The organism is Qipengyuania thermophila, assembly GCF_004153605.1.
GTDB lineage: Bacteria > Pseudomonadota > Alphaproteobacteria > Sphingomonadales > Sphingomonadaceae > Qipengyuania_B > Qipengyuania_B thermophila.
The window spans coordinates 1-55,939 of the sequence record NZ_SDSI01000003.1; the positions used below are offsets into that span (position 1 = coordinate 1).

Genomic DNA, 55,939 nt, shown 5'->3' on the forward strand with positions numbered 1-55,939 from the left:
TCGCCACGTCCGAGAGCTGGAAGGACAAAAACACCGGCGAGCGCAAGGAACGCACCGAGTGGCACAATGTGGTGCTCCAGTCCGACGGCCTTGTCGGCGTGGCCGAGCGCTACCTGCGCAAGGGTTCGAAGGTCTGCATCGAAGGCTCCCTGCGCACCCGCAAGTGGCAGGACCAGTCCGGCAACGACCGCACCACCACCGAGATCGCCGTCTCCGGCTACGGCGGCCATCTCGTCATGCTCGGCGACAGGGGATCGCCGACCTCGCCGCCCGCGACACCGGTCGCGTCTCACCCCGAGCCGCCATACTCCGCCGCCGAACTCGACGACGACATCCCGTTCTGAGGATCACGCCCATGCGCCGCCGCCCCGAACCGACCCGCGCCGCCCGCCTCGCCGCCGCCGTGCAGATCGCGTGCGCCTCCACCCGGCCGCCCGACGAGATCAGGGCCATGCTCGTGCGCTCCTATGGCCTGAGCGAACCCGAGGCGGCCGAAGTCATGACACGGACGAGGAGGGGAGTGGTGTGACCAAGCGCAAGAAGCACAAGGGCCGCGTGCCCGCCATCGCCCGCAAGAAGCACAAGGGCCGCGTGCCCGCCATCGCCCTCGAAAAGCCCACACCCGAGCAGCTCGCCCGTGGCGGCTACGTCGAGGAGACGATCATCAACGCGGAGACCAACACCCGCGCCATCGTCATGCGCAACCGCGAGAGCACGATCCTCCAGCGCTGGATCAACGCCGGAGAGTTCGACGAACCCTCGCTGCGCGTCATCGCCGACTGCCTGCGGCTGTGGGAAATGATCCCGTCGCCGCAGGTCACGTCGCGCTATGCCGAGCGCCTGTCCGTCTCGCGCTCCCACGACGGACTGCGCGCGCATCAGGCCCGCGCCGACCTCGCCCACATGGCGTCGATGGTCCCGGCGCAGTACTGGCGCGTCTACGAGGACGTGGTGCGTTTCAATGCCCCCGCCGGCCTCGCCGCCGCCGGGATCGACACCAGCCGCAGCGCCAGCAACTCCGCCCGCCTCGTCGTCCGGTTTGTCGCCAGCGTCATCGCCATGCGATTGGGCTATTGACATTTTCGGATTCTGCGTGTTCAAAACGAACAGGTTCAGGAATTGCGCCCGCCCACGACGGCGGGCGTTTTCGTATCGGGCGCACGGAACCCCGGCGTCCGGCCCGCCTCGCAGACGTGACGCTCCCACCACGACAGCTGCAGCGCGGGCAAATTCCAAGAGGTGGGTGCATGCCGCGATTGAAGACGGCGCCACATCGATTGTCCATCGCACGGCCATACCGCTTGCAGCAGCCGCAGACGACGCATGAGCGTGACGCCTACCGCAATGATCAGCCGTGGCGGAAGTGGTACAACACGGCGCGCTGGCGGCGACTGCGCTGGAGTGTCCTGGTGCGAGATCGGTTCACCTGTCAGTTGTGCGGCAGATTGGAAGGCGACACGGCAAGGTTGGTGGCCGATCACACGCGGCCTCATCGTGGCGATGAACGGCTGTTCTGGGATGAGTACAACCTCCAGTGCCTGTGCGCACCTTGCCACAGCGGCGTGAAGCAGAGGCAGGAGCAGGGACACTGGTGAACCAGGCGTTCATGCTCAAGGGGGGGGGTGGATGAATGTCTGTGGCCTAAGGTACTGTAATACCGCCCTCCGTCCCACGCGGAGATAAAATCCCTCCGGTATGAAAATCGGGCTGCGAAGGAGTGCAATCAATGCCCCGAGGTGGAGCGCGCCCTGGCGCTGGTCGCAAGACAAAGGCCGTGCGCGACGCGATTGAGGCCTGTCACGTCGCAGCCAAGCGCAGCAAGGGCAGCATGTCGCCGCTTGACTTCATGCTGGCGGTGATGCGCGACGAGGAACAGGATCTGAAACTGCGTGCCGCGATGGCCCAGGCCGCAGCACCTTACGTTCACGCCAAGCCCGCCGATGTGGCGAAGGGCAAGAAGGAGCAACAGAACGAGGACGCGCAGCAGATCGCGGCATCCGGCAAGTTCGCGCCTCGCCGGTCTCCCAAACTGGTCGTGAGTAACGTGTGACCCGGACCACCGCGCTCCCGGACTGGCGGGAGCGTATCATCAAGGGGCTGAGTCTCATACCTCATCCGCCGCTGTTCGCGGATGAGGCTGCGGCAAGCATGGAGGTGTTCGACAGCCTGGTGCTGGTCGATGCGCTGGGGCAACCGACACTGGGCGAGGCCGCGAGGCCATGGGTTCGCGACTTCGCGGCACAGATATTCGGGGCGCTTAACCCTGAGACCGGTGTAAGGGAAATTCGGGAGTTCTTCCTGCTGATCAGCAAGAAGAACGGCAAGTCCACCGGTGCGGCGGCGATCATGCTTACCGAGCTGATCCGCAACGAGCGTCATTCCGCCGAGTTTCTGATCCTCGCGCCGACCAAGGAGGTTGCCGACAACAGCTACACCCCGGCCCGAGACATGGTGAAGGCCGATCCGGAACTGGACCGGCTGCTGCACTGCAAGGATCACGAGCGCACGATCAGACATCGGGGAACCGGGGCGCACCTCAAGGTGGTGGCGGCGGACAGCGCCACTGTTTCGGGGAAGAAGGCAACCGGCGTTTTGATCGACGAGTTGTGGCTGTTCGGCAAGAACGCGAAGGCCGATGCCATGTTTCGCGAGGCAACCGGCGGGCAGTTGTCCCGCCCGGAAGGGTTCACGATCTATCTGACGACACAGTCCGACGAGCCGCCTTCGGGCGTGTTCAAGACCAAGTTGAACTATTTCCGCAACGTCCGCGATGGATTGATCAGCGACCCCAAGAGCCTTGGCGTTCTCTACGAGTTCCCGGAAGAGATGGTGAAGAACCGGGAATACGAGAACCCGGATCACTTCCACATCACCAACCCGAACCTGGGCTTGTCGGTGTCACGCGAATACCTCGAAGAGGAGTGGATCAAGGTCCGTGGTGCGGATGACGGCTCGAAGCAGGTGTTTCTCGCCAAGCACCTCAACGTCGAGATCGGCCTGGCGCTGCGGAACGACGCCTGGGTCGGCGCACGCTACTGGCTTAACGCAGCGGACAGGTCGCTGACGCTGGAAACCCTCATGGAGCGGAGCGAGGTGGCGGTGGTCGGGGTCGACGGCGGCGGGCTGGACGACCTGATGGGCCTTGCCGTCATCGGTCGCGATAAGGAAACGCGCGACTGGCTCTTGTGGTGTCACGCATGGGCGCACAGCACTGTGCTGCAACGGCGCAAGGACATCGTCTCCCGGCTGCAGGACTTTGCGGCGGAGGGCAGCCTCACGATCTGCGACGAACCGACGCAGGACATAGTCGAGGCGGCAGACATCGTGGAGCGGCTGAATACGGCCGGCCTGCTGCCGGAGAAGGCAGCGGTTGGTTTGGACCCGATCGGCGTCACTGCAATGCTCGACGAGATGGCTGAGCGCGGCATCGCGGACGAGCAGATGCAGGCGGTGCTGCAGGGCTACCGCCTCAACGGTGCGGTTCTGGGGACGGAGCGCAAGCTGAACGACGGAACGCTGCGGCATGACGGGTCGGAACTGATGGCGTGGTGCGTCGGCAACGCGAGGGTCGAGCGAAGGGGGAATGCCGTGCTGATCACGAAGCAGATTTCCGGTGCAGCCAAGATCGACCCGCTCATGGCGGCGTTCAACGCGGTGATGCTGATGAGCCGGAATCCTGAGGGCAATGGGTCAACAGACCAGTGGCTGGAAGCCGTCGCGGCGTGAGCATCTGGACATGGGCCACTTCATGGCTGCGCTCGGGAATGACAGCTCAGGAAGGCGATCTGTATCAGTTTCTTGGCGGAGGATCGACCGACACCGACGAAGTTGTCACCGCGTCTTCGGTGATGGGCCTCTCCACGGCGTGGGCATGCGTCAATCTGCTGGCGGGAACGCAAGCGTCTCTTTCTCTGGATGTGTACAGGAAGGACGAGCGCCGCATAAAGATGCCGGCGCCCGACCATCCGCTGCAGGCGGTGTTGGACGATCCCAACGCCGATCAGACGCCGGTCGATTTCTGGGAGATGATGTGTCTCAGCCTGGAACTGTGGGGCAATGCCTATGCGCGGATCGGCAGGCGGCAAGATGGAAGCATTATCAGCCTAACTCCCATCCGGCCGGAAATCATGCAGGTCAAGCGCGCGCAGTCGGGACATCTCGAATACCGCTGGCATGACGGACAAAGCCAGGTCGCCGACGAGGATAACATTTTCCATATCCGCGGACACGGCGGCGACCCTATGGGCGGCATGTCGACACTCTCGTGGAACCGGAGCACTTTTGGCACAGCCCAGGCTATTGAAAGAGCCGCCAACAGGACCTTCGTAAACGGCATCAGGGCACCCGGAGCACTTGTCGCCGACAAGCAACTCACTCCCGAACAGATGATGACGGCGGAAAAAAGGATTACCGATAAATACGCTGGCGCGATGAACGCTGGTCGGCCGTTGTTGCTCAACAGCGATTTCAAGTGGCAGCAGATAAGCTTTAACCCGGAAGAGGCGCAGATGCTGGAATCGCGCGGTTTCAGTGTTGAACAGATCTGCCGCGTCTTTGGTGTTCCGCCTTTCATGGTTGGGCATACAGAAAAGGTCACCAGCTTCGGATCCGGACTAGAGCAGCAAATACTCGGGTTCCAAAAGTTCACGCTACGCAAGCGGCTCAAGAAGATCGAGCAGTCTATTCGCAAACAGCTCCTGACAGTGGACGACAGGCGCCAGGGATATACGGTCAGCTTCAATTTGGAGGATCTGCTGCGCGGCGACAGCAGGGCTCGTTCAGACTTTTATCGCGCCCTCCTTGATGGAGGGGTGATCACGATCAACGAGGTTCGCGCGCTTGAGGGACTGCCGCCCGTGGAAGGCGGCGACATACCCAGAATGCAGATGCAGAACGTCCCCATAAGCGAAGCGAAGGGCAAAGGCGGCGCATCGCCGGAGGAGCAGCAATGAGTAAACGACAGCTTCCCGAACTGACGCGCCCCGATGCGCCCGATGGGCTTGACTTTTCCGTTCACCCGCAAGCCCGAGCGGCATTCGATCCTTCTGTCACCGCCGCATCAAGGGATGATGCGACAATTTCCATCCTCTCCGAGATTGGTGAGAACTGGGATGGCACCGGCGTCACGCCCAATCGCATCAGGGCGGCCTTGAGAAGCATCGGGGACAGGCCCGTCACAGTTCAAATCAACTCACCGGGCGGCAATTTCTTTGACGGCCTGGCAATCTACAACATGCTGCGTGCCCATCCCGAGACTGTGACAGTCCATGTTATCGGCATTGCAGCTTCGGCCGCATCAATCATCGCCATGTCGGCTGACGACCTGCGCATCGCCAAGGCGGGCCTGATGATGATCCACAATACACAGTGGATTGCCATGGGAGATCGGCACACCATGGCCGAGACATTCGAGACGATGAAGGTTTTTGATGACCTTCTTGCGCAGCTTTACGCTGACAGGACCGGCATTTCCGCCTCCGAGATCGGAGCCATGATGGACGCCGAGACCTTCATGTCGGGCGAAGACTCAGTAAAAAATGGTTTTGCCGACCAACTGTTGCCAGGCGACAACGTCACCGCCGCTCGAAACATGCAGGACAGGCCGGTTGCATATCGGTTGGAGGCAGCTTTGGCGAAGGCCGGAATGCCTCGCGCAGAGCGTCGTTCGCTGCTCAAGGAAATTACGGAAGTCATGCCGAGCGCTGCCTCCGACCCTGCCATGCCGAGCGCTGGCGAATTAGACGAGGGGTTGGCCCGGCTTCGCGCCGCTTCGATGCGCCTGCGCCTCTGCAAGTAATCTCTCAAGCCATTTATCAGGAGGCCAGCATGGCTGATTTCAAGGAATTGAATGAGACGCTCAAGGCGCTGTCCGGTGATCTTGAGCGAGTTAACTCCGATCTCACCAAGAAGGCGGAGGACGCAATGTCCGAAGTCAAAAACTTCGGGGATATGACTCAGGCAACCAAGGGAGAGGTCGACAAGCTTATCACCTCTCAGACTGAGGTCGCGGGCAAGGTCGAGACGCTTATTGCCCGTCTGGAAGACGTCGAGCGGAAGAGCGAGCGACGTGGTGAACGGGCCGACAAGCCCAGGTCGGTTGGCGCGCAACTGATCGATAACGAGACCGTAAAGGGGATGAAGTCCAGCGACCTGCAAGCCGGTCAGACCATCAATATTCCTGTGAAAAACGCCCTGCTCAGTTCTGGCGTGGCAGAAGGCGTGGTCGAGCCGCAGCGCTTGCCGGGTATTGACCAGATGCCGAGGCAGCGCCTGTTCATTCGCGATCTCATCGCCTCGGGCAGGACGACCTCGCCAGCTATCTTCTGGGTGCAGCAGTCTGGTTTTGTGAACAATGCCGCCGTTGTTCCCGAAGGCGTGAGAAAGCCGGAGTCGACCATCACGTTCGACACCAAGATTACGCCGGTTGTGACCATTGCGCACATCTTTAAGGCTTCCAAGCAAATCCTTGATGATTTTGCCCAGCTGCAAAGCACCGTGGATGCCGAAATGCGCTTCGGTCTTGCCTATGCCGAAGAGCAAGAAATCCTGTTCGGGGCGGGTGGCGCAACCAACATCGAAGGCATTGTGCCTCAGGCGTCTGCCTACGTACCTGCCTTTGAGCCTGAGTCCCGCACCCGGATCGACGACATCCGGCTCGCTATCCTGCAGGCTCAGTTGGCCCGCCTGCCTTCAACGGGCATCGTGTTGCATCACATGGACTGGGCCGGGATCGAACTGACGAAGGACTCGACCGGAGGCTACATTCTGGCCAATCCGCTGGCCTTGGCCGGACCCACGTTGTGGGGATTGCCGGTGGTCGCCACCGAGGTTCCGGAGTTTGAAGGCGAGTTCCTGGTCGGCGCTTTTAGCAGCGGCGCGCAGTTCTTCACCCGCGAAGATGCGAACGTCGTCATTGCCACCACCAACGCGGACGATTTCGAGCACAACAAAATCACCATCCGCTGCGAGGAACGTGGCGCGCTGGCGGTGAAGCGTCCCGAGGCGTTCGTGACCGGTCCGTTTGGCGCCGCCGTTGCGCCGTAAGGGATCGTAACGCCACAAGAGAGGGGCCGCCCGCATCTTGGGCGGCCCGTATTCTGGAGAACTGACATGTCACTCAAGCCCAACATGAATATCAAGCCCGGCCGGACCGTTCGCGTCGGCACGAAGATGATGAAGAGCGGGAATGACGGGAATGTAAGCACCCCGAGCATTCCGCAATATGCCGCAGAACTTGAGGAGCTGAGCGAGAACGCCCGCAAGGTTGCCCGAGGCGAGGCAGAGGCATCCCAGGTTGAGCAGTCTGCCCCGGTGCCGTCGCTGGATGGCGAAGATGCGCAATCGAAGACGGCGAACCGCAAGAAGTCCTGACAAGAAAGAGAGGAGCGGCGGTTATGTCATTCACTCTCCGCCGCATCTCTCTGCTCGACGGCGAGGCGGTTCTACCGCTGGCAGATGCAAAAGCGCACATCGTCGTCGAGCATGAGATTGACGACGCATTGATAGCTCAATTGAGGGATGCAGCTATCACCCACATCGAGAAAATGTCCGGCATTGCTCTCGCGCCAAGCCGTTTCCGCTGGACCATCCCCTGCTTCTTTTCGACCATTGAACTGCCGGTTCGTCCGGCTACGAACCTTGAGGAGGTGGCTTTTCTGGATAGTCAAGCCGCCTTCATTTCATATACTGGCGCGCGGCTAGTCGAGAATAAGGTTCTTCCCTCACATGCGTTGGGCTGGCCCTCGTCCAGCGGCCCGATTGTGATGACGTTCATGGCCGGACTTTCTGCGCCAGATGAAGCGCCAGACCTTCTTGCTGCCGTCAAACTACTTTTGGGACATCTCTACAAATATCGCGAAGCCACAGCGGATCGCGCGGTCACTGATATTCCTCTCGGGGTTTCAGCCCTGATACAACCATACCGGAATATTTTATGAACGCGGGAGACTTGCGGTATCGTATCCGCATAGAGCGGCCCGTTGCAGACGATAGTTTTACAGGCGCGGGTTCGGCATCATGGCAACTTGTGGCCAGTGTTCGCGCACAGGTGCAGGACATGCTGCCCAGCCGTGGCGAGAAGCTGGCCGACGGCCTGAGCATCGCCACCCGTCCCGCCCGTGTGCGGATCCGCTACCGGAACGACATTGACGCCTCCATGCGGGTAGTGATGGGCGACAGGGTCATGCAGATCGTCTCCGCGCCGGCTGAAATCGGCAACCGCGACGGACTGGAGTTCATGGCGGAGGACTACAGCACGGCCGGAGGAGGCGGATAATGGCCACTTCTCGCGGCGCGGACGAGGTGAGGGCATACATTGCCAGGACGCAGGTGGCGCTGGCGACCAACATCCTTCGCGGCGCCGCCAGGGCTGCCGCGAAGATCGTGGCGGATGAAGCCAAGGACCGTGTCATCTCCAGCGACGTCCGGGGCGCAATCAAGGTCGCCACCCGAGCCAGCGACGAACAGGGCCGGGTGATCGCCAAGGTCCAGGTGAAGGGGAAGGGGGCATACATCGCGCCGTGGTTGGAATACGGCACGGACCCTCACTTCATCAGCGTCGACGATAGCCAGCGGCAAGGGCTGAGCGTCGGGAGGGTGAACACGAAGGTCAAGGAGGGTTCGCTGGTGATCGGCGGCAATTTCGTCGGCGCAACCGTGCTGCACCCCGGCGCGCGTCCGCATCCGTTCCTGCGGCCCGCGCTCGACGTCAAGCAGGACGAGGCGATCGCGGCGGCACAAGCATACATCAATACCCGCTTGCGACAGAGCACCGGCGGCGCGGCAGAGGTGGACGAATGAGCGGGGTCGACGTGATCGGGGCACTTCTGGCCGACGACCCCGCCGTAACCGCATTGGTCCCGCCGGCGAACATCAGGGCGGGCAGGCTACCCGACAACGCAACCCTGCCTTCTCTGCTGGTTCGTTCGGTCAGCCTTGTGGAGCGGCAGCCTCTCAAGCGCCAAGGCATTGTGCGGATAACAGAGCGCGTAGCGGTTATGGCCCGCGCAAATAACTACCGGCAACAGCGCGAGATCATCGCTGCGGTCCGCGATGCTTGCGCGGGGCAGACGGGGAACATCGGCGGCACAACAAACACCGTCGTGTTGAGCGCCGGAACCGGACCCGATCTGACCGGCATAACCACGTTCGAGCAGACGCAGGATTTCCGGGTCAGCTTCGACCACCACCTCTGACCTACAGATCAGGAGAATACCAATGGCCGACAAGGAGAAGGGTCGCCGCGCGACCTTTGTGCGCGACATTACCGACGCGGGATCCGGCAAGACCTTTACCGCCAACTCGACGGTCACGCTGACCGAAGGCGAATACGCGAACTACGCCGCTGCTGGCCTGCTCGCCAACGCTACCGAAAAAGCGGGCAGCGACAAGCCCGCCTGAACCAGATTGCCGCATCGGCAATACCCCGCCGGCATCGCCGGCTCGCCATAGAAGGATATGAACATGGCACTTTCCACTGCGGCGGGCTCGGCGCTCGCCATTTCCGTTGCTGCCCCCGCCACCCAGGACGCCGCCGGCTATGCGGCGCTCACCTTCACCGAGATCGGCCTGATCGACAAGATCGGAGCGATCGGTGGCACCTTCGCCGAAGTCGAGTTCCAGCCGCTCAAGGGCCCGAAGATCACGCTCAAGGGTTCGCGCGACAACGGCACGCTCAACCCGTCCTACGCTGTGGACAGCAACGACGCCGGACAGGCGCTGATGAGGACGGCGGCGAACGATCCGACGAGCAAGTTCTACTCGTTCATGATCACCCGCCCCGATGGCGAAAAGGTCTACTTCGGCGGGATCGTGTTCGGCGCCCCCGAAACCATCGACACTGCGGACACGGTGACGACGGCCAATCCGACCGTCAAGGTCTGCACCAATTACGTGCGCGTTCCCGCCCCGTAACCACTTTCCCGGCGCGTCCGGTCGATGAGCATCGCCCCGTCTGCGCATCGCAGGTCGCCGGGCGGGGCGGTGCATCCTTCCTGCGAAAGGCAACCCATGTTCGACATCACTTCTCAGGCCGCAAGCGATACTTCCGCCATCCACCTCAAGGGACTGGATGGGGAGCACCTCTACGACGACAAGGGCAATCCTGTCCGCATCGTTGTCTATGGCCCCGGTTCCAGGCAGTTCGCGCAGGTGGAAGCGCGCCAGACGGCCCGCGCCATCAAGCGCATGGAGGCGAATGACGGGAAGCTGTCAGTCGCCTCGCCCGAGCAGCGCGACGCGGAGACGGCGGAAGACCTGGCCGCGATCACCGTGGCGTTCGAGAACTTCGACTATCCGCCTGCCAAGGGCAAGCCCGACGCGGAACGGTTTGCGGCACTCTATCTCGACCGGTCACTCGGCTTCATCACCAAGCAGGTCACGAAGCACCTCAATGACTGGGGAAACTTCAAGAACGCCTCTCCCGCGGACTGAAGTTGTATGTCCGGTACCTGGCGTGGCTCCATGCCACGCCGAAGCCGGACGAAAGGATGCGTGCGGCGAAGGTCAAGGCACCCGAATTGAGCCGCCTGGATCAGTTGAAGAGGGACGGTGTGCCTGTCCGTATGCCGCCCAATCCCGCACCCCACATCATCAACCGCCTTGTCGAGATCGGGCTGACGGAAGCGGGCGCAATGGCTCCGGTTCCGCTTAGCTGGCGGGAAATCCACTACTGGCAGCAGAATACCGGAGTCTGCCTTTCGGCATGGGAGGCCCGGACGATCCGTGACCTGTCAGTCGCCTATGTGGCAGAAGGCAGGCGAGCCGAAGCCATGAACTGCCCGCCACCGTGGAGGGCCGAAGTGACGCAGCGCGAGCGGGAACTGGACGAGGCTCGTCTGGAGGCGATGTTTGGGGAATCAAGCCAACGCTTCAATCGTTAGCCTTTGCCGCGTTTCCTCAATTCTTCGCCGCATGATCGACGGGATCAGAAACAGGTCGATCAAGGCCCAGAACACGGTCACGAAAAGACCGATCAGCGTCACCCCAAGCAGCAACATGATTATGCCGGTGCCCTTCTCGCCCAGATAGAGGCGATGGGCACCGAACATGCCGAGAAAGACGCAGAGCAGATAGGCGACGCCAACGCTCGGCTTCTCGTTTGTCACCCGCTGCTCGATCAGCAGTTTGCGGCTCTCGCTCAACCGTCCCGCTGAATGCTCGTCCACTTCGTGCATCCTTATCTCCCTTAAGTCGCGGGAGACTAGGGCGGCGCACGGCGGTGTCTAGCGAAAATCCAACCCGACACAGAAAGGGAGGCGCGCATGAATGAAGCATCGCCGACCCTTGAAGTCGGGTTCGCCATTGACCCGGAATCCTCCTTCGACACGCTGCGCCAGCTGCAAGCGGCGATGGACACGACTGAAGGGAAGATCGTTGCGGACGCCGCCAAGATCGAGGCCGCCACCCGCAACATGGTCAATCTTGGCAACGGCACGGCGCAAGTCACCGCGTTCGGCAATGCACACAGCCGCGAGATGCAGGGTGTCGTGCGAGACCGGAACGCGGCTGAAAAGGCGGGCGAGGGGCTGGTCCGCCAGATGCAGCGGCAGGCCGAGACGTTCGGCAAGACCGCGTCCGAAATCCGCAACATGCGCGCCGAACAGCGGGCATTGGCAGCGGAAAGCCAGGGACTGACCGAACTGGCTGCGCGGATTCGTTCGGTAAACAGCGAACTCAACCGCATGGAAGCCGCATCAGCGACGGCCGGGCGTGGCGTTGGTTCGGTCGCCACGACCGGCAGGTTCGCAGCCCACCACATGCAGAACCTGGCCTTCCAGTTCCAGGACGTCGGCGTGCAGATGGTGATGGCCGCGCAGTCGTCCGATCCGCTGCGCATGGCTCTGATGGCCCTGATGATGCAGGGAAGCCAGATCCAGGGGATCATGTCGCAGGCAGGCGTCGGAGTCGGCGGCCTTGCCCGGCAGGTGCTGCTCACGGCGCGGATCATCAGCGAAACCGCGCCCGCGAACATTGCATCCGCATTGGCCACGGTGAAGGCACAGGAAGCCGTTGCCGCCGCCGAATACAAGCGCACCCAGGCAGCGCTTGCGGCTGCGCGCGGCGAGGTGCTTCTCGCCAATGCCGCCAGAACCACCGCCACAACGGCGGAGGCGTCCGCTGCCGCCACCGCTGCACTTGCAGCCGCGCGACAGCGCCTTGCAGCCGTGACCGCAGAAGCCGCGCTCGCCGAGCAGGCGCTTGCCGGAGCGACTGCCCGAACGGCAGATGCCAGCGCCACGGCATCCGCTTTGTCAATCGCGCGGATCACGCCGTGGGGTCGCGCCCTGACCATCGCCGCCGCCGCCGCAACTGCGCTCGGCTTCTCGATCAAGTCCATGCAGCAGGCGGCACAAGACGCCTCCGACATGGAAGCCTACGCCCGCTCGCTTGGACTGACGACGAAGGAAATCCGCAACCTCAAGGATGTGACCGTCACCTTCGGAGACACGACCAAGGCCGTATTCCAGGTTGCGGGCAAGGCCATCTGGGACAACATCGGCCCGGCAGTCAAAAGCACGTGGGAACTCATCGAAGGCTGGTTCGCGGCGGTCGGGTCTGGCACCAAGACGCTCGTCAACTACATGATCGGCGGCTTCGTAGGCGCCTACAATGCCATCGTGCAGACGTGGCGCAGCTTCCCGGCGGCGCTGGGTGATCTGTTCTACAGCGCGGTCAATGCCGCGATCGGCGCGATCAACAGCCTGCTGCGCAAGTCCGCCGATGGCGTGAACAGCTTCATCACCAGCGCCAACGCCGTGCTGGGCCAGTTCGGTATCAACTTGCCCACCATCTCCGCCGCTCAAATCGGCGAGGTCGAAAACCAGCATGCCGGAGCCGGACGCCGGATTGGAGAGGCCTTCGCCGGGAACCTCCGTGAGGCGGTCCAGCGCGACTATTTGGGTGCAATAGGCGATGCGGTTACAGCGCAAACGATCCGGAACGCGCAGGACCGCATCCGCGAGCAAGCCTTGGCCAAGGGCTATCTCGACCCGGAGAATGCCAGAACCAGAAAGCCGAAGGTCGACCGCCACGCCGAGCGCCTGGCCCGCGAAAACGAGGCGATAGAGGCGCAGATCCGCAACCTGTATGCGCTCGCCGCTGCCTACAGGATTTCGGGCGCAGAGGCGCTGATCGCCGAGGCGCGTGTCAAGGCGGAAAGCCAGGCCATCAAGCAGCGCGGCGACATCGAAATGTTCGTCAACCGCGAAGTGCGCCTGTCCATTGCGCAGCGCGTGGTGGACGCGGCGAAGGCAAACGCCGCGCTGCGCGAACAGGCCGTTGCACAAGCCGAAGTGAACGCGATGGTGGCGGCCGGCATTGTCCCGGCCGAACGTTCCGGCGAACTCCTGCAACAGCGCCTTGCCATGCTGCCCCTCATTGCGGCTGCAGAGGCCGCGCAGCAGCGCGGACTTGCCGAAGAGGCGGCGCGGGCGAACCAGGCGCTCGACGACCAGATCGACGCGCAACGCCAGCTTGCGGAGGCGAAGCGCGAGGAGGCGTTCAACGCGGCGATGGCGGCAGGCAATGACCGGCTTGCCGAACTGCGCGAAGAGCTGCGGCTTGTCGGCGCCACCAACGAGGAACGGGCCATCGGCCTTGCCGTGCTGCGAGCCACCAGAGAGGCGGAGAAGTTCAATCCGGCGGATCGCGACGCCTATATCGCGCAGCAGCGCGAGATTGCCATCGCCACGGAAGAGGCAGCGGCGGCGCAGCGCAACTTCAACGACGCGCTGAGTTTTACCGCCGATCGGTGGGAACTGATTGCCCGAAACGTGCAGAATGCGGGCGCTGGCATGACGGAGGCCTTTGGCGAGGCTGGCCGCGCCATCAGCGACATGGCTCTCATTTTCGCCGGGTTCCATGCCGAACGTGAGCGGCTGAACCAGCAGCACCTTGAGCAGCTGCGGCAGGCCGGGAAGGACCAGGCCGCCATCGCCCGCGCGAACGCCCGCTTTGCCTTGCAGACCGCAACCCTTGAGATCGGCGCATTCGGAGACATGACTGCGGCTGCGAAGGGGTTCTTCGACGAGAAGAGCAAGGGCTACAAGGCACTTGCGGCGGCGGAGAAAGCGTTCCGTGCGATTGAGTTTGCACTGTCAGTCCGCGCCATGGCGCAGGACGCCATCGAAACCGGCTCCAGCATCGCGAAAAGCGGTCTGCGCGCAGCGGCTAACGGGGTTGAGGCGGTCGCCAAGGCAATCGCCTCCCTGCCGTTCCCGGCCAACCTTGCCGCAGGCGCTGCAACCGCAGCGGCTCTGGCGGCAATTGGCATTTCTGTCGCTGGCGCGTTTGGTGGCGGAGGCAGGAACAGTCTGCAGAAGCCTAACACCGGCACCGGCACCGTGCTGGGCGATCCGGACACACAATCCGCCAGCATCAAGAACGCCATCGATGCGCTGCGCGAGGTCGATACGGTCACGTCGGTCTATGCCCGCGAAATGGCCGGGTCGCTCCGGTCGATCAACAGCCAGATCGGCAACGTGGCCGCCGTGCTGGTGCGAGGCGGCGACATCAACGCCTCACAGGGCATCGCAGAAGGGTTTGCACCCAACCTCATCGGCAAGGTGCTTGGCTCCATTCCGATCGTCGGCGGCCTGCTGAAAGGCCTGTTCGGCAGCAAGACCAGCGTCATCGCCAGCGGCATTTCGGGCAGGGCGCAGACGCTGGAAAGCATCCTTGGCGGCGGATTCGACGCATCCACCTTCTCCGACATCGAGCGCAAGAAGAAGTTCCTCGGCATCACGACCGGCACCAAGTACTCGACGCAATACGGCAGCGCCGATCCGGCGCTGGAGAACCAGTTCACCCTTATTCTCAGGTCGTTCAACGACGCGATCCTCGCGGCGGCAGGCCCGCTTGGCAGTTCGACCGACGCAATCACGTCGCGTCTCAAGGGGTTCGTGGTCGATATCGGCAAGATTGACCTCAAGGGGCTTACTGGCCAGCAGATCGAAGAGAAGCTGCAAGCCGTGTTCGGCGCTGCAGCCGACCGCATGGCCATGACGGCGTTCCCCGGCGTGGAGAGGTTCCAGAAGGTCGGGGAAGGCGCGTTCGAGACGCTGGTGCGGGTCGCCTCCACCGTGGAAGCCGTCACGAACGCGCTGGACATGCTGGGCAGCGCGGCAAGCGGGTTCGGCCTTGACGCCAAGATGGCGCTGGCGGAGCGGTTTGACAGCATCGGAGACCTTACCGGTGCCGTTGATGCCTATTTTGAGGCGTTTTACACCAAGGAAGAGCAGAACGCAGCGCGGGCCACGCAACTGCGCCGTGCCTTTGACAGCCTGGGCCTTGCCATGCCCGGCACGCTCGCGGCCTTCCGGGCGCTGGTTGAAGCGCAAGACCTCACCACGACGGCGGGCATGGAGACCTATGCCACGCTGCTGCAACTCGCCCCGGCCTTCGCCGATCTGAACAAGGCCATGGACGGCACAAGAAGCGCGGCTGACATCGCCGCCGAGCGGGAAAGTCTCCAACGACAGATACTGCAGCTGCAAGGCGATACGGCAGCGATCAGGGCGCTGGACCTTGCCAAGGTCGATGTCAGCAACCGTGCCCTGCAAGAGCAGATTTACGCCATTCAGGACGCGCAGGAGGCAGCGAAGGCCGCGGAGGAACTGCGCAAGGCGTGGAGTTCGGTCGGCGACAGCATTGCTGATGAAATCAAGCGCATTCGCGGGCTGTCTGGCGCGCAGACCGGCGGCAACTTCGCTGAACTCATGGGCCGGTTCAATGCCGCCACGGCGGCGGCGCGCGGTGGCGACATGGATGCGGCGAAGGAACTGCCGGGATTGTCGCAGGCGTTGCTGGCAGCGGCCAATCTTGCGGCGCGCAGCCGGCAGGAACTTGACCGGGTGCAGCAGCAGACCGCTGCGAGCCTTGAGATCACCAACGAAGCGATTGCGCGTATCTCCGCCGCCGCCAGCGCGGAGAAGGCGGTCCTTGACGCGGCTGCCACGACGCAGGCTGCTGCGGCGAGCGGCAACGAGAGTGCCGCCGCGCAGATGCGCTCGTCAATTGACGATCTGAGAGCCGAGATCGTGCAGCTGCGGCATGACAACAACGCCGGTCACGCCGCCACGGCAAGCAATACCGGCAGCATCAAGCGCAAGCTGGAGGATGTGACCAACGCCAGCGGCGGGGACGCGGTATCCGTGGCGTACGCGGCATGAGGGTCGTTGGCCCGAACGGTCTCATCACGCTGGGCGTGACCGAAGCAACACCGACCATCAGCATCCGTGATTACAGCCGTCGCGAACCCGACGAGTTCGGCGATACGGTGGTTGTGGAACGCGGGTTCTCACGCCGCCTGTCTGTGCGGATGATGGTTCCCTCCGATAACGTGGACGCGCTCCAGCAGCAGTTCGCCGAATTGCGCGCTATGCAAGCCACATGGATCGCCGACGAGGAGAGCGAATGGCTTAGCCCGGTCGGTTTCTACCGCGACTTCGAGGTGGACATCTCCACCCCGGAGCATAGCTATTGCACCCTTTCGGTAGAGGGATTGGCCGAAACAGAGGTTGCCACAGATCCCGGCGGCGATCCCGCTCCGGCTGGCAAGGTTTCCACGCTCCGCATTGTCGACGGTGAAACCGAACTCGCGCTTGGCCTTACCGAAGCGTCTGCAAAGGTCGGGATAACCGACTTCAGCCGCAAGGGGTTCGACGAGTTCGGTGACCCGGACGTGGTCGAGCGCGCGTGGGCGAAGCGCATGACCGTCCGAGCGCTGATCCGCACGGACATGATTGATGTCGTGGCGAACAGGATAGCCGCGGTTCGTGCTCGCCCGGTGACCTGGGTGGCCGACGAGGAATACGACAGCCTCAGCATCGAGGGCTTTTTCAAGGAGTTCTCGATAGAGCGTGGGGAGCAGGTCAGCACGCTGTCGCTGGAAATCGAGGGCCTCAGCACGGCTTCGCCGGCTCCGGCGCCTTTTCCCATCGGCGCTACGCCCGAGCAGGTCGAGGCGATCCGCAAGAACACGGAATACGCGCTCGACATCATCGTACGGCGTGAAATCACCGACGAGGATGTGGCGGCTCTGGACCTGCAGGCGCGCGGCACCGCCCGCCAGGCCGACCTGGACGCCCTCGTTGCGCAGACGTTGCCGCTGGACAGCCGGATCACGGACGCGCGCAACAGGGCGGACGCGGCAGCAGAGCAGGTGGCAGCAGCCCAGGAGAGCGCCAACCAGGCGTTGAGCGAGATCGCGTCGCAGGTCGTTCGGCTTGATGAGCGGATCGACAACGTGTCGGCCGCAGAAGAATACGACGACACGGCGATCTTCGCGGAAGTGCAGCGCGTCGACAGCGCTGCGCTCGGACGCGACGCCGCACTGGCGGAGTCGATCAGCACCGTCAGCGCGGGACTGACGGACACGGACAGCGCATGGCGGGCGGAGGTCAGCCGCGTGGAGCAGGCCGCTGTCGCCGCCGACACGGCAATCAGTCAGCGGATCGACATGATCGTGGCGGATGGCAACGGGGGGGATACAGACCTCTTCGCCCGCTCCGAAATAGCGCGCGTCGAGCAGGCGTACGTCAATGCCGATAATGCTCTGGCAAGTCAGATCAACAATGTGTCGGCAAGCATCGGCCCGGCAGTGAACGCCAAGGCGCAGGAACTCACCACGGCGTACAGCAACGCCGACACGGCCATCGTCCAGCAGATCACTACCCTGAAAGGCGGGTACAACGGCACGCTGGGTCAATTCGACAGTCGCATCACCACGTTGGCCGACGCGCAGGGCGCGCTGGCCGACAGCCTTGTCCAGCTTCGCGCCGGGTACACCGGCAATCTTGCCCAGTTCGATAACCGCATCACGGCTGCGCAGAACGCCGCCGGCAATGCGGTGGCGCAGACCACCTTGCTGCAAAGCCAGTTCAACCTTACGGAGGACAGCGCCCTCTACGCGCGACTGCGCACCGAGGAGCAGGCCCGCGCCGACGCGGTGGGACAGATCGCCAGCCGCACAAGCGTGCTGGAAGTGAGTGCCGAACGCTCGGCGCTGAACCGAAACCCGGCCTTCGCCCAAATCCCGCCGGGCGACCCGGCGGTGCCGCCGCACTGGACGCTGGGCGGCGCGCCGCCGCTCATCGCCACAGCGCTGGCGACCGGCAACGCGCAGCAGACCGGCTGGCTGATCCGCCCAAACGGCGCGAGCACCACCAGCATCTACGGCGACCTGTTCGCGGCCGGTCCCGGCGACTACGTGCTGGAGGCCGACTGGGCGCTCATGGACGGTCCTGACGTGAGCCGGGCGACGATCACTGTGGCCATGTACAATGCGTCCGGCGCGCTGCTCGACGACAGCCGGGCCATTCCGCTCGCCACGCTGCGCGAGGCGGACGGGCACACCCACGGCTCTGGCGAAGCGGTGAAGGGGCGCTTCCGCACCATGCGCACGCGGCACCGGGTGACGGTGACCAACCCCGCGCACACGCACATCCGCCTGTTCGTCTTTTTCTGGGGCGGCTCGGCGCCGCGCGACTGGGCCTATCGCTGGGACCGGCTGGCGCTGCGCCCGATGACGCCGCAGGAGGTCGAGGCCGGGCGGATCATCCCGCTCGAAGCGACGGTGGAGCAGCAGGCCGGCGCCATCGCCGACATCCGCGGCAGCGCGGCGTTCTTCGAGACGCTGGTCCAGGCGGGCGGCGGCAACCCGGCGGTCGTGCGACTGCAGGCGGGGTGGAACGGCTCGACGATCGTGCAAGCCGCCGACCGGCTGCTCATCCTCAACCCGGCCAATGGCCAGTTTGTCGAGGTGGCGCGGTTCGAGGGCGGGCAGGCGCGGCTCAACGACGCGCTCATCCGCCGGCTGCGCGTCGCGCCCAACGTCCACAGCGCGATCTATCTGCCCGTGCAGCTCGAACCGCTGCGCCTCACCGGGCCGCTCGGCCAGCCGCTGCAATACGACAACGGCCGCACCTTCGGGCTGCGCCCGGCGCGGATCACCGCCGACCTGTCGCAGCTTCCCGCCCCGGCGGCGGGAGAGCGCTACGAGTTCCGCCCGGTCGCCGTGACGGAGACGGGGTTCACCCCGACCGTGGTGCGGATCGGGGCGGGGGCGGCGACGGTGCAGCAGCAGTCCCCGGCGGGGGTCGACATGGGCAGCGGTGTCGCGCCGCGCTGGCAGGCGGGCAAGCCGACCGAGGCGGACGCGGGCGACGGCTATTACACCTACACGCTCGATCTCGTCCTCAACAAGGTCGACGAGCAGTATTACGGCCCCGGCACCGGACAGCCCGGCTATCCCGAGGGGCAGATGGCGTCCTACCTCGCGCGGGCCGAGTTCTCCGGGCGCACCGGCGCCGGGGTGTGGGTGTATCTCGGGGCGGAGACGTGGACCGAGCAGCGGTTCGCCCCGCTCGGCCAGACCAATCCGGCGACGGTTCCCCTGTCGGTGCAGCACACGGTGCAGTCGACCGCCGACCTCACCAGCGGGGCGGGGGTGTTCGGGGTGCAGCCGACGGCGGGGGCGGTAACGGCGCTCCACCACGTCCGCTACCTCACCAGCAGCGGGGCGACCGAGACGCCGGTGAGCGGGACCATGACCTACACCATCCACCCGGCGCGCGACTGAGGAGGCGCCCATGCTCGACCTTGTCATGCACCTGCTGGAGACGGGACAGCCGACACTCCGGCTGATCTGCTTCGCCCTCATCTGCGCCAACCTGTTGTGGGTGACGCCGCTCGCCATGGCGGCGCTGAGACGCGACGGCTCGTCGCGGGCAACGGCGATCCTCGGCGTGTTCATGGTCCTCGTCGCGCTCGCCGGCAACCAGTCCGCCTACCTGTTCGAGGCGGTTCCGGACCCGCTCCATTGGCGAAAAGGCGCCAACCTCGCGATCATGTGTCTGGGCTGCGCGGTGTTGCTGGCCTCGCGGCTGGTGGCGCGGTGGGAGGTCAAGGCGGCTGAGCGGGAGGGCCGCGATGCCGATCCACGCTGACCAGTTCTTCGCCGGATTCACCCTCCTCACCCTTCTCGGCGTTCTTGGCGGCATCGTCCGTTGGGTGTGGACGCAGTGGCAGCAGACGAGCGAGCAGCGCGCCGCCGTCCTCACCCGCCGCGAGCGCGAGTTCGAAGCGAAACAGGACGCCCGTGTCGACAAGCTGGAGGCGACGATCCGCGCGCTCGAAGGGCGGATCGACGATCTTGCCGAGACCATCGCCCGTCAGCGCACCGCCATCGAGCTGCTGATGTGGGAGGTGGCGAGGCTCGATCCCAACAGCCCGGTGCTCGGCCGCGTCGAACGCATCCTCAAGGCCGATCGCCTCGTCTCCGGCGCCGTGCCTCCCGAACTCGAAGCCCTCGCGAGGAAGCTCGATGAGCCGAAAACCGATCTTTGACGCCGTGCGCCGCCTGTTGGGGCGCGGGTTCACGCCCGCCGAGGTGCGCGCGCTCGACGCGCTGCTCGACGACGCCGGCGTGCGTCCCGATCCACCGTCCGAACCGGAGAAACCCTTCGTGCCGACGAACACCAGCGCCGAGGGCCTCGCGCTCATTCACCGGTTCGAGGGGTTCCACAAGGTCCGTCCCGACGGGCGGGTGGAGGCGTATCGCTGCCCCGCTGGGGTGTGGACCATCGGTCACGGGCTGACGAGGGGACCGGACGGCCAGCCGATCAGGCCGGGCACGGTGTGGACGCGGGCGGAGGCCGAGCGCGAGTTCGCGCGCCAGCTCGTCCGCTACGAGCAGGACGTGATCCGCGCGCTCGGTGACGCGATCCACCGCACGAGTCAGGAGCAGTTCGACGCGCTGGTGGCGTTCCACTTCAACACCGGCGCCATCGCCCGCGCGACGCTCACCGCGAAGCACAGGGCCGGCGACACCGCCGGGGCGGCCGCCGAGTTCGGGCGCTGGACCCGCGCCGGGGGCAAGGTGCTGCCCGGCCTTGTCCGCCGCCGGAACGCCGAAGCCGATCTCTACCGAAAGGGAAGCCGATGACCGATCCGATCACCCCGCCGATCCATGTGCCAGCCTCGTCTCTGGGCGAGCAGATCACGACCCTGCTGCGCTACGTCGTCACCGCCGTCGGCGGCTATGCGCTCGGCCGCGGCTGGATCGACGACGACCTGCTGCAGATGCTGATCGCGCTGGTCACGATCGCCGTGCCGTCCGCGCTCGGGATCTACCGGACATGGCGCAACCAGCGCAAGCTGCGCACGGTGGCTGAAATGGTCCCGAACAGCATCGCCGTGGTGGACCGGCGGTGATCATCACCCGCTACGCCATGGTCGAGCCGGCTGACTGGGGGTGCGTCAGCACCTTCTTCAGCGGCGGCACGGCAAAGCAAGGAATCTCTAGAGCATGATCGAGCAGGAACTCCTGACGGCTATTCAGGCACTTGTCGGTCGGCGGGACTCCTCCTACCGCGAACTTGCGAACCTCATTGCAGGGTCGGCGACGGGCGGGCCGAACGGCGACGGTTACTATCCCGCCACAACGGCGGACGGTGCCGTCCGAATGCTGCCGTGCTGGGAGAAGGTCATCGCTCTTGGCGGGGTCAGCCCGCCACAACCCGTCAATCTCAAGCCAGCGCTCAGTGCCAGCACCATCCTTGAAACCGCTGCGGTGGGGTCCGTGGTTGGCACGTTTGCACTTGCAGCCGGCCAGTCCGCCACGCTGGTCGGCAATGCCACAGGTCGATTTGCCCTGAACGGCTCCAATCTCGTTGTCGCCTCATCGATCAATGCGGACGGCGGCTCCATTCAGACCGTTCGGCTGCGCACCAGCGTTGCGGGAACGCCCAACGCCGAGTGGGACTACCCGATCACCATCACGGATGTTGCCTCCAGCGACACGACCCCCGATCCATTCAGCTTCGCCAACGTGAACGGGGCCGCTCTCTCCACGATGGTCGAGAGCAACGTCATCACACCCACCGGCTTTGATGCGCCGTCTCCGATCAGCGTGACGACCGGAGAATATCGCCTCAACGGCGGGCCATGGACCAACGCGAATGGCACCATCAATCCTGGTCAGACCGTGCAGCTGCGGCGACAATCTTCAAGTGTGAACAGCACATCCCTTTCGACTAGCCTTAGCATCGGCGGAGTGAGCACCACGTGGCAGGTTACGACCGCAGCCGCCACAGCGCCCGCTCTGCAAGAGCTCACCTTGTCGCAGTCCCAGATCACGGTCGGGCAGGCAACCACGATCAACATTCTGGGCGCGACAAGTGGCTCGGCCCTGTCCGGCACCGTCCCTGACGGCCTCACGATCAACAGCAGCGCCCGCACCATCACCGGCACCGCCACGGCAGCAGGAACAGGCGGTGTCTCCATCGTCGAGACGCTCGCAGGGGCGACAGGTAGCCCACGCACTTCGACGCCAGCGCTTGAGCGGGTCGCGCCGCCACCACCGCCTTCGCCGCCACCCGCCTTCTGGTTCCAGGCGCCGACGATCGCGCAGGTCAATGCGGCCGGCAACGCTCTCGACGTGTCGATTTCCTGGCCGTCTGGAACCCGCGACAGCGACGGGCTGTGGCTGGAGACGCAGGCCGCCTCCGACGCGGCCTTCACCCAGCCGCTCACAGGAGAGACGCAGGTCCGCCACCACCTGCGCATGATTTCGGCGCTCGACCTCGCTGACAACGACGCGGTCGCGGGGCCGGACCACGAACCGCTGCCTGTGCTCGAAAGCCAGCCCAACGGCCCGATCTTCTTTCGTCTCAGGCTCGCACGCGAAAACCTCGATGGCGACGGCTTCTCGCCCGTGTCGGACTGGTCGAACGTGGTCAGCGAGACAGTCAGCGTCCTCGTCGCCGCCTTCCTCAACCCGCAGGACAAATCTCCGAACGAGATCACGACCTTGCGCAACAACAATCTCACCATCCGCTCGGCGCAGCTGGGTTTCGGCACGATCTTCGGAGCACGGGCCACTCAGGGGCGCATGGGGCTGTACGGCTTCGAGGCGGTGGCGCGGCGGATCACTGGCACGGGCAATCCCGGGCACTGTCGTGTGGGCATCCTGGACACGTCCACCCCGATCAACGCCGAGAACACGTACCCTCGTCCGGGGCAGGACGCCAACGGCACCTCGATCGTGTTCGAGCGCGGCGAACTGTTCTACCGCGACAGCGGCGGCTTCAAAGCATTCAACTCGTCCTACACCTCGGGCGAAGGCGCGCGGGTCACGGTCATCGTCAGCACCGACAGCAGCCACGATGGACACTACCGCGTCTGGTACCGGCACAACGGCGCTTATGTGGGAACCGGAGTGCAGAACCCGCTGACCCGCGAGGGAGGTTACCCCTTCCTCATTTCCGGGCCGCCGATGCCCTGGTGCGCGCCGATGGTGACGGGTTCGAGCACGTTCGAAGTCGATTTCATCCCCGACGGAGCGAACATGCTCCATCTTCCCGCCGGCGTCACCCCCTGGAATGGCTGATCATAAGGACATTCATAATGCGCATTTTTTCTCACCTCGTCGCGTTGCTTGCGCTCTTCTGCGTCAACCTTGGCGCCACTACTGCGCTCGCCCAGCCCATGGGGCCGGTCAGCCAGGCGCAGCTCGACACGGCGACGCCGCTGTTTGCCGGTCAGGTCCGTCCGCAGCACCTGCCGCCCTATGTGCCGCAGCCGCTGAACTGGGCAACCGGCACCAACGAGCCGGTCGTCGGCGACGGCTCCGCGACCGGGGGCTTCGCTCCCTCCTACACCCTGCTGCCCGACTACCTGACCCCCAATCCGGAGACGATGTGGGCGACCCGGAACGTGGCGACACAGGGCGGAGGCTGCGGTGGACCGGACAGCATCGCGCCCTGCGGCCGTCCGCACGAGATCAAGGCGCGCTTCACGGTCGGCACGATCCCCTATCCCTTCTACAATGACCCGCTGCGCAACTGGGGTAAGCCCGGCACGAGCCATCTGCACACCTTCTACGGCAACTGCCAGCCGCACGCCTTCGCCACCGCGGCCACGCTCAGGCGAGACAATGGCCGGGGCGACTGCACCAACGCCGAAGGTCAGTTTCTGAACGCGGTGTCCTACTGGCAGCCGGCGCTCATCACCCGCGTGCGCGGTACCCCGCCAGCGCTCATCACCGTGGGCGGTCAGCAGGCCGTGGCCCTCGCTGACAAAGGGGCCGGGACGCAGAAGGCAGCCATCAAGTTCAAGCAGGCGACGATCTACTACATCGGCACGCAGAAGGATCGGAAGACCCACCCATACCCGGTGGGCCTCGGCTACATCGGCGGCTTCAACATGGACAATCCGAACAAGATGATTGCCATCAAGAACGCCGCCAACGCGCAGGCGGGGTGGAACCGCTATTCGCTCAATCTTCGCGGCGAGGCTGGGACGGATGTCGAGTTCGCGACGCGCCATCAGTGGACCTGTGACGGCGTGTCCGGATCAACACCTTCGTTGCGGCGCGCCGACGGCACGGACCCGTTCAACGGGCAGTGCGGCCCGGGGCAGACGCTTCGCCTATTCGCCATGGGACCGACCTGCTGGGACGGCGTAAATCTTTGGTCGCCCACCGGCTACGATCATCTTATCTACCCGCTGCGAGATGCGGTCACCAATTCCGTCACCTGTCCGCAGGGATGGTACCATGTGCCGCGGTTCGAGCTGAACATCGGCTTCGACCACCAGGGCTTCGCCCCGCGCACCGACGGCTTGGGCTACGGCGCCTGGACCCTCGACAGCGACTGGCACGCCCAGCGCCACGAGGGAGGCATGGGCACGCTGCCGGGCGCAAGCTTCCACTTTGATTACCTGGCCGCCTGGGACCGCCGGGTGCAGGAGCACTGGGTGCGCTTCTGCATGGGTTCGGTGCTGCTCGGCGGCACGCAGACCATGGAGTGCAACGACGGGCAGATCAGCGAGACCCTGTTCCTGCCCGACTGGCCGGGCATGGGTTCGAACACCGCGCAGGAGGTCGTCATCGTGCCGGAGGTCAACACAGGCATGATCATGACCCACACCCGGCGGGGGAGCTGACCCGGCGCATCGTCTACCGCGACGCAATCACCGGCCGGTTCGTCACGCGCGTCTACGCGGAGGCGCATCCCGACACCACCATCCGGCAGGAGATCAGGACATGCTCACCGCGTGGCTGACAGCCAAGGGTCTGTTGGGCATCCGCAACGGCTGGTGGACGCTGGCGGCGCTCGTCATCGCCACAGCGGCCGCCACCCTTGTCACCATCACCGACAACCGTGACCGGCGCCTTGCCGACACCGCCCGTGACGCGGGCGCGGCGGCGACGACGGTCGAACAGCAACGCTCCGTGCTGGAGCAGATCGAAAGGGCACACCATGCCGAGATGGAGATTGACCGGGGCGGCGATGCTGGCCGCTACGAGCGCTGCCTGCGCGACGCCACCCACGACACACGCGCCCATTGCGACCGCTTCAAGCCTGTGCCTGGTGGATCGTGAAATCCCCTACCGCCTCGCCCCCGCCGCGAACGCCGACGACCGGGGCAACCGCTACGACACCGACGAGACGGTTGCCCATATCGACCGTCACAACGCAAGGCTACGCGCTGCCTGCCCGGAGACCCGCCCATGACCGACCCGCTTGCGACTCGCGCGGCCAAGGCCCGCACCGAGGTGACGACCGCGCTCAATGCCAGCCGCCGCGCGGAGACGGCGCTCAAGGCGGGGCGGACGGACAAGGCGCTGGCCGAGACGGCCGACACCCGCCGCGCGCTGGCCCGCGCACAGACGGCGGTTGACTATCTCGTGCGCAGCGGCGATGGTGGCGATCCCTCGCCTTCGCCATCGCCCACGCCTGCGCCATCGCCCACGCCGCCGCCATCGCCGTCGCCCGCTCCGATCCAGCCGCCGGCGACGCCGCTTCCGGTCGACCCGCCCACGGTCCCGTCGGGGTGGGTCAAGACGACCGACATTGCCCCGGTCGAGCGCGACTTCGACTTCCGCGACTGGCTGGACAGGCGCCCGCCGAACGCCGTCACCGAGCGGGGCGCCATGCGCATCTCGCAGCCGCATGTCGCCCTCACCACCCGCGACCCCGTGTTCCGCATGGAGCACAGCGGCCATGTCCACAACGCCTTCAACCGGTCGAACATCCCCTTCGACGGCTCCTACGAGAGCCTGATCCGCTCGAACAACGCGGTCGGCGAGGGCGGGCCGATCAACGCCAGCATCTACATGTCGAGCGGCCTCATCGTCCAGGACATGGACGGCCGCTGGCACTGCCTCATCTCCCGCTACTCCATCTTCTACTACAAGGACGACCCGCGCCGGGTGGAGCGGCGCGAGATGCACCGCGACTTTCCGCGCGGCCTCGTGAGCCTCGGCGGCATCCGGCACTACCGCGAGCCGGAGCAGTGGAGCGGCATCAGCAGCTCGCCGATCCACAACAGCCCGGCGCGCTACATGATCCTCCAAGGCAGCGAGGGCAGTCCGCAGGACGTGCCCGGCTCTCCCGGCACGGGCGGCAACCCGCCGACATGGCGGCTTGACGACCTGCTGCCCTTCGCCCGCCCCGGCCGGCACATCCAGCTCAACATCGACTACCCGCAGTGGTGGGACGGGGAGCATGTGGACAGCCCCGATCACGTGAGCCACCTGTCCTACCGCCGGACGGAGCGGCACCGCTACTTCCTGCCGGAGCGCTCGCACCACGAGCTTGCCACGCTGCCCGACTTCCCGATCAAGCGTATTGCCTGCCACGCCGATCTGGCGGCGGACGGCACGCTGCGCGGCGAGCCGGGACGGGAGACGCACGGCTACTGGCGGGAGGGGTTCGTCGATGCGGTGCGCGAGACGATCCACCGCGCGGTGTTCGATACGGGGCGCGATGGTTCGAACGGCAACCTCCAGGATGGCACCGCGCTGCGCTGGATCGACGGCAGGCTCAATGAGCGGCTCAGGGCGCGGCCGGTGAGCGTGCCGCTCGACGAGGTGCTGGCGGGCGGAAGCGAGTTCGATCTGCTCAGCCTGGCCTGATCAGCACCAAGGCCGCCGCCGTCCCTCCCATGGCCGGGCATGGCCCTCGCGCACCAGCACCGTGCCCACGTCGCGCCCGTTGACGCTCACCCGCGCCAGCGTGCGCCCGTGCCGGTCGGTGCCGGTGCGGCGGATCACGGGCCGCCCGCTCCGCAGCAGCTCCACCAGACGGTCGCGCGCGGCCACCGCACGGCGGCGCTCGGCGGCGCAGCGCCCGTCCAGCTCCGGCGTGTCGATGTTTTCCAGCCGGATGCGCTCGCGCTGCCAGACGATGCTGTCCCCGTCATGGACGCACGTGACACGCACCCCGCTCGCCGGGCACACGGCGATGGCCAGGGCGACCAGCAGGCTCATGTCGCGTCCCTCCTGCACCGCTCCACCGTCAGCAGCTCGGCCGGCGGCAGCAGCCCCTCGCTGATGAGGCCCGCCCACTCGCAGGCGATCTCCCGCCGCGCCGCCATGCGCTGCGCCCGGTTGTAGGCCGCCTCCACCTTGTCCGCCGCCGTGTGCGCCAGCATGGCGTCGATCACCGCGCGGTCGCCAGGACGCCGCTCGTTCATGACGGTGCTGAAAGCCGCGCGCCATCCGTGGGGCACGTGCCGGCCGTGCGCGCCGGTGCGGTTGTAGAGGTAGCCGATCGCGTTCTCGCTGAGCGGCCGGTGCGCATGGCGCTGGCCGGCGAACACCCACGGCAGCCTGCCCGTGAGCGCCCGCACCGCGCGCAGCACCTCCACCGCCTGCGGGGCGAGCGGCACGAGGTGGTCATTCGCGGCGTCGCCCTTGCGCTCCAGCTTGAGCTTGAGCAGCTCGGCCGGGATGTGCCACAGCGCGTCGGGCGAGGGCGCGTCGCTCTCCCAGTCGATGTGCAGCATGTCCTCCCACCGCGCCTGCCGCACCGTGCCGGGCCGCTGGACCGTCAGCGCGAGGAAGCGGCTGGCGAGCAGCGTCACCGGGTAGGCCTCGGTCGCCTCCGCCGCGCGCAGCAGATCGCGCAGCCGGTCGATGTCGGTCACCGCTGGCTGGCGGCCCTTCTTCACGATCGGGCGCAGCGCCCCGCGCACCGTCTCGGCGGGATTGGAGGCCAGCAGCCCGGCCGACATGCCGTAGGCGTAGACCGCGGCGAGGCGCTGGCGGACCCGGCTGGCCGTCTCGATCGCCCCGCGCGCCTCGATCCGGCGCAGCACCGCGAGGATGGCCGGCGGATCGAGCGCCGCCGGATCGGCCGCCCCGATGTGGGGGAACACCTCCTTTTCGAGGCTGCCGATCACGTCGGCGGCGTGGTGGGGCACCCAGCGCTCCCGGTTCAGCTCGTGCCATTCGCGCGCCAGCGATTCGAGCGTGTGCCCGGTGGAGGTCGTCAGCGTCTTGCCGGCCGTGCGCGGGTCCAGCCCGTCGCGCAGCATGGCCCGCGTCGCGTCGCAGCGCTCGCGCGCCTCCTTGAGCGTCACCTCGGGATAGGGACCGTAGGAGGCGGTGCGCTCCTGCCCGCCGAAGCGGTACTTGTGCCGCCACAGCCGGGAGCCGCTGGGCCGGACCAGCAGGTAGAGGCCGCGCCCGTCCGGCAGCTTGAGGTCGCGGTCGGGCAGCGGGGTCATGCGGCGGATGATGACGTCGGTGAGCTGCCTGTCCCGCACCGGCCAGCGCCCGACCCGTGACCCCACGCGTGACCCCATTATGACCCGCCCCTCCTGTCAGGATTTGCCCTTTATGCCCCTCCTGCCCAACAGGCGACGGCAAAAACAGGCTGATTTCCGCCCTTTCTGTCCGGGTTTGCCGCGATTGTCAAAGTGATATGGCGGAGAGGGTGGGATTCGAACCCACGGTACGGTTGCCCGCACACCGCATTTCGAGTGCGGCGCATTCGACCACTCTGCCACCTCTCCGCGAGGCTGTGCCGCCGGCGCCGTGCCGCGGCGCACGGGACGCCGGTCGAGGCGGGGCGGTTAGCGCGTGGCACGCGGCTTGCCAAGTGCAAACACGCCCGGTGCAAACACGTGGGCATGGCCTGCGGCGAGCAGGGCGCGCTTGTGCGGATGCATCAAAACACCATATGAGCAGCGCATGGACCAGATCGAGTTCTTTTCCGACCAGGCCGGACGGTTCGTCATGGCGCCCCGGCAGGTGAGCAGCCGCTTCGGCATCGGCGATGTGGTGTGCCACCGCCTGTTCGACTTTCGCGGCGTGGTGTTCGACATCGACCCGGTGTTCGCCAACAGCGAGGAATGGTACGATTCCATCCCGGCCAACATCCGCCCGTCGCGCGAGCAGCCGTTCTACCACCTGCTGGCCGAAAACGACGAATCCTACTACGTCGCCTATGTCAGCCAGCAGAACCTGCGCCGCGACACCGACGGACCCGTCGGCCACCCGGACGTGGCGCAGATGTTCGAGGGCTACGAGAACGGCCGGTACCGGATGCGCCGCTCGCTCACGCACTGACCCGCTGGCGGGCTGCGTTTCGCCTCCTCAGCTCTTCAGCCGCCAGCCCGAGCGCAGGACCGCGTAGCAGATCAGCGCCAGCACAAGGTTGAAGGCGGCCAGAGCGGCTGCGGCCCAGAAAACCGCGCCGGTGCCGCTGCCGATGTCGCTCTGGCCGACGAAGCCGTAGCGGAAGCCCGAGATGACGTAGAAGAACGGATTGGCTCGGCTGATCGCCTGAAAGGCGGGGTGCAGATTGTCGATGGTGTAGAACGTGCCCGACAGCAGGGAGAGCGGCGCCACGACGAAGTTGGTGACGGCCGCGTTGTGATCGAACTTTTCCGCCCAGATGGACGCCAACAACCCGAACAGCGCCAGCATCAGCGCCCCGGCGAGCCCGAAATAAAGAACCGCCCACCCATGCACGATCTCCAGCGACAGTCCCGGATAAAGCAGCATTGCGGCGCCCACGGCCGCGCCCACGAGCACGGCCCGGGTCATGCCGGCCAGAACGATGCCGGCCATCAACTCGCCGGTGGAGAGCGGCGGCATGAGCAGGTCGATGATGGTGCCCTGGATCTTGCCCGCGAGCAGGGAAAAGCTCGTGTTGGCAAAGGCGTTCTGCATCATCGCCATGACGATCAGGCCGGGACCGATGAAGCTGACGAAGTTGACGCCGAGCACCTCGCGGCCCGTGTCGCGACCCAAGGCGACGGAGAAGATGACGAGGAACAGGAGAGTCGTCACCGCGGGCGCCCAGATCGTCTGCGTCTGGACCTTCATGAAGCGCCGCACCTCCTTGAGGAAGAGGCTCCACACGCCGACCCGGTTCACGCCGACGAGAGTCGGCACGCCGTAGGGGCTGAACGGCGGCGGCGAGGGCGTGGCGGACGGGTGTGCGGCGTCGGACGGATGGGGGGCGGTGGTGTCGACCATGCGCCCGCCTATGGCACAGCCAGTCGCGCTGGCAAGGGATCGGCGCGAGGGTGCGGCCTGCCATCCGGCTGGCATCGCGGGCGCGGCTATGCCATGGCATTTCGCGAACAGATCAGGGTGTCGAGATGAGTTGGACCGAAGAGCGCATCGCCTTGCTGAAGCGCCTGTGGGAGGGCGGCGCGACCGCCAGCCAGATTGCCGAGGAACTGACCGGAGTGAGCCGCAACGCCGTCATCGGCAAGGCACACCGGCTGGGGCTGAAACCCCGTCCCTCGCCGGTCAAGAGCGGCGGGGCAGGCCGGGGGCGGACCGAACCGGCCGCGCCGCAGCCAGGCCTCGAGGCGCCGCAGCAGGACATGGCGGCCGAAGCGGCTCCGCAGGAGGAGGCCAAAGCGGAGGCCGATCCGGCACCGGCGCCCGCAGCACGCCCGCGCGAGGATGCGCCGGCCGCCCGCGCCGTATCCGCCGATCCGGCCCCGCCGTCGCCGGTAGAGGCGACAGGCGGCGAAGCGGCTGCCGCCATACCTGCCGCCCCCGACGCGGCCCCGGCGCCGCAGGAGCCGCCAGCCGCACCGCCGGTGCCGCCGCAGCCCCGGATCGTCTCCGTCGGGCCGGGCGGGTTCCTGCGGCAGGGGCCGGGCGACCAGCAGGCGCCGATTCCGCCGGCGCCGCCGCGCCGCCTGGTGCCGGCGAAGCCCAGCCCGGAGATCGCCGACAAGACCAGCCTGCTCGATCTCAACGACAAGGTGTGCCGCTGGCCGCTTGGCCATCCGGGCGAGGCGGACTTCCATTTCTGCGGCGAGCCCGTGAACCCCGGCTTCCCGTACTGTGTCGAGCATTGCGGCCGCGCCTACCAGGCGCAGCTCCCGCGCGGAGTGCGCCGTCCCTCGCCGCCGCTGCCCTTCGGAGGGCCGCGGGTCCGCTGACACCTGCTGCGCCGGTCCTCCGGCAGCCAAGGAGAGCCCATGGCCGACATGATCACGACTCACCGCGACGGCGCGGTGCTCGCCATCACGCTGAACCGGCCCGAGCGGCTCAATGCCTGCCCGCCGCAGATGGCGGACGAGCTGCGTCGCGCGCTGGCCGGTGTCGGAGACGCGCGGTGCGTGCTGCTGACGGGAGCCGGGCGGGCGTTCTGTTCGGGTGCGGATCTTGCGGCGGGCGCGGCGGGGAGCGAAGGCGGCAGCGGCGGAACACCCGGCCGCCATGCGCACGACCGGCTGAACGCGTCGTACAATCCGCTCATGCTCGCGCTGGCCCGCTGTCCTGTGCCGGTTGTGGCGGCGGTGAACGGGCCTGCGGCCGGCATCGGCTGCTCCATTGCCCTGGCCGCCGACCTCGTGATCGCGGCGCGCAGCGCCTATTTCCTCCAGGCCTTCGTCAACATTGGGCTGGTCCCCGATGGCGGGGCGAGCTGGATGCTGCCGCGGCTCGTCGGCAAGGCCCGCGCCATGGAGATGATGCTGCTGGGAGAGCGGATCCCGGCGGCGCAGGCGGTGGACTGGGGGCTGATCGCGCGGATGGTCGAGGACGACGAGCTGGCCGCCGAGGCGCAGCGGCTGGCGCAGCGGCTCGCCGCCGGTCCGACCGTGGCGCTGGCGGCGATGCGGGCGAATGTCTGGCGCGCGCTCGACAGCGATTTCGCCACCGCGCTCGGGGACGAGGCCGAAGCGCAGCGCGTGGCCGGTGACAGCAGCGATGCGGCGGAAGGCGCGCTCGCCTTCCTGCAGAAACGCGCGGCGCGCTTCACCGGCGGGTGAACGGCTCATCGACAGACGGATCGGGCCGGGCGCCTGCGCGCTTGCCTGCGGGCGTGCTGCTGCTACACAGAAGCTCGCCGGGCGCAGCGTGCGCCTGTGACCCCCGCTGCCACGCGCGGGCACTGCTCCGGCCCCACGTCATGAGAGATCCCGTGCATGCCTGATTTCCTGCTCGCGAGCTGGCTGGGAACGCCTGTCTGGTTCTGGATGGCCTTTCTCGTGATCGTGATCGTGCTCACGGCCTTCGACCTTGGCGTGCTGCACAAGGAGGACCGCGAGCTCGGCATCGGGGAGAGCTTGCGCCTGTCGGTGTTCTACATTGCCGTCGCCCTGGCCTTCGGCGCCTGGGTGTGGGTGGAGCGCGGCGCGACCGCCGGGATGCAGTATTACACCGGCTTCTTCATCGAAAAGGCGCTGTCGATCGACAACGTCTTCGTCATCAGCCTGATCTTCACCTATTTCGCCATCCCCGCCAAGTACCAGTACCGGGCGCTGCTGTGGGGCATCATGGCGGTGATCGTCCTGCGCGGCCTGATGATCGCCGGGGGCGCGGCCCTGCTGGCGGAGGCGCACTGGGTTCTCTACATCTTCGCCGGCTTCCTGATCTTCACCGGGATCAAGATGTTCTTCGCCGGCGACGAGACGCCCGACGTCGGCAGCAACCCGGTCGTGCGCTGGATCAGCCGGCACATGCGGGTCACGCCGGAGCTGCACGGGCAGCATTTCTTCGTTCGCGTCGCGGATGCGCGGACCGGACGCATGGTCGTCGCGGCGACGCCGCTGTTCCTCGCCCTGGTGGTGATCAACATCGCCGATCTGGTGTTCGCAGTCGACAGCGTGCCGGCGATCTTCGCCATCACCACCGACACCTTCATCGTCTACACGTCGAACATCTTCGCCATCCTCGGACTGCGGGCGCTCTATTTCGCGCTGGCGGCGATGGTTCACCGCTTCCACTATCTCAAATACGCGCTGGCGGCGATCCTCATCTTCATCGGCTCCAAGATCTTCGTCACCGATTTCCTGATGGGCGGGGAGAAATTCCCCCCTGCGATCAGCCTCGGGGTGACGGCGGCGCTGCTCGCCGCAGGGGTCGGCTACTCGCTGTGGAAGACTCGCGGAGAGGAGGCCGCGGCCTTTCCCGCTCCGGCCGAGGACGATCCGCTGCGCGACGTGCCGACCGTGCGGGAGCAGCGCTGACCCCTCCCGCTCCCGCGTCGCTCGGCCGGCGCCGGCGTGCGGCTCAGTCGGCGCGGAAGTAATCGGAGCGCATCACCTCGACATCCGAGAGGAACAGCACGCCGGCATGGCTCGCGAAGAACCCGCGCAGCGTGTCGGCCGCCTGGCGGACGCGCTCCGACGGTCCCACGCCGACGAACATGACAAGGCCGGTCTCGTCGCTGAAGATGGTGCGGCCCTGATGAAATCCGCTGTGGCCCATGCCGGCCACGTCGCGGATCATCGTCCACCCGGCGATCCCCGCCTCGGCAAGGGCGCTTTCGATCAGCCGGTGGTCGGCGGCGTGCACCACCACTTCGATCTTCTTCATCGAGGACAGGGTCGGATTGTCGTTCATCACGGGCCTTTCGGTCTGACGGGGCGGAAGGGGCTGCCGGTCACGACAGCGGGACGGAGGGCCAGCGGTGCTGCTGGCCGGTGATCGGGTCGAGGATGACGAGGTGGACCCAGCCGTTGCCGAACAGGCGGCGCAGCACGTCCTGCCCCTCGACCACGGCGCGCACATGCTCGACCGGCGCTTCGACGATGGTGGTCAGCCGGCGCGGGACGTGGGCGGGCGTGCCGTCGTCGTGAAAGAGCGACTGGCGCGGCAGGCCGATCGCCAGGTCGCCGCCATTGCCGCGCAGCACGCCGAAGCCGCCGACCGGATTGTGCACCGTCTTGTCGCCCGCGCCCAGCACCTCGTTGTCGGCGGTGGAGAACAGGTACTGGCAGTTGATCCACTGCGCGACCACCATCGGCGCGGTGAGGATGGTGGCGAGCGCCTCTCCGGACGCGTCGCCGCGCCAGTCGTAATCGTGGAGGAAGGCCGCGCCCCCGAGATCGACGGAGCGGGTCAGGCTGCGTGGCGCGACGATGAAGGCCGCATTGCCCGTCAGACCCCATTCCGGGCGCACCTCCGCCCAATGCGCCGCGCCGCGCGCCAGGTCGTCGGCCGGGCGGTGCAGCCGCGTCGCGCGCGCCGCCCGCACGCCAGCCCCGGCCTCGACGAGCGACGCGGACAGCGCCGCGATGTCGCCATGATGACTGGCGGGCGCCAGATGCGTGTCGAACAGCCGGATTTCGTCGGTGGTGGTGTTGTGCTCGGCGCCGAGGAACCAGCACTGCTCCGGAATGTCGAGCGCGGCGCGGATCGCCGGCTCGTTGAAGATGGCCGCCAGCACCCGCGCATTGGGCGCGCCGCCATGGCCCGCGCACGCGCCGCAATCGAGCGCCGAGGCGTAGGGGTTGTTGACCGCTTCGCCCGCATGGCCGGTCAGCACCACCAGCCGCGATTGCGGGCGGATGCCGGTAAGCGCGATGAACCCGCGCGCATAGGCCAGCCGCTCGTCGGGGGTCAGGCCGGTGCAGGATCCATGCGGGTCGAGCGACGGCATCAGCGCATGCGGATCGCCCTGCCGGCGCAGCAGGCGCCGCGCCAGCAGCGGCGCGGCGGTGCGCAGCGCCATCCACGCGCCGGCGGCCGCGCCGACCGTTTCTGCCGTGGCGTAGGCGGTGGCCGATCCGGCCTTCAGCCGGTCGAACAGGGTCAGGGCTGCGGCGCGGCGGTGGCGGCGGGTGCGCAGCCGCTCGGCTTCGCCCTCGCATCCGCGGGCAGGCAGAAGGGCAAGGTCGTGCTGCGGCGAGACCAGCACCGGCAACTGGCGCTGGCGCCGCTGTCCGGGTTCCGCAACGGCTATCATCAGCCCGAAGAAGCCGGCATAGCCCACCGTCTGGTAGGCTCCCTGAGCCTCCACCGCCCGCCGCATCGGTTCCGAACGCACGTCGATGCAGAACACGAGCTGGGCATCGGGCACGTGCGCGTCGCTGCGTCCGGCGCTGGTCTGCGCCGCGGAAAGGCGGGCGAGCAGGGGCGTGGTGAAGCTGTCCTCGGCCGCCTGCATGAACAGGAGCGACAGCGCCGCCGGATCGAGGGCGACGATCTCCTCCACCGTGTCCGGCAGCGGCGCGTCCAGACCCAGATGCTGCGCGAGCTGCCGCACGGTCGCGGCCGGGTCGTGGCGCATCGGCGCGGCTTCCGGCGCGCCAAGGACGGCGTCGGCGAAGAGCAGGGCCGCGATCAGGTCGGCCATGTCGGCCGGCGCCTCGGCGGCCATGTCGGGATCGGCCTGTTCGGTGCGCCAGCGGATGTGCCCTGCCCAGCCGGGCAGACGGGCGACGCACCGCGCGAGCCGCGTCTGCGGGTTCGCGTCCGCAGCCCCCTCCCGTCCGAGCGCCCAGCCGATCGCGTCGAGAGGTTGAGCCGGGCATGTGGCGGTGTCGGCGCGGCGGGCGCGAGGCATCTGCTCCGTCACCAGCGCGCGCGCCAGGGCGAACAGCCCGCCCGTGGCGGCGGCACTGCCGAAGGCGACGACCGGGCGGGAGAAATACGCGGCGCAGGCGTCGGCGACGAGCAGGGCCGCCGGGTCGGTCACGGGCTGGGGCGCCGGATCCTCGGGGAGGTGCAGCAGCCGGGCCATGAGCAGGTCGAGGCGCGACACGCCTGCGGCGACGTTCGCTGCGGCGGCGTCGGGACCGCCGAGCCATGCCGTTGCCGCGGTGCGCAGCGCCGCCTCCTCGACCGCGCCGTCCGTCAGCAGCCTGCGCCACAGGGCCAGTGGCAGCCATGGCCGCGCCCGGAACGTCTCCGCCGCCAGCCGCACCGCCTTGCCGAACGGCTCGGTCTCGAACCCGCTGAGCGGATTGACGGCGATGGCTCCGTCGAGCGGCCACAGGGGCGGCACGGTGCGCGCGGCGAGTTCGACCGCGAGCGCCAGCTCGGCGCGGGTGAACTGCCGGGTGGCGGGGACGGGCGAGGCGGCCTCAGCCGGATGCGCAGGGGCAAGGAGGGTGGCGGGCTTCATGGTCACGGGGTCCTAGCTGTTCAGGAGGCGGACATAGACGGCGGACGGCAGCAGGCCGCCCGCGCGGCGGCGCGCCGTCTGCGCCAGCCATGCAAGGTTGAAGACGGCCCAGAGGCCGACAACGAGCCATAGCCCGGCCGGGGCCTCGCCATAGGGCCGGGCGAGCAGGGCACCCGCCAGCGTCACGCCGCCGGCATAGGTCACCGCCAGGACGAGCGTTGCGGCGAGCAGCGCCGGCGTCCGCAGGAGCGCCGGCGCGGCGGCCAGCGCGGCCGCAACGGCGAGAGCGACGGGCAGGGCACCGGTCGGCGGCAGGCCGGCGGCGATCGTCAGCGCGCCGGCCGCGGCGCTGAGCACCACCGCGACCGCGGTCGCGCCGAGCGTGGGCGCGGCGACGGCCGCATCGGCGCGGCGCCCGATCGCCGAGCCGGAGGCAAGGAACAGCCACGCCTTGAACAGGCCGTGCGCCACGATGTGCCACAGCGCGGCGGCATAGGCGCCAAGGCCGCAGGTCATCAGCATGAACCCCATCTGCGCCACGGTCGAGCCGGCCAGCGCGCGCTTCACGTCGGGGCGCACCAGCATGATGCCTGTGCCCCACAACGCGGCGAACACGCCGGCGCCGATCACCAGCCATTGCGCGGCGGGGGCGCTCTCGAGCACCGGCCCGAAGCGGATCAGCAGCACCCCGCCGGCGTTGACGAACCCGGCATGCATCAGCGCCGAAACCGGCGTCGGCGCGGTCATCGACCGCGTGAGCCAGCGGGAGAAGGGCGGCAGGGCGCACCGCGCCGCCGCGGCGACGACCAGCAGCACCGCGCCGAGGGTGTTCAGCGCGGTCGGCGTGGCGGCCGCGCGCTCCGCAATCACCGCCACGTCGCGCGACCCAGCCTGCCAGGCGAGCAGCACGAGGCCGGCGACCAGTGCCGCATCGCCGACGGTGAACAGGCGCAGGGCCCGGCGCCGCGCCGCGCGCGCCTCGGCCCAGTGCCGCTGATGACCGATGAGATCGGCGAGCACCCATCCCGACACCAGCCATCCGGCGATCAGCGACAGCACCGACTGCGTGCCGGTCAGCAGCAGCACGGCGGCGAGAAGAACGAGCACGTTGACCGCGAAGCGCGTGCGCGCTCCGTCCGCCCTCAGATAGCGCTGCGCGAAGCCCAGCACGATCGCCCCGATGCCAAGGGTGAGGGCGCCGACGAGAAGGAACAGGCCCGATCCGGCCCTGCCCATGGCCGCAGCGACGACCAGCAGGCCCAGGGCCGCCGTCGTGCCGGCGGCGGCGAGCGTGACGGGGTCGCCGGCGCGGCGGCTGCCGGCAAGCACCGCGGCCAGCGCGAGCACCGCGAAGATGATGAGCATCAGCGACATGAGAACTCCCCTGAATGCGGGCCCTATGTGAGACGCTGCGGTTATTTGTGAAACGATAAGTTGCAATGGTGGTCATTTCGGATGCAAATGCCCAGATGCCGCGCACGCTTGACCTTGATCTCCTTCGCAGCTTCGTCACCGTTGCCGAACTCGGCGGCTTCACCCGTGCCGGCACCCGCCTTGGCCGCACCCAGTCGGCCGTCAGCCTGCAGATCAAGCGGCTGGAGGAGCAGGTCGGGGTGCCGCTGATCGCACGCGGGCCGCGCCACTTTGCCCTGACGGGTGCGGGGCGCCGGCTGCTCCCGCACGCACGGCAGATGCTGCGCATGAACGATGCGGCGATGGCCGAACTGGTCGAGCCCGAGGTGGCCGGGCTGGTGCGGCTCGGCGTACCGGAGGACTTCGCCACCGCCCACCTGCCGGAAGTGCTCGCCGAATTCACCGACGCGCATCCCAAGGTCGAGCTGGAGGTGACCTGCGACTTCACCCTCAATCTCGAACAGGCGTTCCGGGCGGGGCGTTTCGACCTCGTGCTGGTGAAGCGCGAGCCGGAGGTCGCCCTCACCGGGATGCGGGTGTGGCGCGAACCGCTGATCTGGGTCGCGCGGGACCACCTGTCGGTGCCGGCCGACGGACCGCTGCTGCTGATCGCGTCGCCCGAGCCGTGCGTCTACCGCCACCGCGCGATCGCCGCCCTGGAGGCGGTCGGGCGGCCGTGGCGGTGCTCCTACACCTCGACCAGCCTCGCGGGCACGCAGGCGGCCGTGCGCGCGGGCCTCGGCGTCGCGGTGCTGCCGCGCGAGATGTGTCCGGACACGCTGACGCCGGTGCCCGAAGGTGTGCTGCCGGCCCTGGCCGACACCGAGATCGCGCTGATCGAGGCGCCAGGCGCCAGCCACAGCGCGCGCCGCTTTGCCCAGCACATCGCCCAGGCGCTCGAACGCGGCGCCTGAGGCTTCGCGGGACGTGACGGCGCCCGGTCGCCCCGGTATGGCCGCGCTCATGCTCGACCAGGCGCGTGCGGTGCTTCGCACCACGTTCGGATTTCCCGACTTCCGCGGCGTCCAGGCCGAGGTGATCGCGCGCGTCCTGCAGGGTCGGCGCACGCTGGCAGTGATGCCGACCGGCGCGGGCAAGTCGCTGACATACCAGCTTCCTGCGGCGATGCTGGCGGGGACGGGTGTGGTGATCAGCCCGCTGATCGCGCTGATGCACGACCAGCTGCGCACGGCCGAGGCGGTCGGGCTGCGCGCCGCGGCGCTGACCAGCGCCGACGACGACCGCGCGGCCACGGTGGAGCGGCTCCGGTCCGGAGCGCTCGACCTCCTCTACATCGCGCCCGAAAGGGCGGCGCAGGCAGGCTTCCGCGCCCTGCTGGCCGATGTGCCGCTGGCGCTGTTCGCCATCGACGAGGCGCATTGCGTCAGTGAATGGGGCCATGACTTCCGACCCGACTACCGGCTGCTGCGCGGTCTCCTCGACGCGCATCCCGCGGTGCCGCGCCTCGCTCTGACGGCGACGGCGGATGCCCACACCCGCGCCGACATCCTCAATCAGCTCGGCATCGGCGCGGACGGGCTCATCGTGGCCGGCTTCGACCGGCCCAACATCCGCTATGCCATGGCTCCGCGGACGAGCGCGGCGCGACAGATCGCCGGCGTCATGGCCGAACAGCCCGGCCCCGGCATCGTCTATGCGCCGAGCCGCGCGGGCGCCGAGTCGCTGGCGGCTGCGCTGGCGCATACGGGACGGCCGCTGCGCGTCTACCACGCGGGCCTCGACCCTGCGGTCCGGGCCGCCAGCCAGGCCGACTTCGTCGCAAGCGAATCGATGGTGATGGTGGCGACGGTGGCGTTCGGCATGGGCATCGACAAGCCGGATGTGCGGTTCGTCGCCCATGCGGGGCTGCCGCGGTCGATCGAGGCCTTCTACCAGGAGACCGGCCGCGCGGGCCGCGACGGCGATCCGGCGTCGGCGCACCTGTTCTGGAGCGGAGACGATTTCGCCCGCGCCCGCGCCCGTCTTGCCGACCTCGAACCCGCGCGGCGCGAACAGGAGGCGCAGCGCCTTGCCGTTCTGGCCGGTCTGGTGGAGACGGCCGGGTGCCGGCGCGCCGTGCTGCTGCGGCATTTCGGTGATCCGGCGCCGGAACGCTGCGGCAACTGCGACACCTGCCTCGACCCGCCGGCGACGCGCGACGCCACCGAACTTGCCCGCAAATACCTGTCGGCGGTGTTCCGCACCGGCCAACGCTTCGGCACGGGTCATCTGGAAGACGTGCTCACCGGCCGCTCGAGCGCGCGCAGCCGGGAGCAGGGCCACGAATCGCTGTCGGTGTGGAACATCGTCGATGACGAGGAAGCCGCGCTGCTGCGGCCGGTCGCGCGCGCCCTGTTGCTGCGCGACGCGCTGCGAGCGACGCCGCATGGCGGGCTCCATCTCGGCCCTGCGGCGCGCGCGCTGCTGAAGGGAGAGGCGGAGCTTCGCGTCGCCGTTCCGCCCAGGCGCCGCCGGGCGACGCGCGAAAGTCCAGCCAATCCGGACGGCGATCCGCTGTTCGAGGCCTTGCGCCAGAAACGGCGCGAGCTGGCGCGCGACGCCGGCGTGCCGCCCTATGTCGTGTTCCATGACGCGGTGCTGCGCGAGATGACGGCCGCGCGACCACGCACCCGCGATGCGCTGGGCCGGATTGCGGGGATCGGCGCGCGCAAGCTCGACCTCTATGCGGAGCCGTTCCTCGCCGTGATCCGCGCGCAGTGCGGATGAGCGAGCCTCCTTCGCCCGCGCACCGACGCTCAGCGGGGGGCGAGGGGAAAGCGGATGTCGACCGCGAGCCCGTCCGGAGTGAACCGGCGCTCCACGCTGCCTCCCAGCTGCCGTGCCGAGCTGGTCATGAGCATTGAGCCGAAGCCCTGCCGCTCGGGCGCCTGCGGCGGGGCAGCGACCCCGGTCTCCCGCCATTCGAGCACAACCCCGTCACCCTCCACCCGCCAGTGGACTTGGATTTCGCCGCCATGTTTCCAGGCGCCGTACTTGACCGCATTGGTCGTGAGTTCGTGCAGCACCAGTCCCAGCGGTGTCGCCGCCTCCTGCGGCAGCGTGACGGGCGGCCCGTCGATCCGCGCCTGCATCGTGTCGGACTGGTAGGGCGCAAGGGCGGTGGCGACGAGCTGCTCCAGCGTGCCCGTGCGCGTGCTGCCGGTGCCCTGCGTCACCTCGTGCGCGGTGAGCAGCGCGCGGATCCGGTCGGCGATGCGCGTCACCACCGGCTTGGCTTCCGGCGCATCGCGGGCGGACATCTGGACGATGGCGAGGACCACCGCGAACAGGTTCTTGACCCGGTGGTTGAGCTCGCTGGCCAGCAGGTCGGCCCGGTCCCGCGCCGCGGCCAGCGCGGCGGCCCCTTCGGCCTCCGCTTCGGCCAGGGCGTTGCGCTGGATCAGCCGGTAGCCGAACAGCAGCGCGATGATTAGCGCCGCGATCAGCCCCACGAGCAGCGGCAGCAGCCGCGCCTCGGCCTGCGACGCCTCGACGATGGCTTCGCGCAGGATGGCACTTTCGATCGCCTCCATCTCGCGGGTGGCGAACCGCAGCCGGTTCATCGCCTCGAAGCCATGGTTGTCGAGCACCTGGCGCCGGGCGTCGAGAACGCGGCCCTGCTGCACGAGGCCGACCACCTCGTCCAGTTCGGCGAATTTGGTGCGGGTAAGGGCGGTGATCTCGGCGAGCAGCTCGCGCTGGCGCGGCGTCAGATCCTCGCCAAGACCGCTGTGCAGGCGTTGCAGCGCCGTGTTGTATTCGGCCCGCGCCGCGAGATAGGGCTGAAGATAGCGGCGGTCGAGCGTCAGGAGATAGCCGCGCTGTCCCGTCTCGCCGTTCAGCGCGGCCCGCTCGACCTGCCGGATCTCGAACAGCACGGCCACCGTCTGGGCGGCCTGCTCCCGCTGCCGCCGTTCGGTCTGCACGGTCTGGAACACCAGCAGCAGCAGGCCGAAGATGGTGCCGGCAATCACCGCCAGCAGGAGGGAATTGAGCAGCCGCCGCCGGGTCCGTGACGAACCGGAGCGGCCCGGCTGCAAGGCCTCGGGACGCGGCATCTCGCTCAATGCGCGGCCCCCCAGCTGGGCCCGCTTCCCACCTCCACACCCAGCGGCACGCTGAGCCGGACGGCCGGGGCGGCGGCGTCGGCCATGACCGCTCGGATGGTCGCGGATGCTGGCTCCACCAGTCTTTCGGGCAGTTCGAACACCAGTTCGTCATGCACCTGCAGGAGCATGCGCACCCCGTCCGGCTGGCCGGGGCGCAGACCGGCCTTTGCCAGCGCATCGTGCATGCGCACCATGGCCCGCTTGATGATGTCCGCGCTGGTGCCCTGGATCGGGGCGTTGATGGCGGCGCGCTCGGACCCGCTGCGCTCGGCCTGGTTGCGCGAGCGGATGCGCGGGAACCAGGTCTTGCGGCCGAACAGGGTCAGCGAGTGACCCCGCTCGCGAACCTCCTCCAGCGTGCGGACGATGTATTGCTGGATGCCGGGAAACCGCTGGAAATAGGTGTCGATCATCGCCTGCGCCTCGTCGGGCGTGACCCCGAGCCGGCCGGCAAGACCCCAGCGCGAGATGCCGTAGAGGATGGCGAAGTTGATCGTCTTGGCCCGGGCGCGGGTGTCGCGGTCCACGCTGCCGAACATTTCGGCGGCGGTGCGGGCATGGATGTCCTCTCCGGCGGCGAACGCGTCGCGCAGCGCCGGCACGTCGGCCATGTGCGCGGCGAGGCGGAGCTCGATCTGCGAGTAGTCCGCCGACAGCAGCACATTGCCCTCGTCGGCGACGAAGGCGTCGCGGATCTGCCGGCCGATGGGGGTGCGGATGGGGATGTTCTGGAGGTTCGGGTCGGTGGAGGACAGGCGCCCGGTCTGCGCGCCGACGAGGCTGTAGGAGGTGTGCACGCGGCCCGTGCGCGGGTTGATGGCCGCCTGCAGCGCGTCGGTGTAGGTGGTCCTGAGCTTGGTGAGCTGCCGCCACTCGAGCACCTTGGCCGCGACCGGCGCGCCGTTGGCGGCGAGATGTTCGAGCACGGTGAGGTCGGTCGAGTACTGGCCGCTCTTGCCCTTCTTGCCGCCCGCATAGCCCATCTTGTCGAACAGGATCTCGCCAAGCTGCTTGGGACTGCCGATCGCGAAGCTTTCTCCGGCGAGGGCGTGGATCTCGCTTTCCAACCGCGCCGTTTCGGCGGCGAACTCGTCGGACAATCGGCCCAGCGCCTCGCTGTCGACCCGGATGCCGTGACGTTCCATCGCCGCCACGACCGGGATCAGCGGCCGGTCGATGCGCTGGTAGACGCGGGTGACGCTCTCGTGGCTGAGCCGGGGCTTGAGCTGGCTGTGCAGCCGCCAGGTCACATCGGCATCCTCGGCCGCATAGCGGGTGGCCTGATCAAGCGGCACCTCGGCAAAGCCGATCGCCTTGCGGCCCGTGCCGCAAATGTCCTTGAAGGTGAGGGTGGTGTGTCCGAGGTGCCGCTGGGCCAGCTCGTCCATGCCGTGCCCGCCGCCGGTGCCCTGTTCGGCCCTCCCGGCATCCAGCACGAAGCTCATGATCATGGTGTCGTCGATGGGCGCCACGACGATGCCGTGCCGCGCCAGCACGTTGAGGTCGTACTTGATGTTCTGCCCGACCTTGAGCACCGCGTCGCTCTCCAGCAGCGGGCGCAGCGCCGCCAATGCCGCGGCGGTGTCCACCTGCGCCGGCCGCTCGGCGAGCAGGTCGTCCCCGCCATGGGCGAGCGGGATGTAGCAGGCATCGTTGGGACCCAGCGCGAGGCTGATCCCGACGAGATCCGCCCCCATCGCGTCGAGCGCGCTTGTCTCCGTGTCGATCGCGACCAGCCGGGCGGCCATCGCGCGTGCGACCCACGCCTTCAGCGCCGGCAGGTCCTGCACGCAGGCATAGGCGTCGCGATCGACCGGCGGCAGCGCCGGTGCCGCGGGCGCGACGCTCTGCGCCGCGTCCGCCGGGCCACCCGCAGGTGTTGCGCCGTTGGGGTAGAGCTGGGTGCGCGGGCTGGGGCTGCCCCGGCCGTTGTCAAGCCGGCGCAGGAGGCTGACAAAGCCGTGCTCCTCGAGGAAGCGGGACAGGGGCTCGCGCGGAATGCTCCTGAGAGCCAGCTCCTCGAGCGGCACGGCGAGCGGCACATCGTCCTTGAGGGCGACGAGCTGCCGGCTGAGGAGCGCCATGTCCCGCCCCTCCAGCAGCCGGTCGCGCAGCTTGGACGCCTTCATCGCCTCGGCCGCGTCGAGCGCCGCCACGAGCGAGCCATGGTCGGCGATCAGCTTCGACGCGGTCTTGGGCCCGATGCCGAAGATGCCGGGGACGTTGTCGACGCTGTCGCCCATCAGCGCGAGCACGTCTCCGACCAGATGCGGAGGGACGCCGAACTTCTCCTCCACCTCGGACGGGCCGATCCGCTGGTTCTTCATCGTGTCCAGCAGCTCGACCGCGCCGCCAAGGCCCGCTTCCGGCGCGGCGCGGACGAGCTGCATGAGATCCTTGTCGGAAGAGACGATGGTCACGTCCCAGTTCCGCGCCGTCGCCGCCTCGGTGTAGGAGGCGATGATGTCGTCCGCCTCCAGCCCCGCCTCCTCGATGCAGGGCAGGCTGAAGGCGCGCGTCGCATCGCGGATCAGCGGGAACTGCGGGCGCAGATCCTCAGGCGGTTCGGGCCGGTGTGCCTTGTAGTCGGCGTACAGCGCGTTGCGAAACGAGGAGGAATCCTTGTCGAGGACGACCGCAAGGTGGGTCGGACCCTCGGCCCGGTCGAGATCCTCGGCGAGCTTCCACAGCATCGTCGTGTAGCCATACACCGCCCCGACCGGGGTGCCCTGCGGGTTGGTGAGCGGCGGAAGTCGGTGGTAGGCGCGGAAGATGTAGGCCGAGCCGTCGACGAGGTAGAGATGCGCGGGCGCCGCCATGATCTGCGTCCCTAGCAGCGTCAGCCGGGCCGCACGAGCGGCGATTTGCGGACCGCCCGGAAGAAAATGCGGCGAAACGATGGCGATGGCGCTTGTGCTGCCACAATTTTGCCACTATTCAGACCGTGAAGCCGGCCTCGGCTTCCTTGGTCCGAGGTCCCTTCATGGACTGCCGTGTTTAAGGAATGATCACCATGCGCAAGATTGCTCTCGCCGTCGCCGCCGTCGCCACCCTTGGCGTCGCCGCCTGCTCCGAAGGCACGCAGAACGCTGCCGAAACCACCGCCGAGCGTGCGGCCGCCGACACGGAAGCCAACCTCGAAGCGGCCGGCAACGCCGTGTCCACCACCGCCGCCAACGCCGGCGCCGCGGTTGACAACGCCGCTGCGAACGCCGCCAATTCGGCCGACCAGGCTGCCGCGCGCGCCGAAGCCGACCTTCAGAACGAAACGGTCACGCAGGCTCAGGCCGACTGATCGGTCGCTCTGGCGAAAAAGACGGGGGCGCGGCCGCGGAGGCTGCGCCCCTTTTTCGTGTCCGGCAACTCAGTTGCCGATGATCCGGCCGCTGCCCTGCTCGAAGCGCTGCTGCGCCAGCGTCTGCGTGGCCGGAGTGCTGCTGAACCCGTCATACAGCACCCGGGCGATCGAGGCGATTTTCGCCTCGCGTTCGAGCCGCGTTCCCTGTCCGGTCACGTAGATGGCCATGGCCACGGCCCGTCCGTCGGGCAGGGTGACGATGCCGACATCGCTTGACGTGTTGTTGAGAGAGCCGGTCTTGTGCGCCACCTGGGCGTTCATCGGCATCAGGGCGCGGATCCGCCGCTGTCCGGTGACCGTGCGGCTCATGGCTCCGAGGATGATCTGCCGGCTGGTCGGCGACAGATAGTGCCCTTCGTGCAGCCCGCGCAGGAAGGTGACCATGGCACGCGGCGTCGCGCTGTCCCGCACGTCGACATGGATGGCCGGATTGAACTCGCCATCGTCCCGCACCAGCGTGGCGATGTCGCGGTCGAGGCTGAACTCGGTGATGCCGTTGCGCCGCATCCAGTTGCTGACCACGCCCGGGCCGCCGACCGCCGCCAGCAGGGCGTCGGTGGCCGGATTGCTGGAGCGCGCGATCATGATCTCGATGAGGTCGATGGCGGGCATGTAGCGCCCCTGCGTCACCGGGGCGACGGCGCTGGAGAACCGCGCCGACTGACGCGGGATCAGCAGCGGAAATTCGCTCGACAGGGTCCAGCGTCCCTGCTCGACCCCTTCGAGAAAGGTGGCGGCGACAGCGATCTTGCTGGTGCTGGCCATGGGGAAGCGCTGATCGGCAAGAACGGCCACCTCCTGCCCGGTCGACAGGTCGACGGCCATGACGCCGATCCGCCCGCGCGAGGGTTCGGCGAGCGCGGCAACGCGCTGCTGCAGGTCGCTGATGTGAGAGGCCGGGGCCACGGCGGCGGCACGTGGCTGCGTGCCGAGCACGCTGTCGAAACGTGCCTCCAGATTGGCCGGCTGCGCGACCGCGCCGGTCGACCAGCCGAGCACTGCCGCCGCCAGCGCGGCACCGATCCCCTTGATCCGCATGACCTCTCCCTAGCCGAATCGTGCTTTCGTCGAGGTTAATTGCGGCCCTGCGGCGGGCGCAACCCCGTTGCGCCCAGCCGTGAGTGGCGCCAGCGGGCGCCGCCCGCTCCGGTCAGGAGGCGGCGAGCACCTGCGCGATGCGCTCGGCCGGCTCGTTCGTCATCGTCTTGGGCACCTCGCCGCGCAGGCGGCTTTGCAGCTCGCCGTGATAGTGACGGCGCATTTCGCCCAGCGTCTTGGGGTCGGCGATGATGATGAGGTCGTCGATCCGGCCGGCCTTCGCCTCCGCGTTCAGCCAGTCCGCCGCCGCCGCGGCATGGGCAAGCTCGTCCAGATCGGTGCTCCCGGTCCGGCGCCCGGCATCGTCCTGGTTGCGGATGCCGGCGCTGTGGTTGGTCGGCTCCAGCGAGGGCGTCTGCGGGTTCGACAGCTTGGGTTCGAACATCTGCCCCGTGTTGCGCATGACGACGAACCGGTTGCCATCGACGACGGCGACGTGGGCATTGTGCGGAACCTTCATCTGATCGTGTCTCCTGTTCTGGGGTGTGCGACACCAACGCCCGACCGGCCTGAACGCTCCGCGCCGGGCGGACGCGAAACGGCCCGGCGAGGCGGGAGCCTGCCGGGCCGTTCCTGCATCAGCAGAAGGCAGAGGGGCTTAGAAGTCCATGCCGCCCATGCCGCCCATGCCGCCGCCCGGCATCGCCGGCGCGGCCGACTTGTCTTCCGGCTTCTCGGTGATCGCCGCTTCCGTGGTGATCAGCAGGCCGGCGACCGAGGCCGCGTCCTGAAGCGCGGTGCGCACGACCTTGGTGGGGTCGATCACGCCCGACTGCACGAGGTTCTCGTAGCTGTCGGTCTGCGCGTTGAAGCCGAGCGTCTCGTCGTTGCCGTCGATCAGCTTGCCCGCGACCACCGCGCCGTCGTGACCGGCGTTCTCGGCGATCTGACGGACCGGCGCCTGCAGCGCGCGGCGGACGATGTCGATGCCGCGGGTCTGGTCCTCGTTCTCGCCGGTCAGCCCCTCGAGCGACTTGGTGGCATAGAGCAGCGCGGTGCCGCCGCCCGGAACGATGCCTTCCTCGACCGCGGCGCGGGTGGCGTGCAGCGCGTCATCGACGCGGTCCTTGCGCTCCTTCACCTCGACTTCGGACGCACCGCCGACCTTGATGACGGCGACGCCGCCCGCGAGCTTGGCCAGCCGCTCCTGCAGCTTCTCGCGGTCGTAGTCGCTGGTGGTGGACTCGATCTGGGTGCGGATCTCGTTCACCCGCGCCTTGATGTCGTCCGCCTCGCCAGCGCCGTCGACGATCGTGGTGTTGTCCTTGTCGATCGACACGCGCTTGGCCTGGCCGAGCATGTTCAGCGTCACGGATTCGAGCTTGATGCCCAGATCTTCCGAGATCATCTCGCCCTTGGTCAGGATCGCGATGTCCTGCAGCATGGCCTTGCGGCGGTCGCCGAAGCCCGGCGCCTTCACCGCCGCGACCTTGAGGCCGCCGCGCAGCTTGTTGACCACCAGCGTGGCCAGCGCTTCACCCTCGATGTCCTCGGCGATGATGAGCAGCGGACGGCCCGACTGCACCACCGCCTCGAGGATCGGCAGCATCGACTGCAGCGAGGACAGCTTCTTCTCGTGGATGAGGATGTAGGGGTTGTCGAGCTCCACCGTCATCTTGTCGGGATTGGTGATGAAGTAGGGCGACAGGTAGCCGCGGTCGAACTGCATCCCCTCGACGACGTCGAGCTCGAACTCGAGACCCTTGGCCTCCTCGACGGTGATGACGCCTTCCTTGCCGACCTTGTCCATGGCCTCGGCGATCTTCTCGCCGACTTCGCGGTCGCCGTTGGCGGAAATGATGCCGACCTGCGCGATTTCCGAGGAGCCGGCGACGTCCTTGGAACGGCTCTTGAGGTTCTCGACGACCTTGTCGACGGCCAGATCGATGCCGCGCTTCAGATCCATCGGGTTCATGCCGGCGGCGACCGACTTCATGCCTTCCTTGACGATCGCCTGGGCCAGCACGGTCGCGGTCGTGGTGCCGTCACCGGCCAGATCGTTGGTCTTGGACGCCACCTCGCGCAGCATCTGCGCGCCCATGTTCTCGAACTTGTCCTTCAGCTCGATTTCCTTGGCGACGGTGACGCCGTCCTTGGTGATGCGCGGGGCACCAAAGCTCTTGTCGATGACGACGTTGCGGCCCTTGGGGCCCAGCGTCACCTTGACGGCGTTGGCGAGGGTGTCGACGCCCCGCAGGATGGCTTCGCGCGCGTCGCGCGAAAACTTGACTTCCTTGGCAGCCATTACGCTAAACTCCTGAATAGGTTGATGGAAGAGGACGGGCGATCAGCGGATCAGGAGATGATCCCCATGATGTCGCTTTCCTTCATGATCAGCAGATCCTCGCCATCGAGCTTGATCTCGGTGCCGCCCCACTTGCCGAACAGGACGCGGTCGCCTTCCTTGACATCGAGCGGCCGCACAGTGCCGTCCTCGGCGCGCGTGCCCGAACCGACGGCGATCACTTCACCCTCGCTCGGCTTTTCCTTGGCGCTGTCCGGGATGATGATCCCGCCAGCGGTCTTTTCCTCGGCTTCAATGCGGCGTACGAGCACGCGATCGTGCAGCGGACGGAATGCCATGAGTTTGCCCTCTTGATGAGTGGTTGAACAGCGATTGGCACTCTCACCCGGAGAGTGCCAGCGGCGCGCATATGCGAAGCCGTCCGGCCGATGTCAATGGCCGCGCCGAGCGGTGCCGGCATCCGCGCATCAGGCCGCCGGCAGCACCGTGCCGACCAGCCGCAGCCGTTCCCGCCGGTGCCAGCGCAGCAGAAGCAGGGCGGCCGCGAACGCAAGGCCGGTCGCCAGCCCGATCCAGATGCCCGTCCCCTCCAGAGGCGTGGCAAAACCGAGCAGCAGCGCGGTGCCGATTCCCGGCACCCAATAGGCGAAGGCGGCAATCCACATCGGCACGCGGGTGTCCTGCAGGCCCCGCAAGGCTCCGGCCGCCACCGCCTGAACCCCGTCGGCAAGCTGGAAGGCCGCCGCGATCTTGAGATAGACGAGGGCAAAGGAGAGCATCTGCGCATTCTCCGGCGCCCGGACATCGACATAGATCGACAGCAGCAGCAGCGGCGCGGCCAGCATGAGCAGCGCCGCCAGGACCATGAACCCGGTGCCGAGCGCCACCGCCGTCCAGCCGGCCCGGCCCGCTCCGGGCGCATCGCGCGCGCCGAAATGGTATCCGACGCGGATCGTCGCCGCCTGCCCGATCCCGAACGGCACCTGAAACGTGAGCGCCGCGATCTGCAGTGCAAGGGTGTGGGCGGCCAGTTGCGCAGTGCCGATCGCCCCCATCAGGAACGCGGCGGCACCGAAGATGCCGGCCTCGGCGGTGATGGTGAGGGCGATCGGCGTGCCGATCCGCAGGATCTGCCGCAGCCGCAGCGGGTCCGCCCGCCAGAAGAAGCCGAAGATGCGGTAGCGATGCAGGCGCGGATCGAGCCGGATGGCCAGCACGTAGGCCGCCAGAGTGGACAGCGCCGTCAGGATCGTCGCGATGGCCGCGCCCGTCAGCCCCAGTGCCGGCGCGCCCCAGTTGCCGAAGATGAAGGCGTAATTGGCCGCGGCGTTGATACCGATGCCGGCGGCGGTGATCACCGTGGCGAGCAGCGGTCGGCCCAGCGCCGACACGAAGCTGCGCAGCACGGCGTTCGCCAACATGGGGATCATCGACCACACGAGCACCCCGTTGTAGGCCAGCGCGAGGGCGGTCACGCTCTCCTCCTGCCCGGTGAGCCGCATCAGCGGGCCGAGCAGCAGGCAGGCTCCCATGCCCCCGACCCCCGCCAGCCCCGCCAGCCACAGGCCCATGCGCACGATGCGCCGGACCGGGCGCAGGGCCGGCGCGCGGGCGCCGAGCGCTTCGGCGATCAGGGGAGCCACCGCCCCCGTCAGGCCCGACAGCGCCCACAGGATCATCCCGAACAGCGCCACCACGATGGCCGACGCGGCCAGCGGCTCCTGACCGAGACGGGCAATGAACACGACGTCGACGGCATAGGTCAGCATCTGCAGCAGATTGGCCAGCGCCAGCGGCCAGGCGAGGGCCAGCGTGGCGCGCAGTTCGCGGAGACGAAGCGCGGTGCGGGTATGGGCGGCTGGCATGGACTTGCCCGCGCTTACGCCCTACGCCGGTGCGGCGAAAGGGCAGATGCCAATGACGGGACAGGAGCAACGACGCGTGGCACCGCGCAGCATATTCCTTCTTCTCGCCGTTTTTGCCGCAGCGGCGTCGCCGGCCAGCGCGCAGGAGGTCTTCGGGGGCTTTTATGCCCATGCCGTCGACACGCCGTTCACTCTTGAGACGGGAGAGGGAGGCGCCGCGGTGCAGTTCGGCTACCGCTTCGCGCCGTCGCGCGCGCTGGCTTTCGCGGGCAGCCCGGAACCTTATGTGTTCGCCTCGGTGAACACGGCGGGAGACACGAGTTTCGCCGGCGGCGGGCTCAGCTGGAAAGCCGATCTTGGTCCCGTCTATCTGCGGCCGGGCATCGGGCTCGTGATCCACAATGCCCCGGCGCTCAGGGTGGACGAGGACACCGGGTTGCGCACCGATCTCGGCAGCCGCGTGCTGTTCGAGCCGGAACTGGCGGTCGGTACCCGGCTCACCCCCCGGCTCGCCATCGAGGCGAGCTGGGTGCACATCAGCAACGGCCGGTTCTTCAACCAGCGGCAGAACCCCGGGATCGACACCATCGGTGTGCGGCTGAACTGGCGGCTCTAGAGGGTCGCGGCGGCACTGGCGCGCAGCGCCTCGCAGAGCACCGCCGCCATCCGTTCCACATCGCCTTCCCGTTGCGGCTGAACCAGATCCTGCCGCACCTCCAGCTCCACATAGGGGAGCGCGCGCGGGAAGGCGTGTCGGGGCACGGTGTAGTCGATCCCGTCCATGCGGTAAGGCTCGTTGTCGCCCGTCACCAGATCGGCGCGGCGGTGCAACGCGGCGAGAACGCCGCGGGCGAAGGCATCGCCATGGCCGTCGTGAAGCACGCCGAGATGCCACGGCCGGTCCTGCCCGGCGAGGCGCGGCGTGAAGCTGTGCAGTGCGACGAACACGGTGGCGAGGCCAGCGGCGGCGCGCCGGTCGAGCAGCCGCGCGATGGCCTCGTGGTAGGGGGTGTGGATCGCGTCCAGACGCTCCTGCCGCGCGGTCGGCTGAAGGTCCGCGTTGGCTGGAACGAGGGTGCCGTCGCTGACGGCCGGGACGAGGTCGGGGGCATCGGGAGCGCGGTTGCAGTCGATGACGAGTCTCGAAAAGCGCTGGTGAAGAAAAGGCGCGTCGAGCATCGCCGCCATCGCTCGCCCCAGCGCCTCCACCCCGATGTCGATGCCGATGTGGCGCTCAAGCTCCGCCGGGTCGATGCCCAGCCCGCCCAGCCTCTTCGGCACGACATTGCCGGCGTGGTCGCCAATGAGCACGAACGGCGAGGAGGCCAGGCTGGCGCCGACGAGATCGACGGGGTCTGGATCGTTTTGCGCCAGCAAGGCGTTGGGGGCACGGGACTGCACGGGTGTCCCCTTAGCATGGCAGGGCGATGCCGACAGTCGAGATCGAACACATCACCCGGTATTCCTACCGGCAGCCGGTCGCGTTTGGCGAGCACCGCATCCTGATGCGGCCGCGGGAGAGCTATGACCAGCGGCTGTTGGACGCGCAGCTCGACATCGACCCCGCGCCCGAGGCGCTGCGCTGGATCCACGACGTGTTCGGCAACGCGGTGGCCATCGCGGGTTTCGGCAGCCGGGCAAGCTGCCTGGAGGTCCGCGCCAGCGCAAAGGTCCGGCACACGCCGACGCAGGCGACAGCCATCGCCGTCGAGGACTACGCGGTGCAGTGGCCGTTCCAGTACGCGGCGGAGGATTTGCCCGACCTGTCGCGCGCGATCGAACGGCAGCATCCCGACCGCGACCGCGAGGTGGATCGCTGGGTCGGCCGCTTCCTCCGCAGTGACGGGCGCACGCCGACGCTGGACCTGCTGACGCAGATCACCTGCGCCATTCACGAACGCTTCGCGTACCGCCCGCGCGAGGAGGAGGGCACGCAAACCCCCCTCGACACGCTTGAACGGGGAAGCGGGACCTGCCGCGACTTCGCCGTCCTGATGATGGACGCGGTGCGCGCGCTCGGCCTCGCCGCGCAGTTCGTCTCGGGCTATCTTTACCAGACGGGCGCCGGTCCCGAGCGGGTCGGCGGGCACAGCACGCACGCCTGGGTGCGGGTGTTCCTGCCGGGGTCCGGCTGGATCGAGTTCGATCCGACCAACGGCATCGTCGGCAGCGCCGGCCTCATCCGGGTGGCCGTCGCGCGCGATCCGGCCCATGCGAAACCGCTGACCGGCAAGTGGGTGGGGCCACCCGACAGCTGGCTCGACATGGACGTCGACGTGCGGATCGCCTGTCCCGGCGACGAGGCGACCGAGCCCTCGCAGAGCGACGAAACGCGGGAGGAAACACCATGCTGATCCGCACCGGTTTCGACATCCGCTTCGAGACGGACAGGGAGGTGCCGATGCTCGCCCTGCTGAGCGTCCGGCCGGAGCGGTGTGGCGACCTGCGCACGCCGGAAGTGCTGAACACCGAGCCTTCGGTGCCCGTGTCCCGGTATGTCGACAGCTTCGGCAACGTCGCGTCGCGGCTCGTGGTGCCCGCCGGCGGCATCCGGCTGTTCAGCGACTTCGTCATCGCCGACGAAGGCACGCCCGACCCGGTCGTGGCGGATGCCGAGCAGCATCCGGTGCCGGAGCTGCCGGACGAGGCGCTGATCTACCTCCTCAGCTCGCGCTACTGCGAGGTCGAGCTGCTCGCCGACGAGGCGTGGGCGATCGCCGGGTCGATCACCGGCGGCTGGGCGCGGGTGCAGGCCCTCGTCGACGCCGCGCACGAGCGGTTGCAGTTCGACTACCAGCGCGCCAGCAGCGCCCGCACCGCCCGCTCGGCGTGGGATGAGCGCACGGGCGTGTGCCGTGACTTTGCCCATCTGGCGATCACCCTGTGCCGGGCGGTGAACATTCCCGCGCGCTACTGCACCGGCTATCTGGGCGACATCGGCATCGACCCGGTCGACTACCCGATGGATTTCTCGGCCTGGTTCGAGGTGTATCTCGGCGGCGCCTGGCACACCTTCGACGCGCGTCACAACCGGCCGCGCATCGGCCGAATCGCCATGGCGCGCGGACGCGACGCGGTGGACACCGCGCTGACGACGAGCTTCGGCAAGGCGCGGCTGACCCGGTTCGAGGTTCACACGGTGGAGGTCGCCTCGGCCGATCTCGACCGGCCGGTCGCCGATGCGGCGCTGCCGCAGCGCGCCGTCCCGGTGCCGGGCGACGCGGCCTGAGCCGCAACGTCTCGCGGGCGAGCGGCGCGGCGTTCAGCGGATCCGGGCACGCAGGACGAGTTCGGCTTCGGGCGGCGGGGTCCCGGGCAGGAACGGATCGCGCAGGCGGATGCAGACATGGCGCACCTGCGGATCGTGCCCGGCAACGGGCGTGTAGGTGCACTGGCTGAGGCTGGTCGGCCGGACAGCGGCGTTGGAGAACCGAAGGTCGGTGGCAGCCGAAAAGGTCGTGCCGCTGTCGCCGGGAACGACGCGGACCGAGGCGCTGTCGCCCAGTGCGGGCGGGCCGTGGAAGAACTCCATCGCCGCGGGCAGCGTGTCGACGATGAACACCCCGTCGTCCGCCGCGCCGTCTCCTTCGTTGCGCACCCGGATGGTGTAGAGCACCTCCTCGCCGGGAAGGTGGAAGCCGCTGGCCCCCGCCCCGCCGACGGGCGCCGACGTCTTGGTGGCGGTGAGCCGGGCGGGCGCATCGGTCGCCCTCATGCGCGTGTCGCGCATCAGGGTGCGTGCCGCTCCGCCGGTGTTGAGGGTGTCGGCGTAGCTGGTCCTCAGGATCTGCCCCGGCAGCGCCGCCATGACGCCGTCGCCGCTGCTGCCGGACGGCGCCGATTGCGTGGGCAGGGCGGCGCGGAAGATGCCGGTGTTCGGTCCCGTCTCGGACAGCACCACCGTCTCCTGTTCGCCCGTCGTGCGGTTCGTCACCGTGACGGTGAGCGTGTCGACCGCGGCCGCGCGGGTGTTGCGGTCCGCGTCGATGACCTCGATCTCGACCGCATCGCCGACCCTGCGGGCGAGCGGGGCGGTCAGCACCCCGTCGCTGCCGAGCAGCGGGCGGAGCACCAGCTGGAGCGTCGCGGGCCGCCGGTCGCAGCCGCTGCTGATGAAGGCGGTGCCGGCGATGCTGCCGGCAAGCTGCGGAACCTGCACGCCGCCCGCGAAGCTGAAGCCCGGACCGAACACCCGTTCGTCGAAGAATTCGATGGCGCCGTTGTTGAAGGTCGTCTGCGCCGTGTTGCTGCCGGTGCCCACGAAGGAGAACACGTAGTCGTTCGCCCGCGCCGGCACGGCGGCAAAGCTCATCGTGCCGCTCTGGTCCGGATTGCTGGCCGAGCAGTAGCGGCCAAAGGCGCGGGGCGGGTCGCCGGCGCTGGCCTGATCGACGTTGAGAACCGTGGCCAGGTAGATGAGCGAGGCGGCGGGATCGGGACCGTAGGTGACCCGGAAGGTCGCCGCCCCGGCCGGGAGAGCATTCTCCCGCATGATGTAGGCCGTTAGGCGGTTGCGCTTGGACCCGGTGCCCTCGATCGTGCCGAGCGGCTGCATGGCCACCCCGTTCAGCGTCGCCCCGGTCGGCGCCGAGTTCTGGTTCGATTCGTATTCGGAAAAGATGATCGCGATGACGACGCGGCTCGATCCGGCGGCGGGCGTGTAGCTGCGGCTGTAGCTGGTGGCGGTGGCGTGATTGTTGACCAGCGTCTCGTTGGAAATCTGCGCGCGGACGGGTACGCCATATGCCAGGCAGAGCGCCAGCAGCAGGCACGCAAGCCCGGCACGGAACAGCAGTAACGAAATCCCCACGGCGCGATGCTACCGCGATTGCAATGAAGATTGGTTAACGCGCCGGTCAGGAGCGCCGCGGCGGCCGCAGCCCGGACGCGAAAAAGGGAGCGACACGCGCGGTGCCGCCCCCTTCCATTCCGCGGATCCGCGGACGCGGTTACTTGAGCTCGACGGTGCCGCCGGCTTCTTCGATCTTCTTCTTGATCTCTTCGGCTTCGGCCTTGCTCACGCCTTCCTTGATCGGCTTGGGCGCGCCTTCGACGAGGCCCTTGGCTTCGGCGAGACCGAGACCGGTGATGCCGCGGACTTCCTTGATGACCTGGATCTTCTTGCCGCCGTCGCCGGTCAGGATCACGTCGAATTCGGTCTGCTCTTCGGCCGCGGCCGCGTCGCCGCCGCCGCCCGCCGCCGGACCGGCCACGGCCACCGCCGCGGCGGCCGAGACGCCCCACTCTTCCTCGAGAGCCTTGGCCAGTTCGGCCGCTTCGAGGACGGTGAGCTTGCTCAGTTCTTCGACAAGGGTCTTGATGTCAGCCATGATGAGTTCCTTTGTTCATGTAGCGCCGGAGCCGCGCCCCGGCAGGGTTCCTGGAAAGTCAGGTGAAGCCGCGTCTCAGGCGGCTTCCTTGTCGCCATAGGCGGCGAACACGCGCGCCAGCTTGGCCGCCGGCTCGTTGACGACGCGGGCGATCTTCGTCGCCGGGGCGTTGATGAGCCCGACCAGCTTGCCGCGCAGTTCGTCGAGGCTGGGCATGGTGGCGAGCGCCCGCACCCCGGCTTCGTCGAGCTGCTGCCCGCCCATCGACCCGCCGACGATTTCCAGCCGGTCGGTGGACTTGGCGAAGTCCACCACCGCCTTGGCCGCCGCGACCGGATCGGCCGAATAGGCAAGGGCGGTCGGGCCGGAGAGATACTCCTCCAGTCCCGTGTAGGGCGTGTCCGC

57 protein-coding genes and 1 tRNA gene (1 of these 58 cut by a window edge) are annotated in these 55,939 nt (G+C 67.8%); 39 read left to right on the forward strand and 19 right to left on the reverse strand.

The window, feature by feature from the left end:
* From ssb to ETO60_RS08500, 18 genes are all read left to right on the forward strand, one after another.
* Positions 1-344: single-stranded DNA-binding protein (gene ssb, locus ETO60_RS08420; protein ID WP_130004713.1), on the forward strand; the 344-nt coding region annotated here is incomplete at its 5' end.
* Positions 345-355: 11 nt separating this feature from the next.
* Positions 356-529: a hypothetical protein gene (locus tag ETO60_RS11255; RefSeq protein ID WP_165362150.1), complete on the forward strand. Its 174-nt coding sequence runs from the start codon at positions 356-358 to the stop codon at positions 527-529.
* Positions 526-1,077, forward strand: coding sequence for a hypothetical protein (locus ETO60_RS08425; RefSeq protein ID WP_130004715.1), 552 nt, complete (start codon positions 526-528; stop codon positions 1,075-1,077). The genes ETO60_RS11255 and ETO60_RS08425 overlap by 4 nt, the downstream gene beginning before the upstream one ends.
* A gap of 170 nt (positions 1,078-1,247) precedes the next feature.
* Complete coding sequence (locus tag ETO60_RS08430) at positions 1,248-1,595, forward strand: HNH endonuclease (RefSeq protein ID WP_130004717.1); 348 nt, start codon at positions 1,248-1,250, stop codon at positions 1,593-1,595.
* Between the two features lie 179 nt (positions 1,596-1,774).
* The gene (locus tag ETO60_RS11295) at positions 1,775-2,050 is read left to right on the forward strand and encodes a hypothetical protein (RefSeq protein WP_199798858.1); all 276 of its coding nucleotides are present in this window, start codon (positions 1,775-1,777) and stop codon (positions 2,048-2,050) included.
* The gene (locus ETO60_RS08440; RefSeq protein ID WP_130004719.1) at positions 2,047-3,726 is read left to right on the forward strand and encodes a terminase large subunit; all 1,680 of its coding nucleotides are present in this window, start codon (positions 2,047-2,049) and stop codon (positions 3,724-3,726) included. The genes ETO60_RS11295 and ETO60_RS08440 overlap by 4 nt, the downstream gene beginning before the upstream one ends.
* Positions 3,723-4,952 carry a phage portal protein gene (locus ETO60_RS08445; RefSeq protein ID WP_130004721.1) on the forward strand — a complete coding sequence of 410 codons (1,230 nt, stop codon included), beginning with the start codon at positions 3,723-3,725 and terminating at the stop codon, positions 4,950-4,952. The genes ETO60_RS08440 and ETO60_RS08445 overlap by 4 nt, the downstream gene beginning before the upstream one ends.
* On the forward strand, positions 4,949-5,797 hold the full coding sequence (locus ETO60_RS08450) for a head maturation protease, ClpP-related (protein WP_130004723.1): 849 nt from the start codon (positions 4,949-4,951) through the stop codon (positions 5,795-5,797). Before ETO60_RS08445 ends, ETO60_RS08450 begins: the two co-directional genes overlap by 4 nt.
* Positions 5,798-5,826: 29 nt before the next feature.
* Positions 5,827-7,044, forward strand: coding sequence for a phage major capsid protein (locus ETO60_RS08455; RefSeq protein ID WP_130004725.1), 1,218 nt, complete (start codon positions 5,827-5,829; stop codon positions 7,042-7,044).
* 66 nt (positions 7,045-7,110) lie between these two features.
* A complete protein-coding gene (locus ETO60_RS08460; protein ID WP_130004727.1) occupies positions 7,111-7,371 on the forward strand; it encodes a hypothetical protein in 261 nt (86 codons plus the stop codon).
* 23 nt (positions 7,372-7,394) lie between these two features.
* Positions 7,395-7,937, forward strand: a complete 543-nt coding sequence (locus ETO60_RS08465) for a head-tail connector protein (RefSeq protein ID WP_130004729.1) — start codon at positions 7,395-7,397, stop codon at positions 7,935-7,937.
* Positions 7,934-8,275 (forward strand): phage head closure protein, encoded by a 342-nt coding sequence (locus tag ETO60_RS08470; RefSeq protein WP_130004731.1) that lies wholly within the window; start codon positions 7,934-7,936, stop codon positions 8,273-8,275. The genes ETO60_RS08465 and ETO60_RS08470 overlap by 4 nt, the downstream gene beginning before the upstream one ends.
* Positions 8,275-8,799 carry an HK97 gp10 family phage protein gene (locus tag ETO60_RS08475; RefSeq protein WP_130004733.1) on the forward strand — a complete coding sequence of 175 codons (525 nt, stop codon included), beginning with the start codon at positions 8,275-8,277 and terminating at the stop codon, positions 8,797-8,799. The genes ETO60_RS08470 and ETO60_RS08475 overlap by 1 nt, the downstream gene beginning before the upstream one ends.
* Positions 8,796-9,194, forward strand: a complete 399-nt coding sequence (gp17, locus tag ETO60_RS08480) for a tail completion protein gp17 (RefSeq protein WP_130004735.1) — start codon at positions 8,796-8,798, stop codon at positions 9,192-9,194. The genes ETO60_RS08475 and gp17 overlap by 4 nt, the downstream gene beginning before the upstream one ends.
* Positions 9,195-9,216: 22 nt before the next feature.
* On the forward strand, positions 9,217-9,399 hold the full coding sequence (locus tag ETO60_RS08485; protein ID WP_130004737.1) for a hypothetical protein: 183 nt from the start codon (positions 9,217-9,219) through the stop codon (positions 9,397-9,399).
* Positions 9,400-9,462: 63 nt separating this feature from the next.
* Positions 9,463-9,912, forward strand: a complete 450-nt coding sequence (locus ETO60_RS08490) for a hypothetical protein (protein WP_130004739.1) — start codon at positions 9,463-9,465, stop codon at positions 9,910-9,912.
* Positions 9,913-10,008: 96 nt separating this feature from the next.
* Positions 10,009-10,431 (forward strand): hypothetical protein, encoded by a 423-nt coding sequence (locus ETO60_RS08495; RefSeq protein ID WP_130004741.1) that lies wholly within the window; start codon positions 10,009-10,011, stop codon positions 10,429-10,431.
* 119 nt (positions 10,432-10,550) lie between these two features.
* Complete coding sequence (locus ETO60_RS08500) at positions 10,551-10,880, forward strand: hypothetical protein (protein WP_234026406.1); 330 nt, start codon at positions 10,551-10,553, stop codon at positions 10,878-10,880.
* On the opposite strand, the gene ETO60_RS08505 is transcribed toward ETO60_RS08500, so the two are convergent.
* The gene (locus ETO60_RS08505) at positions 10,857-11,174 is read right to left on the reverse strand and encodes a TM2 domain-containing protein (protein ID WP_199798859.1); all 318 of its coding nucleotides are present in this window, start codon (positions 11,172-11,174) and stop codon (positions 10,857-10,859) included. The genes ETO60_RS08500 and ETO60_RS08505 overlap by 24 nt on opposite strands.
* 87 nt (positions 11,175-11,261) lie before the next feature.
* On the opposite strand from ETO60_RS08505, the gene ETO60_RS08510 reads away from it, so the two are divergent.
* From ETO60_RS08510 to ETO60_RS08560, 11 genes are all read left to right on the forward strand, one after another.
* The gene (locus ETO60_RS08510) at positions 11,262-16,169 is read left to right on the forward strand and encodes a coiled-coil domain-containing protein (RefSeq protein ID WP_130004743.1); all 4,908 of its coding nucleotides are present in this window, start codon (positions 11,262-11,264) and stop codon (positions 16,167-16,169) included.
* Entirely contained in the window at positions 16,166-19,579 is a 3,414-nt protein-coding gene (locus ETO60_RS08515; protein WP_130004745.1) for a hypothetical protein, read from the forward strand. The genes ETO60_RS08510 and ETO60_RS08515 overlap by 4 nt, the downstream gene beginning before the upstream one ends.
* A 10-nt stretch (positions 19,580-19,589) precedes the next feature.
* A complete protein-coding gene (locus ETO60_RS08520; RefSeq protein ID WP_130004747.1) occupies positions 19,590-19,946 on the forward strand; it encodes a hypothetical protein in 357 nt (118 codons plus the stop codon).
* Entirely contained in the window at positions 19,930-20,346 is a 417-nt protein-coding gene (locus ETO60_RS08525) for a hypothetical protein (RefSeq protein WP_130004749.1), read from the forward strand. The genes ETO60_RS08520 and ETO60_RS08525 overlap by 17 nt, the downstream gene beginning before the upstream one ends.
* Entirely contained in the window at positions 20,324-20,944 is a 621-nt protein-coding gene (locus tag ETO60_RS08530) for a lysozyme (protein ID WP_130004751.1), read from the forward strand. The genes ETO60_RS08525 and ETO60_RS08530 overlap by 23 nt, the downstream gene beginning before the upstream one ends.
* Positions 20,941-21,213 (forward strand): Pam3-gp28 family putative phage holin, encoded by a 273-nt coding sequence (locus tag ETO60_RS08535; RefSeq protein WP_130004753.1) that lies wholly within the window; start codon positions 20,941-20,943, stop codon positions 21,211-21,213. The genes ETO60_RS08530 and ETO60_RS08535 overlap by 4 nt, the downstream gene beginning before the upstream one ends.
* Positions 21,214-21,307: 94 nt before the next feature.
* Positions 21,308-23,389, forward strand: a complete 2,082-nt coding sequence (locus ETO60_RS08540; protein WP_130004755.1) for a hypothetical protein — start codon at positions 21,308-21,310, stop codon at positions 23,387-23,389.
* Between the two features lie 17 nt (positions 23,390-23,406).
* Positions 23,407-24,945, forward strand: coding sequence for a DUF1996 domain-containing protein (locus tag ETO60_RS08545; protein WP_130004757.1), 1,539 nt, complete (start codon positions 23,407-23,409; stop codon positions 24,943-24,945).
* A 100-nt stretch (positions 24,946-25,045) separates the two neighbouring features.
* Positions 25,046-25,384: a hypothetical protein gene (locus ETO60_RS08550; protein ID WP_130004759.1), complete on the forward strand. Its 339-nt coding sequence runs from the start codon at positions 25,046-25,048 to the stop codon at positions 25,382-25,384.
* On the forward strand, positions 25,374-25,517 hold the full coding sequence (locus ETO60_RS11260; protein WP_165362151.1) for a hypothetical protein: 144 nt from the start codon (positions 25,374-25,376) through the stop codon (positions 25,515-25,517). The genes ETO60_RS08550 and ETO60_RS11260 overlap by 11 nt, the downstream gene beginning before the upstream one ends.
* Positions 25,514-26,920: a DUF1996 domain-containing protein gene (locus ETO60_RS08560; protein WP_165362152.1), complete on the forward strand. Its 1,407-nt coding sequence runs from the start codon at positions 25,514-25,516 to the stop codon at positions 26,918-26,920. The genes ETO60_RS11260 and ETO60_RS08560 overlap by 4 nt, the downstream gene beginning before the upstream one ends.
* Here the strand turns inward: ETO60_RS08560 and ETO60_RS08565 are convergent, their stop codons facing one another.
* From ETO60_RS08565 to ETO60_RS08575, 3 genes are all read right to left on the reverse strand, one after another.
* On the reverse strand, positions 26,921-27,274 hold the full coding sequence (locus ETO60_RS08565; protein ID WP_199798860.1) for a thermonuclease family protein: 354 nt from the start codon (positions 27,272-27,274) through the stop codon (positions 26,921-26,923). It lies immediately after the preceding gene.
* Entirely contained in the window at positions 27,271-28,593 is a 1,323-nt protein-coding gene (locus ETO60_RS08570; RefSeq protein WP_130004762.1) for a tyrosine-type recombinase/integrase, read from the reverse strand. The genes ETO60_RS08565 and ETO60_RS08570 overlap by 4 nt, the downstream gene beginning before the upstream one ends.
* Positions 28,594-28,713: 120 nt before the next feature.
* Positions 28,714-28,803, reverse strand: a tRNA-Ser gene (locus tag ETO60_RS08575).
* A 178-nt stretch (positions 28,804-28,981) separates the two neighbouring features.
* Here ETO60_RS08575 and hspQ point away from each other — a divergent pair.
* Positions 28,982-29,359 carry a heat shock protein HspQ gene (gene hspQ, locus ETO60_RS08580; RefSeq protein WP_130004764.1) on the forward strand — a complete coding sequence of 126 codons (378 nt, stop codon included), beginning with the start codon at positions 28,982-28,984 and terminating at the stop codon, positions 29,357-29,359.
* A gap of 27 nt (positions 29,360-29,386) precedes the next feature.
* Here hspQ and ETO60_RS08585 read toward each other — a convergent pair whose 3' ends face one another.
* The gene (locus tag ETO60_RS08585) at positions 29,387-30,274 is read right to left on the reverse strand and encodes an ABC transporter permease (protein WP_130004766.1); all 888 of its coding nucleotides are present in this window, start codon (positions 30,272-30,274) and stop codon (positions 29,387-29,389) included.
* Positions 30,275-30,399: 125 nt separating this feature from the next.
* Here ETO60_RS08585 and ETO60_RS08590 point away from each other — a divergent pair, with 125 nt between their 5' ends.
* From ETO60_RS08590 to ETO60_RS08600, 3 genes are all read left to right on the forward strand, one after another.
* Positions 30,400-31,200: a GcrA family cell cycle regulator gene (locus tag ETO60_RS08590; protein ID WP_130004768.1), complete on the forward strand. Its 801-nt coding sequence runs from the start codon at positions 30,400-30,402 to the stop codon at positions 31,198-31,200.
* Positions 31,201-31,239: 39 nt separating this feature from the next.
* Positions 31,240-32,034, forward strand: a complete 795-nt coding sequence (locus ETO60_RS08595) for an enoyl-CoA hydratase-related protein (RefSeq protein WP_130004770.1) — start codon at positions 31,240-31,242, stop codon at positions 32,032-32,034.
* A gap of 156 nt (positions 32,035-32,190) precedes the next feature.
* Positions 32,191-33,234, forward strand: a complete 1,044-nt coding sequence (locus tag ETO60_RS08600; protein ID WP_130004772.1) for a TerC family protein — start codon at positions 32,191-32,193, stop codon at positions 33,232-33,234.
* A gap of 43 nt (positions 33,235-33,277) precedes the next feature.
* Here the strand turns inward: ETO60_RS08600 and ETO60_RS08605 are convergent, their stop codons facing one another.
* From ETO60_RS08605 to ETO60_RS08615, 3 genes are read right to left on the reverse strand one after another with little or no spacing between them, the layout of a single operon-like run.
* Entirely contained in the window at positions 33,278-33,610 is a 333-nt protein-coding gene (locus ETO60_RS08605; protein WP_165362153.1) for a P-II family nitrogen regulator, read from the reverse strand.
* A gap of 40 nt (positions 33,611-33,650) precedes the next feature.
* Positions 33,651-36,116, reverse strand: coding sequence for a putative inorganic carbon transporter subunit DabA (locus tag ETO60_RS08610; protein WP_130004776.1), 2,466 nt, complete (start codon positions 36,114-36,116; stop codon positions 33,651-33,653).
* 12 nt (positions 36,117-36,128) lie between these two features.
* Complete coding sequence (locus tag ETO60_RS08615) at positions 36,129-37,490, reverse strand: proton-conducting transporter transmembrane domain-containing protein (RefSeq protein ID WP_130004778.1); 1,362 nt, start codon at positions 37,488-37,490, stop codon at positions 36,129-36,131.
* A gap of 95 nt (positions 37,491-37,585) precedes the next feature.
* Here ETO60_RS08615 and ETO60_RS08620 point away from each other — a divergent pair, with 95 nt between their 5' ends.
* Positions 37,586-38,443 carry a LysR substrate-binding domain-containing protein gene (locus ETO60_RS08620; protein WP_130004780.1) on the forward strand — a complete coding sequence of 286 codons (858 nt, stop codon included), beginning with the start codon at positions 37,586-37,588 and terminating at the stop codon, positions 38,441-38,443.
* Between the two features lie 37 nt (positions 38,444-38,480).
* Positions 38,481-40,256 carry a RecQ family ATP-dependent DNA helicase gene (locus tag ETO60_RS08625; protein ID WP_390612711.1) on the forward strand — a complete coding sequence of 592 codons (1,776 nt, stop codon included), beginning with the start codon at positions 38,481-38,483 and terminating at the stop codon, positions 40,254-40,256.
* Between the two features lie 29 nt (positions 40,257-40,285).
* Here ETO60_RS08625 and ETO60_RS08630 read toward each other — a convergent pair whose 3' ends face one another.
* Together ETO60_RS08630 and polA are read right to left on the reverse strand one after the other, a co-directional pair.
* On the reverse strand, positions 40,286-41,587 hold the full coding sequence (locus ETO60_RS08630) for a sensor histidine kinase (protein WP_130004782.1): 1,302 nt from the start codon (positions 41,585-41,587) through the stop codon (positions 40,286-40,288).
* A 5-nt stretch (positions 41,588-41,592) separates the two neighbouring features.
* Positions 41,593-44,457 (reverse strand): DNA polymerase I, encoded by a 2,865-nt coding sequence (gene polA, locus ETO60_RS08635; protein ID WP_130004784.1) that lies wholly within the window; start codon positions 44,455-44,457, stop codon positions 41,593-41,595.
* 194 nt (positions 44,458-44,651) lie between these two features.
* Between polA and ETO60_RS08640 the strand changes: the two genes are divergently transcribed.
* Positions 44,652-44,933, forward strand: a complete 282-nt coding sequence (locus ETO60_RS08640) for a hypothetical protein (RefSeq protein ID WP_130004786.1) — start codon at positions 44,652-44,654, stop codon at positions 44,931-44,933.
* Positions 44,934-45,002: 69 nt separating this feature from the next.
* Here the strand turns inward: ETO60_RS08640 and ETO60_RS08645 are convergent, their stop codons facing one another.
* The 5 genes from ETO60_RS08645 to ETO60_RS08665 all read right to left on the reverse strand — a co-directional run bounded on the left by ETO60_RS08645 (position 45,003) and on the right by ETO60_RS08665 (position 50,204).
* Positions 45,003-46,034 (reverse strand): serine hydrolase, encoded by a 1,032-nt coding sequence (locus ETO60_RS08645; RefSeq protein ID WP_130004788.1) that lies wholly within the window; start codon positions 46,032-46,034, stop codon positions 45,003-45,005.
* Between the two features lie 112 nt (positions 46,035-46,146).
* Positions 46,147-46,554: a baeRF12 domain-containing protein gene (locus tag ETO60_RS08650; RefSeq protein WP_130004790.1), complete on the reverse strand. Its 408-nt coding sequence runs from the start codon at positions 46,552-46,554 to the stop codon at positions 46,147-46,149.
* A gap of 138 nt (positions 46,555-46,692) precedes the next feature.
* Positions 46,693-48,339 (reverse strand): chaperonin GroEL, encoded by a 1,647-nt coding sequence (gene groL / locus ETO60_RS08655; protein ID WP_130004792.1) that lies wholly within the window; start codon positions 48,337-48,339, stop codon positions 46,693-46,695.
* A 50-nt stretch (positions 48,340-48,389) separates the two neighbouring features.
* Entirely contained in the window at positions 48,390-48,677 is a 288-nt protein-coding gene (gene groES, locus ETO60_RS08660; protein ID WP_130004793.1) for a co-chaperone GroES, read from the reverse strand.
* Between the two features lie 129 nt (positions 48,678-48,806).
* Positions 48,807-50,204 (reverse strand): MATE family efflux transporter, encoded by a 1,398-nt coding sequence (locus tag ETO60_RS08665; RefSeq protein WP_130004795.1) that lies wholly within the window; start codon positions 50,202-50,204, stop codon positions 48,807-48,809.
* Between the two features lie 76 nt (positions 50,205-50,280).
* Here ETO60_RS08665 and ETO60_RS08670 point away from each other — a divergent pair, with 76 nt between their 5' ends.
* A complete protein-coding gene (locus tag ETO60_RS08670; RefSeq protein ID WP_165362154.1) occupies positions 50,281-50,820 on the forward strand; it encodes an acyloxyacyl hydrolase in 540 nt (179 codons plus the stop codon).
* Here the strand turns inward: ETO60_RS08670 and ETO60_RS08675 are convergent.
* Complete coding sequence (locus tag ETO60_RS08675; protein ID WP_130004799.1) at positions 50,817-51,605, reverse strand: N-formylglutamate amidohydrolase; 789 nt, start codon at positions 51,603-51,605, stop codon at positions 50,817-50,819. The genes ETO60_RS08670 and ETO60_RS08675 overlap by 4 nt on opposite strands.
* 26 nt (positions 51,606-51,631) lie before the next feature.
* Here ETO60_RS08675 and ETO60_RS08680 point away from each other — a divergent pair, with 26 nt between their 5' ends.
* Positions 51,632-52,558 (forward strand): transglutaminase family protein, encoded by a 927-nt coding sequence (locus ETO60_RS08680; protein WP_130004801.1) that lies wholly within the window; start codon positions 51,632-51,634, stop codon positions 52,556-52,558.
* Positions 52,552-53,433: a transglutaminase-like domain-containing protein gene (locus ETO60_RS08685; protein WP_130004803.1), complete on the forward strand. Its 882-nt coding sequence runs from the start codon at positions 52,552-52,554 to the stop codon at positions 53,431-53,433. The genes ETO60_RS08680 and ETO60_RS08685 overlap by 7 nt, the downstream gene beginning before the upstream one ends.
* Positions 53,434-53,466: 33 nt before the next feature.
* Here the strand turns inward: ETO60_RS08685 and ETO60_RS08690 are convergent, their stop codons facing one another.
* From ETO60_RS08690 to rplJ, 3 genes are all read right to left on the reverse strand, one after another.
* Positions 53,467-55,014, reverse strand: a complete 1,548-nt coding sequence (locus ETO60_RS08690; protein WP_130004805.1) for a hypothetical protein — start codon at positions 55,012-55,014, stop codon at positions 53,467-53,469.
* Positions 55,015-55,153: 139 nt separating this feature from the next.
* Positions 55,154-55,534 (reverse strand): 50S ribosomal protein L7/L12, encoded by a 381-nt coding sequence (gene rplL / locus ETO60_RS08695; protein ID WP_130004807.1) that lies wholly within the window; start codon positions 55,532-55,534, stop codon positions 55,154-55,156.
* Positions 55,535-55,609: 75 nt separating this feature from the next.
* Positions 55,610-55,939: the 3' portion of a 50S ribosomal protein L10 gene (rplJ, locus tag ETO60_RS08700; RefSeq protein ID WP_130004809.1), read on the reverse strand. Its footprint extends 186 nt past the window's final position; only the last 330 of its 516 coding nucleotides appear in the window; its start codon lies beyond the right edge, outside the window; the stop codon is at positions 55,610-55,612.

Coding starts and splice junctions, on each gene's coding strand:
- ETO60_RS08610 (WP_130004776.1), bottom strand. CDS start 36,116: ATGAAGCCCGCCACCCTCCTTGCCCCTGCGCATCCGGCTGAGGCCGCC.
- ETO60_RS08535 (WP_130004753.1), top strand. CDS start 20,941: ATGACCGATCCGATCACCCCGCCGATCCATGTGCCAGCCTCGTCTCTG.
- ETO60_RS08510 (WP_130004743.1), top strand. CDS start 11,262: ATGAATGAAGCATCGCCGACCCTTGAAGTCGGGTTCGCCATTGACCCG.
- ETO60_RS08645 (WP_130004788.1), bottom strand. CDS start 46,034: ATGCGGATCAAGGGGATCGGTGCCGCGCTGGCGGCGGCAGTGCTCGGC.
- ETO60_RS08430 (WP_130004717.1), top strand. CDS start 1,248: ATGCCGCGATTGAAGACGGCGCCACATCGATTGTCCATCGCACGGCCA.
- ETO60_RS08565 (WP_199798860.1), bottom strand. CDS start 27,274: ATGAGCCTGCTGGTCGCCCTGGCCATCGCCGTGTGCCCGGCGAGCGGG.
- ETO60_RS08515 (WP_130004745.1), top strand. CDS start 16,166: ATGAGGGTCGTTGGCCCGAACGGTCTCATCACGCTGGGCGTGACCGAA.
- ETO60_RS08450 (WP_130004723.1), top strand. CDS start 4,949: ATGAGTAAACGACAGCTTCCCGAACTGACGCGCCCCGATGCGCCCGAT.
- ETO60_RS08665 (WP_130004795.1), bottom strand. CDS start 50,204: ATGCCAGCCGCCCATACCCGCACCGCGCTTCGTCTCCGCGAACTGCGC.
- ETO60_RS08530 (WP_130004751.1), top strand. CDS start 20,324: ATGAGCCGAAAACCGATCTTTGACGCCGTGCGCCGCCTGTTGGGGCGC.
- ETO60_RS08470 (WP_130004731.1), top strand. CDS start 7,934: ATGAACGCGGGAGACTTGCGGTATCGTATCCGCATAGAGCGGCCCGTT.
- ETO60_RS08540 (WP_130004755.1), top strand. CDS start 21,308: ATGATCGAGCAGGAACTCCTGACGGCTATTCAGGCACTTGTCGGTCGG.
- ETO60_RS08550 (WP_130004759.1), top strand. CDS start 25,046: ATGCTCACCGCGTGGCTGACAGCCAAGGGTCTGTTGGGCATCCGCAAC.
- gp17 (WP_130004735.1), top strand. CDS start 8,796: ATGAGCGGGGTCGACGTGATCGGGGCACTTCTGGCCGACGACCCCGCC.
- ETO60_RS08640 (WP_130004786.1), top strand. CDS start 44,652: ATGCGCAAGATTGCTCTCGCCGTCGCCGCCGTCGCCACCCTTGGCGTC.
- ETO60_RS11255 (WP_165362150.1), top strand. CDS start 356: ATGCGCCGCCGCCCCGAACCGACCCGCGCCGCCCGCCTCGCCGCCGCC.
- groES (WP_130004793.1), bottom strand. CDS start 48,677: ATGGCATTCCGTCCGCTGCACGATCGCGTGCTCGTACGCCGCATTGAA.
- ETO60_RS08465 (WP_130004729.1), top strand. CDS start 7,395: ATGTCATTCACTCTCCGCCGCATCTCTCTGCTCGACGGCGAGGCGGTT.
- ETO60_RS08475 (WP_130004733.1), top strand. CDS start 8,275: ATGGCCACTTCTCGCGGCGCGGACGAGGTGAGGGCATACATTGCCAGG.
- ETO60_RS08520 (WP_130004747.1), top strand. CDS start 19,590: ATGCTCGACCTTGTCATGCACCTGCTGGAGACGGGACAGCCGACACTC.
- ETO60_RS08680 (WP_130004801.1), top strand. CDS start 51,632: ATGCCGACAGTCGAGATCGAACACATCACCCGGTATTCCTACCGGCAG.
- ETO60_RS08545 (WP_130004757.1), top strand. CDS start 23,407: ATGCGCATTTTTTCTCACCTCGTCGCGTTGCTTGCGCTCTTCTGCGTC.
- ETO60_RS08585 (WP_130004766.1), bottom strand. CDS start 30,274: ATGGTCGACACCACCGCCCCCCATCCGTCCGACGCCGCACACCCGTCC.
- hspQ (WP_130004764.1), top strand. CDS start 28,982: ATGGACCAGATCGAGTTCTTTTCCGACCAGGCCGGACGGTTCGTCATG.
- ETO60_RS08595 (WP_130004770.1), top strand. CDS start 31,240: ATGGCCGACATGATCACGACTCACCGCGACGGCGCGGTGCTCGCCATC.
- ETO60_RS08560 (WP_165362152.1), top strand. CDS start 25,514: ATGACCGACCCGCTTGCGACTCGCGCGGCCAAGGCCCGCACCGAGGTG.
- ETO60_RS08525 (WP_130004749.1), top strand. CDS start 19,930: ATGCCGATCCACGCTGACCAGTTCTTCGCCGGATTCACCCTCCTCACC.
- polA (WP_130004784.1), bottom strand. CDS start 44,457: ATGGCGGCGCCCGCGCATCTCTACCTCGTCGACGGCTCGGCCTACATC.
- groL (WP_130004792.1), bottom strand. CDS start 48,339: ATGGCTGCCAAGGAAGTCAAGTTTTCGCGCGACGCGCGCGAAGCCATC.
- ETO60_RS08650 (WP_130004790.1), bottom strand. CDS start 46,554: ATGAAGGTTCCGCACAATGCCCACGTCGCCGTCGTCGATGGCAACCGG.
- rplL (WP_130004807.1), bottom strand. CDS start 55,534: ATGGCTGACATCAAGACCCTTGTCGAAGAACTGAGCAAGCTCACCGTC.
- ETO60_RS08570 (WP_130004762.1), bottom strand. CDS start 28,593: ATGGGGTCACGCGTGGGGTCACGGGTCGGGCGCTGGCCGGTGCGGGAC.
- ETO60_RS08460 (WP_130004727.1), top strand. CDS start 7,111: ATGTCACTCAAGCCCAACATGAATATCAAGCCCGGCCGGACCGTTCGC.
- ETO60_RS08630 (WP_130004782.1), bottom strand. CDS start 41,587: ATGCCGCGTCCCGAGGCCTTGCAGCCGGGCCGCTCCGGTTCGTCACGG.
- ETO60_RS08605 (WP_165362153.1), bottom strand. CDS start 33,610: ATGAACGACAATCCGACCCTGTCCTCGATGAAGAAGATCGAAGTGGTG.
- ETO60_RS08625 (WP_390612711.1), top strand. CDS start 38,481: ATGGCCGCGCTCATGCTCGACCAGGCGCGTGCGGTGCTTCGCACCACG.
- ETO60_RS08490 (WP_130004739.1), top strand. CDS start 9,463: ATGGCACTTTCCACTGCGGCGGGCTCGGCGCTCGCCATTTCCGTTGCT.
- ETO60_RS08590 (WP_130004768.1), top strand. CDS start 30,400: ATGAGTTGGACCGAAGAGCGCATCGCCTTGCTGAAGCGCCTGTGGGAG.
- ETO60_RS08485 (WP_130004737.1), top strand. CDS start 9,217: ATGGCCGACAAGGAGAAGGGTCGCCGCGCGACCTTTGTGCGCGACATT.
- ETO60_RS08600 (WP_130004772.1), top strand. CDS start 32,191: ATGCCTGATTTCCTGCTCGCGAGCTGGCTGGGAACGCCTGTCTGGTTC.
- ETO60_RS08615 (WP_130004778.1), bottom strand. CDS start 37,490: ATGTCGCTGATGCTCATCATCTTCGCGGTGCTCGCGCTGGCCGCGGTG.
- ETO60_RS08495 (WP_130004741.1), top strand. CDS start 10,009: ATGTTCGACATCACTTCTCAGGCCGCAAGCGATACTTCCGCCATCCAC.
- ETO60_RS08455 (WP_130004725.1), top strand. CDS start 5,827: ATGGCTGATTTCAAGGAATTGAATGAGACGCTCAAGGCGCTGTCCGGT.
- ETO60_RS08505 (WP_199798859.1), bottom strand. CDS start 11,174: ATGCACGAAGTGGACGAGCATTCAGCGGGACGGTTGAGCGAGAGCCGC.
- ETO60_RS08620 (WP_130004780.1), top strand. CDS start 37,586: ATGCCGCGCACGCTTGACCTTGATCTCCTTCGCAGCTTCGTCACCGTT.
- ETO60_RS08685 (WP_130004803.1), top strand. CDS start 52,552: ATGCTGATCCGCACCGGTTTCGACATCCGCTTCGAGACGGACAGGGAG.